We start from the raw sequence: 50,179 nt of genomic DNA, 5'->3' as shown, positions 1-50,179 counted from the left end.
CCGCTCATCGACTGGACAATTTGCTGCGCTTCCCAATGATTCCCAGCCAAAGGAAACGCGGGACACAGAAAACCTTATGCTGAAAACTCGTTTTCAACGGTACTTTTTTCAATGTCATAGAGGCCAGGATTGTCGAATCCTTAGCCGCCAGCCGATGCCTCTTAGTAAGCGTGTAAGAACGAGTCGAGCAAGGCCGCTGGTGTAAAAAAAATGAAATAATTTGATTGACAGCGGCAAGCTCAGGAAAAATCGAATATTCTAACTAAACCATTGAAATTAAATAAATATATTCTGTGGATAATCAGGTATAAGCTGCGAATCGCGGTATGACCGTAGGTTTTGCATCCCGTTACAAAATCGAGATGCACGGACATCTACAAATGACTGGTATTTTGATATTTTGAAAAAGCCTGCCGAAAGGTGCTTGCCAAAGCCCTCATGATTTGGCAATGGCCCCGAACACTTCATGGGCTGGCCTCATGCAAGGGCGATTAGCTCAGTTGGTAGAGCGCTTCGTTTACACCGAAGATGTCGGCAGTTCGAGCCTGTCATCGCCCACCATTTTTTGATTCTCTTTTTACCTCCAGCGCCGGGCGCGGGCATCCGCCCGCTTGGCTTCCCTCGCATAAGCTCGGGCGCGCGGTCGCGCTTGCCGACGCTTCGCGTCGGTCTGGTGACAGATTTAACTGGTTAAACCTAAAGAGTATCGTCCGAGCGCAGCGAGGCAAGGGCGCCAAGATCAAATGGCGTCCGCCGCGCCTTATGGCGCGATAGCCAAGCGGGCGGATGCCCGCGCCCGGCGCTTGAGGCAAAATAAAGACTCCTCCCGCCAATAACTTCAATTCCAACTAGCTCTCGGCCAGTGTCTCTTCCATCAACATTGCGGCTCTTGCACCATCCCAATCCATGGCGCCCAATACTCGCCATACCTCCTCGCCACTGGCATCATAAAGCACAGTGGTCGGCATTAGCCCCGACCCGAATCCGAAGCTCAGGCCGTTTTCCTGATCGGTATAGGCCTCCAGCTCGTTGAAATTCGCCTTGGCAAAGAACGGGTCGACCTTCTCAGCGCCCTGAATATCCTGTGAAACGACAAGCACTTTCAATCGATCCTTTTCCCGTGCCGCCAGTTCATCCAGCATCGGCATTTCAACGATACAAGGCGCGCACCATGTCGCCCATATGTTTACCAGTACCGGTTTGCCGACAAAGTCTGACAGACTGACTGTCTTGCCATCCGGGTCCTTGAACGGGGTGTCAACCATCGGGCTGCCGCGCTTGGAAATATCAAGACGACCGACAAGGCCGCTATGGCTTTCGATGGTTTCACTTTGCATAGTGCCATCATAACCTTGCCCCACTTCATCGGATTGCCTATCGCCAGATTGGTCATTACACCCAACGAGCATTACAGGCAGGGACAGAAACAGGAATAATCGCATCACTAATCGCACATCAGATTCCAACAACCAGAGTTCCAACACAATGTGGGGCGGCAGGTTTGCCGACGGCCCCTCGTCAATCATGCGCGAGATAAACGCGTCTATCCCGTTCGACAAGAAATTATGGCGCCAGGACATTCGCGCATCGCTCGCACATGTCGAGATGCTTGCAAAGCAGGGCATTGTCGAGGCGGAAGACGCAGCGAAGATCATCGAAGGCCTCAATCAGATCGCCGGGGAATATGAAACTGACGGTGTTCCGGAAAATCTCGACCTTGAAGATATTCATATGACGATTGAAGCGCGGCTCACCAAGATTGTCGGCCCGGTGGCCGGGCGGCTGCATACCGCGCGCTCGCGCAATGATCAGGTTGCGACATCGTTCCGCCTTTGGGTCCGTGATGCGATGGATGATGTGTCGGGCGGTCTCTGGAATCTGAGGGAAGCACTGATTGCCCGAGCCAAGGAACAAGCCGATACAATCATGCCCGGCTTTACCCATCTGCAGGTCGCGCAACCGATTACGATGGGGCACCACCTGCTGGCCTATTATGAAATGTTCGCTCGCGACAGTAGCCGGTTCTGGGCGGCCAAACAGCGTTTGGATGAATGCCCGCTGGGTGCTGCTGCGCTTGCCGGTACCGGCTTTCCCAATGATCGGCAGATGACTGCCGAGGCTTTGGATTTTGGTGCAGCAACAGCCAATTCGATGGACAGTGTCTCTGATCGTGATTTTGCGCTGGATTATCTGATGGCTGCATCACAAACAGCGCTTCATTTATCACGATTGGCGGAAGAGATCATTATCTGGGCATCTCAGCCGTTTGGCTTTGTGAAATTGTCCGATCAATGGTCAACCGGCAGCTCGATCATGCCGCAAAAACGCAATCCCGATGCGGCGGAACTGGTGCGCGGGCATGCTGGGCGGATTATCGGATGCCTTAACGCTTTGATGATGACCATGAAAGGCCTGCCACTTGCCTATTCCAAGGATATGCAGGACGACAAGCCGCCGGTATTCGAGGCACATGACCTGCTTGGCCTGTCGCTCGCTGCAATGACCGGCATTGTCGAGAGTGTGACTTTTGTACCCGAACGGATGCGCGCTGCTGCTGACAGCGGCTTTTCAACTGCAACCGATCTTGCGGACTGGTTGGTGCGGGATGTTAACATCCCGTTTCGGGAAGCTCATCATATTACCGGGGCTGCGGTAAAGCTGTGCGAAGAGCGCGGATGCGGTCTTGCCGACCTAGCGCCTGCCGACCTGGTCGCAATTGATGCCAGAGTTGAAGGTCATGATATGCCGGATTTGAGCGTCGAAGGCTCGGTGGCCAGCCGAACCAGCTATGGCGGAACCGCACCGGAGCAGGTAAGACAGCGGATCGCGGAACTGGAACAGACGAATCGCTTATGAACAATTTTGGAAAAATCGCAGCTATTGCTTCACTGGTCATTATTTCTGCCTGCGGCAATCGCGGGACGTTGGAACCGGCCAAAGGGCAATCGCTCCCGCTGGCCACATATGGTGAGGCAGAAAAGCCAACCGGTGAAGAGCTGATTACCCCGTCCACGCAGGCGCAGCCGGAACGCAGCGACGAATTGCTCCGCCGGTCAGAGAAACGGCAGGATGATAAGTTCGACCTGCCGCCACCCGGTTAAATCCGACTTCCTCTTTTGAACATTCTGAAAGGCCCATTCGATGGACCATTTCCAACTTAAAGATGGCGTGCTGCATGCCGAAGATGTTGCGCTTCCTGATATTGCCGACCAAGTCGGTACACCGGTTTATGTCTATTCCCGCGCCACGCTGGAGCGTCATGCTCGCGTATTTCGGGAGGGGTTAAAAGACGCTGGCAAGGTCCATCTGGCCTTTGCGGTGAAGTCCAATCCTAATCTTGCGGTGCTGAAAATTCTTGCCAATCAGGGCTATGGCGCCGACGTGGTTTCCGGCGGTGAACTGGAGCGTGCTCTGGCGGCAGGAATGAAGGCTGAGGATATCGTGTTTTCAGGCGTTGGCAAAAGCCGCGCCGAACTCACACTCGGCCTCGACAAAGCGATTGGCCAATTCAACCTCGAGTCTGAAGAGGAAGGCCAGATGTTGGCTGAGATTGCCGCAGCCCGCGGTGAAAGAGCCTCTGCAACGCTGCGCGTCAATCCCGATGTCGATGCAGGCACCCATGCGAAGATCTCCACCGGTAAAGCAGAGAATAAATTCGGCGTCGCGATTGATGTTGCGCCTGATATTTTCGCCCGTCTGTCCAAGCTGGAAGGGTTAAACCTGCGCGGTGTTGCAGTGCATATTGGCAGCCAGCTGCAAAAACTCGACCCACTGGAAAAATGCTACGTGCGCATGGGGCAATTGGTCAGTGACCTGCGCACTGCGGGTCACGAAATCACGCATGTCGATCTCGGTGGCGGTCTTGGCGTGCCCTACAAGCCAGAGGAAAATCCCCCCAGTCCGGCCGATTACGGAGCAATGGTCGCGCGTGTGACCCAGGCGTGGGACGTGACGTTGATGTTTGAGCCCGGCAGGGTGATTGCCGGTAATAGCGGTGTGATGATGACACAGGTCATTCGGATCAAACCCGGCGTGAACAGCGACTTTGTGATTGTCGATGCTGCGATGAATGATCTGATGCGACCGGCCATTTATGATGCCTGGCACCATTTCGAAGCCGTCCAGCCATCTGGCGATACCATGACCGCATCCATTGTCGGTCCGATTTGCGAAAGCAGTGATATCTTCGCCAAGGAACGCGAAGTGGACCGGGTGCAAACCGATGATCTCGGCATTTTCCGAACCGCAGGCGCCTATGGGGCGACCATGGCCAATACCTATAACAGCCGTCCACTGGTTCCCGAGGTGCTGGTCGATGGTGACAAATACGCGGTGGTGGCTGAGCGGATAGAACCAGCGACCATCATGGCCGCAGAGCATGTGCCCGACTGGCTGAAATAGACCATGGATCAGCTACCGATCTTCGTGACGTTGAAGGGCCGCAAAGTCATATTGCTCGGCAGCGGAGAAATGGCAGATGCTAAGCGGCGGCTCTACGAACGCGCTGGTGCTACAATCACCGATGATGAAAACGCGGATGCTGCCTTGGCGGTCGTTGCTCTTGAAGACGATGATGAGGCAGCGGCAGCGGTCGCGCGCCTGAAAGCGCGTGGCTTGTTGGTCAATGCCGTCGATCGCTCGGCGCTTTGTGACTACACCACGCCGGCGATTGTCGATCGCGATCCGGTGCTTATCGCCATTGGAACGGGCGGTGCATCAGCAGGTCTTGCCAAGGCCGTGCGCCAGCGGCTGGAACAGATTCTTCCTGCGGGATTGGGACAGCTGGCTCGTGGTTTGTTCGCTGCCCGCGACCGGATTAAAGACAATTGGCCAGATGGGGCCGACCGTCGCCGAGCGATTGATGCGGCGCTCAATCCCGGGGGAACGCTCGACCCGTTTGCCGATCATGATGCACAGGCCATTGACCTTTGGCTCGCCGATCCAGCGGCAGGCAATCAGACTGGAGTGATCGAACTCAATCTACACAGCGCTGACCCGGACGATCTGACGATCAAACAGGCGCGGCTATTGGGTCAGGCCGATGTGATCTATGCTGATGCCTGTGTACCGGAAGCGATATTGGTTCGAGCGCGCGCGGACGCCGAACGTTTTGATTTGGGTACGTTTGATGCCACACAGGTCACAGGACTGACATTGGTGATAGGATACGGGTAGGCGGAGCGAGGGGTTTATATGGCATTGGGGCAGGGCGACATTATCACGGTATTGCAAACCGCACTGGCACCGGCTTTTCTGTTGGTAGCCGTAGGGGGCATGCTGAGCCTTTTTGCAGGCCGATTGGCGCGGATTATTGACCGGTCGCGTATATTGCAGAACCTGTTCATCGAAACCGAAGGCCATGAGCATCAATGCATTGTTGACGAGCTGCATGATCTGCAGCTCCGGATCAAAATCGTAAACAGCGCAATCTATCTCAGCGTTATCAGCGCCATTGTCGCCTGTATTCTCATTGGCCTGCTGTTTGTTATGGGGTTGACCGGTATTAATCTGTCCGGAGTGATTGCCGGTGCTTTCATTATCGCGATGAGCTTGCTGTCGATTGCCCTCGTCCAGTTTCTGCGAGAGGTCCGTATAGGCGTTCGTGACTTCATGATCCGCGAAGAGTTTCTTGAGCGAAGTGACCCGCAAAAATGAAAAGAGGCTGTCAATCTCTCGGATCAACAGCCTCTAAGCATGGGTCAGCGGTTGGAAGTGCCGCTGCCGGGAAACTTGATCTTTAGATCAAATATGTCCCCCGAACGGATTTTTCCGACCCCTGTGCTGAACCATGAGACATCGGACCACCTCCTTTCGCTTGTTGATAAGATACGAACTGTTGCATTGAAAATCTCCGCTTGTTCGACGATTCGAATGTGAATCATTCATCTGGTGCGAACAAGACTTGAATTATTTTATTTTGCTGTCAGAATTCGGCGTTCCGTCCAGAAGCAGCCCTGTCGCAGCAGCATCTCTGCTCGACTGAAACCTGTTCATTGCACAGGACTAGCGACGGCAATCCTCTACAACACGGGTAAATTCGGGCCAGATTGGAATGGCAAGAGAGCGCAATCCGGTTGTTTCAACAGCAAACCGGCCACGGCTGTACGCGATCCGGTCCATCATGTAATCTGTCACTGGCAGAGCGATCGCCGCATAATCCAGAGGGCCGCCGCTATTGCGGGCCGGATAAGACTGCATGCCAGAGCTGGCTCGCAAAGTCATTTGTGCCCCTGCAGGTACCACGCCCTCCCGGGAAAGGAATAACTGACTGCGGGCCTGATCGCAGCGGATCAAAAAAGTCGCTTCCATATTGGGTGGGCCGAATAATGCGATGGAACCCCTTTTATCCGTGCGATAAACCCAGTTTCCTTTCGCCAGTGGCCAATCGGTCCAGACCCCGCGCATCGGTTCTGGTGGCGGTGTGGGGGAAGGAGCCGGGGCAGGCGTCGGTGCAGGAGCGGGGGTCGGCACCTGCGTCTCTGCGGGGGCAGGCGTCGGTGCTGGCACTACGCCGGAACAACCGGCCGCTAACAATATGGCGGAAAAGGCAAAAGTGATTCTCATGACATCGAATATGGTCAAAACCATATGCTTCGGCTAGTCCCATTTTCATATGGCACAAAATGAAACGCGCCCTGCGAAAACCGCTCCACCCGCTGAGGTGGGCCAGGCAAAAGCAAAAAAATTGCGGATTGACCAGATATTGGTCGAACGCGGTCTGGCAGAAAGCCGCGCCAAGGCGCAGGCCTATATCATGGCTGGGCTAGTCACGGTCGGTGACCAGAAAGTGGATAAGCCGGGTCAGAAATATCTCAATGATATTGCCATCAATCTGAAAGGCAAAGATCATCCCTGGGTCTCGCGCGGCGGGATAAAGCTGGATCATGCGCTGGATCATTTCGATATTGCCGTGACCGATATGGTTGCAATTGACGTCGGAAGTAGCACGGGCGGCTTTACCGATGTCATGCTGAGCCGCGGCGCAGTGAAAGTCTACGCGGTGGACAGCGGCACCAACCAACTTGCCTGGAAGCTGCGTCAGGATGAGCGCGTGGTCGTTCACGAACAGACCAGCGCACGGATATTGACCGCGGAGCATATCCCCGAAGAGGTTGACCTGATTGTCTGCGATGCCAGTTTCATCTCGCTCACCAAAGTGCTCGAGCGACCATTGACCTTTGCGAAACCCGGCGCGCAACTGGTGGCGTTGATCAAGCCGCAATTTGAGGCCGAACGCGCTGATGTGGGCAAAGGCGGTGTGGTCCGCGACCCGGCTGTACATGATCTGGTTTGCGAAAAAATACGCAATTGGCTGACCGAGAGCGGATGGGTTGTGCAGGGTGTCGCGACAAGTCCGATTACGGGACCCAAAGGCAATGTCGAATTTTTGATCTTTGCAAACTTGCCAAGCACTCAAGCAAGTTCTAGCGAAAACACATGAAATCAAACGTTACGGATGGAATAGAATCGCCGCTTAACCTGACGGAAGCAGGCGGTTTTGATATGGAAAAATTTGGGCGAGAGAGCCTGGTCTGGATCACAACCCATTATGTGGAACTGATCATTGCGACGATACTCGCCGTCGGGATTTTCCTGCTGCTATCCGCCGTCAAGGGGCGTTTGACGAAGCTATCCAATAACCGTGCTGATGATGAGCGCGGTGCAGCGACGCTGATACTGCGTACCGTATCACGGACAGGGATGTTTTTTCTCCTCGCCCTGTCGATCAAGATGGTGGCGGGTATCGCCCAAGCGCCTGACCAGCTTGCCGGGTTGATTGATTTGATATTTTTTATAGCACTCGTTTTCCAATCGGCCATCTGGTTGCGGGCGATTATATTGGGACTGATTGACCGCAAAATCATGCTGTCGGATCGCGGTCGGGCGGAGCTTCAAAACGCGCGCGACCTGATCCGTTTAATGGTGACCATAGCGTTGGCGGTGATTGCAGCCGTCATCATTCTCGACAATATCGGCGTGAATGTGACCGCGCTGGTTGCGGGTCTCGGCGTTGGCGGTATTGCCATCGGTCTGGCAGCGCAGGGTATATTTTCCGATCTGTTTGCGGCCCTTTCGATCATTTTCGACAAGCCTTTTCAAAAAGGGGACTCGATCATGTTTGATGGTTTTGACGGTAGCGTCGAAGCAACCGGTTTGAAAACCACACGGCTTAGAAGCATTACCGGCGAGCAAGTGATTGTGTCCAACGCCAACCTGCTCGATAAGCAGCTACGCAATCTGACACGGCTGACAAAACGCCGTATCCGGTTCCCCATCGGTGTCATCTATCAGACCACGCCAGAGCAGCTTGATGCCATTCCCGACATTTTCAAATCCATCGTTGAGGAGCTTGGATTTTACTATGTACGTTGTGGTTTTATCGGTTTTGGCGATAGCTCACTAAACTTCCGCATGGAGTTTGAAATTTTCAGTGCCAGATGGGAAGAAGTCTTTAAAGGCCGCAACGATGTCGGCTTGGCTATTGTCAAACGCTTTGCCGAAGAAGGCATTGAATTTGCTTATCCGACCCAGATGAATTTTACAGCCGGGCCAGACGGCGCAGCAATATAGCAGGATCGACGAACGGTATTTTCTCTTTTCGTGCAGGTCCAGCTTGCCGTAGCGTCAGGACCAGTAGCAAAGAAAAACCTTGTTAGTTGGCCGATTAAAAGAGAATATGCGCGCCAAATTCGACTCAGAAATCTCATAATAAAGGATCAATATCATGCGTGACGCAGTCATCGTTTCCACCGCCCGAACCCCCATCGGACGTGCTTATAAGGGCGCTTTCAACGCAACCGCCGGTCCAACTCTCGGCAGTTATTCAGCCAAAGCGGCTGTTGAACGCGCAGGCATTGATCCAGCGACCGTCGAGGATGTGGTTTGGGGCAGCGCGCTGCAACAAGGCTCACAGGGCGGTAATCTTGGCCGTAACGTTGCGCTGCGCTCCGGTTTCCCGATTGAAGTTCCGGGTATGACACTGGACCGCCAATGTTCATCCGGTTTGATGGCCATCGCAACAGCCTCCAAACAGGTGACGATTGATCGTATGGATGTTGTTGTTGGTGGCGGACAGGATTCTATCTCGACCGTGCAAACACCTGAAATGCGGATGGCACCAGACAAGGCGTTGGTGGCAATGCATGACGATATTTATATGCCGATGCTGCAAACCGCCGAAGTGGTTGGCGAACGCTATGGCATCTCCCGCGAAGCCTGTGACGAATATGCGCTCAAATCCCAGCAGCGCACCGCGGCTGCCCAGGAAGCGGGCAAGTTTGACGATGAGATTGTCGAGGTTACTGCAACCATGGGTGTGCAGGACAAGGAAACCAAAGAGATTTCCATGCACGAAATCACACTCAGCAAAGATGAAGGCAATCGTCCTTCAACGACGCTCGAAGGTTTGCAAAGCCTTGGCCCGGTTCTTGGCCCAGACAAGATTATCACGGCCGGTAACGCATCACAGCTTTCCGACGGTAGCTCTGCCAGTGTGGTGATGGAAGCCAGTGCTGCAGAGAAAGCGGGTTTGAACCCGCTTGGCCGCTATGTCGGCATGGCAGTGGCGGGCACCAAGCCTGATGAAATGGGCATTGGTCCGGTTTTCGCAATCCCCAAATTGCTCGAAAAATTCGACCTGAAAATGGATGATATCGGCCTTTGGGAACTCAACGAAGCCTTTGCAGTCCAAGTCCTTTACTGTCAGCAGAAACTGGGCATTCCTGACGAGTTGTTGAATGTGAATGGCGGATCGATTTCGATCGGTCACCCTTATGGCATGACCGGTGCCCGTTGCGTCGGGCACGCGCTGATCGAGGGCAAGCGCCGCGGCGTGAAATATGCCGTTGTCACAATGTGTATCGGCGGTGGTCAGGGCGCAGCAGGATTGTTCGAGGTCCTGTAACAAAACAGGGCAATCAAGGCCTCATAATACCGAACAAAGTACAGCCAGACAGGGGCCGGGATATCTCGTAATTGAAACGAATGTCTGCGGTAACTGTCTGGTTTGATGGCTCTTGTCCTTTGTGTCTCAGGGAAATTGCCCTGATGCGGCGATTGGATCGGCGCGACTGCATACGTTTCGTAGATGTCGCTGATCCTGTGACTGTCTGCCCGATAGATCGTCGGACATTGCTGGCGCGCCTTCATGCAGAGGAAAATGGTCAAATGCTGTCTGGTGCCGCCGCCTTTGCGGCCATGTGGCGCGCTATACCGCTGCTTCGGCCGCTGGGGCTGGTGGCACGCAACCGCTATATCCTCGGCCTTCTGGAATGGCTCTACATCAAATTTTTGTTCGCGCGCCCGGCGTTGCAAAGCTTTCTTGGTAAAGGAAAAGCGGCATGAACATTCCTCCCGAACCCACCAAACCTGGCCAGGAAAGTGTTTGGGACTATCCCCGACCAGCTATTGCAGAGCCCAATACCCGTCATTTGCAGATCATCCACAAAGGTGTGGAAATTGCCAGTACGCGCACGGGATTCAGGACATTGGAAACGAGCCACCCACCGACATACTATTTCCCGCCGGAAGACGTGACGTGGACCCATTTGAGCGCTAATCCAAAGCGCTCGCTTTGCGAATGGAAAGGGCAGGCGCGTTACCTTGATGCAACCATTGACGGAGACTCGCTGGAGGCTGCTGCTTGGACTTATCCGGAACCCACCAAATCTTTCGCAATGATCCGCAATCATGTTGCCTTCTATCCCGAACCGTTTGACCAATGTCTTGTTGATGGCGAAACGGTTACTCCGCAACCGGGCGGCTTTTATGGCGGCTGGATCACATCGCATGTTGCTGGCCCGTTCAAGGGTATTCCTGGCAGCCGATTTTGGTGAACCTCCAGATTAGACTTGCGTGACACTGCTGACTCCGCAACAGTCTTTTTCACATCAACATAAAATGATCAGGAGACTAGAATATGGCAGGCGTAGGCGTATTGGCGACTTTGACGATAGCGGAAGGAAAAAACGCTGATTTTGAAGCAGCCTTTAGTGAACTGATGGCTGCCGTTCGGGAGAATGAACCGGGCAACGAGTTTTACTCTGTGTTTCAATGCAAGGACAATCCCCAGCAATATAAAGTGCTGGAGCGCTATGTTGATCAGGCGGCGCTGGATGCTCACGGCAAATCGGATCATTTTCGCGCTAGCGGCCCAAAGCTGGCCCCATGTATGGCGGGAGCTCCCGTGATCGAATATCTCGACGGGATTTAATCGGCTCCTGCTGGTTCGAAAGGCGTCTGCAAACAGGTGTATGATCGGACCACCGGTTTGCTAGTGTCTTTCGACTCTCTGGTTTGATCAGGGCGTGTAATAGGTCGGTGATCCCGGGCCGACTGGCAATCCTATGACGAACGTCCAGACAAAGAAGAAAGCCGACCAGAATAACAGGAAGAAGATCGTATAGGGCAGCATCATCGCAATCAGGGTGCCCACGCCAAGATTCTTATCATAGCGTGTCGCCCATGCGAGGATCAGGCCGAAATAGCTCATCATCGGTGTTATGATGTTGGTCGTCGAATCGCCAATTCGGTAAGCCGCCTGAATGGCCTCCGGCGCATAGCCGATCAGCATCAGCATGGGCACGAAAATTGGGGCTGTGACCGCCCATTGCGCTGACGCTGAACCCAGCGACAGGTTGATGAGAGCGCAGATCAGAATGAAGAAAAAGAAGATGGCGGGGCCGGTCATTCCTGTATCGAGCAGAAATTGTGATCCCGTTACCGCCGTGATAGCGCCCAAATTGGTCCAGCCAAAGAAGGCGACAAACTGAGCTGCGAAGAAAACCAGGACTATGTAGAGGCCAAGTGACGCGAGCGCCTGCGCCATGGCATCAATCACATCCCGGTCACTTTTCATGACGCCGACCACACGTCCATATGCGTAGCCCGTGACCACGAAGAAAATCAGGATCCAGACTACAAAGCCGTCGAAAAATGGTGAATCAATGCGGTCACCGGTGTCCGGATTGCGGAGCACGCCCCAGTCAGGCAGCAAGGTCAGGGCCATTAGGCCAAGGACTCCGAGCAGCGCGATACCAGCCCAACGTAGCCCCTTGCGCTCCGTTGGACTAATCTCTTCCATCATATGATCATCGAGAATAGTGGAATCAGCCCCGGACGGATCGTACTTGCCCAGCTTAGGTTCAACGATGAAGATCGTTACCAGAGAGCCGATGATGGTGATCAGGAAAGTGGACCCGATCATGAAATACCAGTTGGCCGTCGCTACGACCGTATAATCGGGATCAATAAGGCGCGCCGCTTCCTGAGTGATTCCGGCGAGCAAGGGATCAATCGTACCTATTAGCAGGTTCGCGCTATAGCCGCCTGAAACACCCGCAAAGGCCGCTGCCATGCCGGCCAGAGGATGGCGACCGAGGGCATAGAAAATTGCGCCGGCGAGCGGGATTAAAACGACATAACCCACTTCCGATGCGGTGTTGGAAACAATGCCGGCAAAGACGATGGCCACTGTTACCATATGAGGCGGAGCCGACAGAACCATGGAGCGCACGGCGGCCGATAGCAAACCCGATTTTTCGGCTACACCAACACCAATCATAGCCACCAATACCACGCCTAGCGGCGCAAAACTGGTGAAGTTGGTGACAAGGTTGGTGAAGATACGCCGGATACCGTCGCCATCGAGCAGGCTGACGGCCCGGATCATGCCGTCTTCTGCAACGCCCGGGGCGCCCGCAGGCCTTGGATCAACAACGGCGACGCCCATCCAGCCCAATAGGCCGGACAGGAAAACGATACCGATTGCCAGCACAGCAAACAGGGTTACCGGGTGTGGTAGGAGATTCCCGAGCCATTCAACCCCGTCAAGAAAGCGGGTAAAGCCGTTGCGACGAGGTGCTATCGCCTGCTGCTGGCCATCAGCCATGTCCAGTCTCCAATTTATCGCGTATCCAATACAACCGCGACTGGAGAGTGCCAGCGCGACAAGCTTAATGAAGACTATAGGCCTGCTGATCGATAATCAAATCCTCTCTTGCAATGCCGACGAAGTGAACTCCTGAAATGTGTAACCGCCATCATATAGTTTCGAACCCGTGCAAGACACATTGCCGCTGCAAGCTGTGTCACCAAACAGCTTTGTTCCGCCGCCCAGAAAGATCGGGGCCCTTTTGAGGCGGATAATGTCAATCTCGCCATCGATCATGAGCGAACCGGCAAAATCACCGCCACCACAAAGATAGATTGGGCCATCCTGCTCTTTCCGCAACTTCTGCAAAAACGCCTTCTGGTCGTTGCGCACAAGCCCCACCTCTCGTTCCGGAGGAAGATTGAGCGTCTGTGAAAATATATAGGTTCTGAGATGTGGATAAGGATTGCCGCCGGGTTCCAGCCCGTACTTATAGCCAAATTCATACGTCTTCCGACCCATGATAGCGCATGCATAGGTGGATAGCCTCTGATTATAGTCATCGACAACCGGACCTTCATGGGCGAATTTTGATATATCCCCATCCGGGCCAGAGATGTAACAATCAATAGATACGGCTACGTCATAGACAACAGGTTGCATAGAAGGCTCCGGGGTAGGGGGCAGGGAATAAACTCTTTAGCACAGCTGCAAGGCCTCAGCCCGTATTTCACCGCAAACTTGCCACATTATGTATTGCGCCGATGCATCAGCCTTGTGTGGATTGGCTTCTAAAAAAGCAGATCCTTTCCGAGACTCCAAAGCATCAATATCACCAGGCTCAGATATAATGCCAACAAGCTTTTGACTATCCGCCAATTTCGCGATGCTCGTAAATGGCTATGCAGAGATAAGGAAAGTGACCGGCGGTGTTTCCGTTCAAATTGAATGAAAGCAGGTGATCCATCCGGCGTCTTCAGCCTTGGCAGGAGCCTGGCCTCACTTTCCTCTATACTTTTGCTCTGTCGGGAATCTGCTTCTGTGTGTGAACCGGGAACATCTTTGGTCAAAAATGATGTTGGCGCATAAGCCAATTCTTCAAGCTCGGAGCTTTTCAGAGCACTAGCCGGGACCCGTTTCATTTTGCTGTCAGCGACAACCGAAACATCCTTGCAGGATATTGAGTCTGCACATTGTTGCAACATTTGTGATATCCTCTGAAGTTCAATTGGGGGGCGTCCCCAATTGGAAAAAATCTGCTGTCTGCGGGTTACAAGCTGACTTTAGCCGCACCGCTTCCGCGCAGGAACCGGCATAGGTGCAATGCGGTAGTGCACGGATGCCTATTGGAAGACCTGCGTCAAATTTTTATAAGCTGAACGAAGGCGATGAAGTCACACCATGCCAGCAACCCATTTTGTTGCATGAAGCTATTGCGGATTTTCGGGTTCAATGCCGCCGATTATCGAGGCATTTGGAGGAAATCGGTACAGGTTGACATAGGCATGAGTTTTTCGCGCTTTTGACCACAAAAGTCCGTTGCTACCTTCGTTGGTTGTTACGATTTTCGGTGGATATCCACCATATTGCGGGAGTCTAAATCTTATGGTTCATCAATCAAAGGCTCAGGATATTCTGACTGTGTCAGAGATTGATATTGTCCGGAGAAGTTTCCTCAACGTCAGTGTTGAAAATGCCCGTGCAGGAGAAATCTTCTATCAAAGATTGTTTGACGACAAGCCGGAGCTTCGCGGATTATTTGTGGGAGATATTTCTGTTCAATCCGAAAAATTGACAAACATGCTCGGCATGATCGTGTCGCAAATTCATAATTTGCCGGATTTGTTGCCAATGCTGGGAGATCTCGCGAGACGTCATTTGGTCTACGGAGTAAAGATCGAGCATTATGAAGATGTTGGCCGTGCGCTCCTGCATATGATTCGAGATGTTCTCGGATCCGATTTTACGCCCGAGATGGAAGCGGCGTGGACAAAAGCATATGATGGAATTGCTCTGACAATGATACAAAGCTCTTTTGGGAAATCGAATATCTCAAAATATCGGGCGGCATCAAATTCCTGACTGTGCGCTGCGGCTTGTTTTGGGATTCCAATCGGGCATCTGCCGACAATAAAAATAAGGTGTGAAAACTTCTTTGCAGTACTTCCCCGATATCGGGATCCATCAGAAGCAACAGGGCTGACCTTCATTGAAGCCAGAAGCCAATAATCACCGCTCCCTATTAATGCATTTTGGTTATTTTGCAGGCGCGGCCGGTGATCTGGTGCCTGCCTTAAATCTGGTATCGATTTGTATCTATTCAAATGGCATCGAGTAAATGTAAGGCCAACTTAGATTGCTGGGGAAAAGACAGTATCTCTTGGCTTCCCGTATGGTCGTTCCTTAGGGGGGGAACGAGCACCGGGAAGCCGGGTAACTGGCTGGAAAGGTTGAATTAAACCAGCCCCCGCGCCAGCCAGCGACCCTAGAGACAAGTTCCAAATACCCTATCAAGGCTCGGGGTAGAACCCGCAAAACCGCACCTTTGCTCTGCACTTATGCGTCTTCGCGTTTGTCGTGATTGCACGTAAAACTGATATCAAATTTGGCAAAACAGGTTTTTGCGAGATCTTCATCCCTCTCACATCCAAATGCTTCCGGGCTTGCCAGACAGAAGTTCTTGAACATGGGCGGGGCCTACTCACAACAGGAGCATTAACAATGCCTGATCTTCGGTTGACTATCTTTGCGTTTATAGCCGCCGCCGGCTTTGCCCTGACCAGTCACACGGCTCAGGCTAAAACTAGCGTAGCAAACTGTCTTGAATCACAAGATGCAGCTTGTGTGGACGTGCTTAATGTCCGTTTGGAGGAAGTTGAAAATGCCATGCAGGATCCGGAGGACGAAGCGGTGGCAAAGCTTGGACGTGTTACGGCATTGGCGTTGCTACGCAGGCTGGATCTGGCAGCAAACGCACTCGATTCTATGCCGAGCAATTCAGGTAATCCGGCTTTCAAAGATTCGGCAATTGTAGCGATTATTTCCGTTCCGGCAGAGAATCCGGTGGAGCGTGGCAGGCGTCTGTTGTCCCGCATCGTGTCCCCGGAATATTATGAAACTGCAAGGGCAGCCTATATCATAAATCTGGTGCGGACATCTGATGTTGATACGGCCTTGCAAGAGCTGGTCGCCACCAATCGACCGGGGGAGCCGATGAGATATGTGGGTGTGTATCAACTCTCACATGCGCTGGCTCTAAAGGGTCGGCTCGATGATGCACTCGAACTTGTTCAAAATAGCAGTGACGGTGATGAAAACCATGAAGGCATGGTGCTGGAATCACTTGTTATGACACTGATTGACAAAGGCCGGATCGCTGATGCGACGAAAATAATGGCATATATAAAAGCCCCTCTATGGGAAGCTACGGCCAAAAGCCGGGTAGCTGCAGAATTGTCGAAAAATGGGCATATGGCTGACGCGGAGAAACTTTTTGGCCAGGCGAGGCGTAAGATGGCCGCTCTGAATCACCCAGAGGATCGGTTCCGCATATTCGAAAGCTTTACCCGCTCGGCCATTGCGGGAGGCAGGCTCGACTTCGCGCTGAAGGCGGTGGACGACGTCAGCAGTTTTCCTAACTACCGTGCCGCCGCGCTACAAACGATTTTCGATATCGGAGCCGGAAAGCTGGACCAAATAGAATGGCGTCCTATCGCTGATGAACTAATCTCTTTGCACGTGAAGCAACCTCGTAATGTACAAATGGCGGCCGAGCGTTGGAACAATGATTGGAGGCGGTTGGCCACTGCAGTCGCCGTCTCGGGGGATTCAAAATTGGCAACAAGCCTAGTCCAGCGTATTCCTGATAAAGATGTGCAGCAGGCGGCTATGGACACCATCGCGATTATCTTGATTCACAGTATGCGGTTTCAGGAAGCGGTCTCTGTGTTGCAGCTTCAGTCAAACCGGGACAGGCAAGTTCAGGGATATATTCGCCTCTCTCAAATTGCCGATAATTATGGTCAAAGCGCTGTGGCAGAAAAAGCGATTTCGACTGCTATTGGCCTCGTTGAAGGGCCTGACTTCGTTCCCGTTAGCGACTCCACGGTCAGCATGCTGGCCAGATATGAATCGCGTATCGGTCAATATGAAAAAGCCGAGACAAGACTGCGGCATGTCCAGGACAAAGAGGTGCAAGTGCGGGCGCGGATTGCCAACTTCGGTTTTGCAGCTACGCATGGATCGCAAGATGACTACAACAGATATCTAAAGATCGCCCGAAGGGCAGTTTACACCGTGGAGTCGGGGAAGGTAAAATCTCAGCTTTTAAGGGAGCTGGCTTCACAACTGGTTTATGCGGGAAGATCTGAACCGATTTTTGATCTTGCTAAAACAATTCACGAAAGTGCCGAACGCGACAGATTTTTATTGAACATGGCATATGTGTTCAGCGGCTATCAGCAATTTGTCCCGGCCAAAAAAGTTGTTTCTGAAATCTCGGATCCTGATATGCGCATGGTTGAAGAGCATCGATTGCTTCTGGCTGTCTTGAGAGCCTCGCCCTTTAACTGATGCAGGTGAGTCAGTGGAGTTACGACGTTAGAAACGGTAAGTCGTAACCGCGAATATGACAGCCCGTCGCCATGACCACGATTGCGGGGTCTTTCTCCCGATCGATTTTGTACCCGACCCCTTGATGATCATTTGCCCGTTCAACAAAGGCCATGGAGGTTCTTTCTCCGGTTATCACAAATCGTGCTATTTAACGCGATCAATAAGATGTGATGTAAATTTTCATCGAAGTCATCAAACGCCCCGCGCACTCGCATTTCGTATCTCGTACTTCATATGCTACATATATAAAGTAACTTAGGATATAGCGAGTTTTCAAGGAGTAAAACAGGTTGAACGCATCAAAGCACAAGATGTATTTTCTACTGCAACGGGTCGCACATGGCTTGAAAAAAAAGGCGGATACGGCATTGATGGATGCGGGCGGCATGTCCACCGCACAGGCGGCGGTGATGGCGATAATTGCCGGTCAAGAAGGGGTTTCGCAGCGTTATCTGGCGGATAAATTGATGCAGCGCGAAAGCGCAATCACCACGATGGCAAATCGTCTGCTGAAAGCCGGTTATATCACCAGAATGCGCTCTGATACCGACGGCAGGGCCTGGGTGTTGAAGTCGACGAAGGAAGGATTGGCTGCGCTTGACGCGGTAAACGAACCGTTTGCAAGCATAAATGCGATTTTGGACAACGCGTTTCCACCCGAAGATGTTGAAGGCATTGCTGATGGGTTGATGGATATTTTACGCCAGCTTGAAGCTCTTGACGATACAGAGGCGGACCATATCTGAACCTTGCACAGACCGTATTGTAAGTGCTCCGGGGTTTTACGGAATTATTAGGTGACGGGGACAGGAGTGCTTCGAACCTCCCGTCCCCGCCGATTCTGAGAAGCTTAAAATTTCACGGGAAGAGCTTTCTCAGAAATCTTTGGAACTCTTAGAACGGATGTCGTTAGAACTGGATTTTGAGTCCCGTGCGTCCGCCGTAGCTGGTGTAGCCACCGCTGATGTCGGCATTGGCTTCGATGAAGCCGGTGACGCCGTCCCGGGAGGCGATGTTGAGCCCCAAATCGAACCGCCCAAACGTGTTGGACAGGCGGTTTTCAATCTCGATCGAAGATGCGCCAGTGGAGAAGGTTAGTCCGTCACCGGTCTGCGACTGATGCGCAAGCTGGCCTCCCAGATAATAGGTGAGTGTGTTGCTTCCATTCACCTTGGTTTCTCCGCCCAGTCTGGCTCCAATCATGCCTCGCAGGCCATCGAAAGTATCAAAGTCGATATCTGCGCCGAGCGCGGTGAAATCATCAAGTCTAGCCTGTTGATATTCGAAGCTTGCCAACGGCTGGACGAAGAAATCATCCTCGCCCCAACGATAGCCGGCTTCAAGCCTGACGCCATAGGCTGCACCATCAAGGTCCAAGCTATAGCCGGCGGTGCGCGCCCTGACGTCAGCTGTGATAAAGTCATATTTGGCCAGCGCATTGACAAAGAACCGGCCACTATTAATCCCTGCATAGGCACCGATGTTGAAGGCGTCATAGCGGACATTGTCGGCCGTTCCATCAAAACCGAGATTAGAGCTCAAATAACCGCCCGTAAGTCCAAGGACGATATCTTCTTCGACAAAGGCAGGAACAAAATCATATCCGGTCTGGAAACCGAAATAATCCTGATCATAGTTTAGTGAGATCAACTGGGTGAAACCTGACGACGTAAACTCGAAGCTGTCATCCTGCTGGGACAGGCTGCCATAGACCTGCATCCACAGCGGAGATTCCGCAGCGGTACGTCGTGACGCCATATGGGCGGCCCATGCATCGGCCGAGCGGTACCAGAGTGATTGCGCCCCTTCGACAAACTTGAGCGTCTGGAAAACAGGCGTGCCGATCGTGTTGGTCAGGAAAAAGTCATTATCAGCATTGTCAAAAGACAATGAGTAGCTGAAAAAGCCGATTGTCGCACTTTCATCAGCGATCACAAAGGCGTCTTCTGTGGTTCCCGCATCCGCATCCACGACCAGGACCGTGTTGCCAAAACCGGGGTTAATGGAGATGTCATCGATGACAAGTGCGCTATTTCCGGTCGCTGCGCCGGCGATGACAAGTGTGTCGGCCGCACCTGCGCCATCGAACGTGACATCGAATGCGAAGCTGCCGTCACCGCTGCCGACATAGTCACCCGGCAGGGTCAGGCTATTGCCAATCACGCCGTTGCGCATGTCGATCAAACCGTCATTCACAAACTGCTCAAGACTGTTGAAAGCAATATTGCCGCCGACCAGAACCGTGCCTTCGTTGGTGAACAGGTCATTGCCTGCTGCAAAGTCACTATTCTGTGTTGCATTGAACAAGCCGTTATTGACGGTCACATCGTCAAAGGCGCTCAACAGCACACGGCCGTTAATCGTGCCGCTATTGGTCAGCTGTGTCACACCGCCAATGGCTTCCAGAGCAAAGCCCGCACCGCTTTCCAGCGTACCGCTATTGTTCACAACAATAGCCGAGCCAGTGGTCTCTGCAGTAATCGCATTGCCTGTGCCACCCGATACCGTGCCGGTGGTCGTCACAGACGCAGCCTCGGTTCCTTCCTGCAGCACGTTAACACCATCCACGCCGCCTGTGGCATTCGCCGCCGTCACAGACAGTGATGTGCCAGACGCGGAGTTAAAGGCGGAAATACCATAGGAGGTGGTCCCGGTCGCCGTCCCGGTCGACGTAACAGTCAGAGCGCCTGTGCCCTGATTGTACGCATCAATGCCGTTAATGTTACCAACGGTATCGACCGCATTTACCGTCAGATCCGAACCATTGGCGGCGTTATACGCATCAATACCATTGAAATCGATCCCAGTTGCTGTGCCAGTGGAAGTGATGCTCAGCGCGCCATTGCCTTGGTTGACCGCGAAAATCCCACTATTGCTGCCAATCGCCGCATTGCTGGTGATGGTGAGGTCGGTCGTGCCCACGCGGTTTCTGGCCTCTATGCCATACCCCGTCTCGCCGATAACCGTACCCAGTGCGTTGATGGTCAGCGATCCACCGTTGTTATCGGCGTACATACCATCGGTCGCACCGGTAATGGTTGCTCCTGCGTCCTGGTTGATCAGCATGGAACCGGAGACGTCATTGGCACTATTATAGGCAAAGATACCTTCTGCCGTCTCACCTGTAACATCACCTGTGGTGCTGATGGTCAAACCAGCGTTGCCGTAATTTAAGGCGCGTATGCCGGCGATCCCGCCCGTCACGTCATTGGCTGTGATAGAAAGGGACGTGCCGTTGGCAGAGTTATAGGCATCAATGCCATTAGCATTGGTCCCGGTTGCCGTACCGGTCGAGGCAATGATCAACGCGCCACTGCCCATGTTGGCCGCTTCAATCCCGTCATCGCCGCCAATTGTATCGGCGGCATTGATCGTTAGATCGATGCCATTGCCAGTGTTCTCGGCATTAATGCCATCAAAAGTGACACCTGTTGCCGTGCCGGTCGAGGTGATGCTTAGCGTGCCGTTACCTTGGTTGATCACGAAAATCCCCATATTGTCGCCGACGGTATCCACCGCATTGACGATCAAGTCGGTGCCATTAAGGGAATTGCTCGCTTCAATACCATTGGAACTGGTGCCGGTTGCAGTGCCGGTCGAGGTGATGGTTAGAGCGCCGCTGCCTTCATTCACCGCATTAATGCCATCGTTGTTGCCCAAGGTATCCAAGGCATTGACCGTCAGATCAGAACTATTGTTTGAGTTATTCGCGAAAATACCATCACTGGTCGTCCCGGTTGCAGTGCCGGTCGAGGTGATGGTTAGAGCACCGGTGCCAAAGTTGTACGCATCAATGCCGTTGGTGGCTCCGGCCGCGATATTGCTGGTGATGGTCAGATCGGTAGCGGTTGCGCGGTTTCTGGCCTCAATGCCATTATCGGTCTCGCCGATGACTGTGCCCAGGGCGTTAATCGTCAGCGATCCACCAAGGTTTTCGGCGTACATGCCATCAGTCGCACCGGTGGCAACTTCCCCGGCGTTCTGGTTTATCACCATCGAGGCAGAGACATCATTGGCGCTGTTATAGGCAAAGATACCCTCTGCCGTCTCACCAGTCACATCGCCGGTAACACTGATCGTCAGACCCGCTGTGCCATAGTTCAGGGCGCGGATACCATTGATATTGCCGGTGACGTCATTGGCTGTGATCGACAGCGATGTACCAGCAGCCGAGTTGTTCGCGAAAATACCATAAAAATTGGTCCCGATTGCTGTGCCGGTTGAGGTGATGGTCAGCGCCCCCATGCCATTGTTGTCTGCATCAATACCGCTAGAGTTACCCACGGTATCAAACGCATTGACCGTCACATCTGTGCCGATGGCCGAGTTTTGCGCATCAATACCATCGTCATTATACCCTGTCGCTGTCCCAGTGGAGTTGATGGTCAGCGCGCCAGTGCCTTCATTGACCGCCTCGATGCCGTAGTCATCACCGACAGTGTTGAACGCGTTGACCGTCAGGTCGGTGCCGTTGGCAAAGTTATATGCATCAATGCCATTATCCGTAATCCCTGTGGCCGTGCCGGTCGAGGTGATGGTCAATGCACCCTCGCCTTCATTATATGCATCAATGCCGTGGTCGTCACCCATGGTGTCCACCGCATTGACCGTAAGGTCGGTACCGTTGGCAGAGTTATATGCATCAATGCCATCATCCGTAGTCCCTGTGGCCGTGCCGGTCGACGTTATGGTCAGCGCGCCGCTGCCAAAGTTAGCGGCGAGAATACCGTTGTCAGCCCCGGCCGCGACATTGCTGGTGATGGTCAGATCGGTAGCGGTTGCGCGGTTTCTGGCATCAATGCCATCATCGGTTTCACCGATCACCGTACCCAATGCATTGATGGTGAGCGATCCACCAAGGTTTTCGGCGTACATGCCGTCAGTCGCACCGGTGGCAACTTCCCCGGCGCCTTGGTTGATCACCATCGAGGCAGAGATGTCATTGGCGCTGTTATAGGCAAAGATACCCTCTGCCGTCTCGCCGGTCACATCGCCGGTCACATTGATGGTCAGACCAGCCGTGCCATAGTTCAGGGCCCTTATGCCATTGGTGCCGCCGATAGCATTGGCTGTCGTGATCGACAGGGATGTACTAGTGGCCGAGTTATACCCATAGACACCATAAAAATCAGTTCCGGTGGCTGTACCAGTCGACGTGATGGTCAGCGCGCCCATGCCAAAGTTGTCTGCTACTATACCGCTAATGCCCCCGCTGGCATCGGCCGCTGTGATGGTCAGATCGGCACCGTTGGCAGAATTGTACCCGTAAATGCCGTAAAAACCGGTCCCGGTTGCTGTGCCGGTCGAAGTAATACTGAGCGCGCCGCTGCCAAAATTCAACACTTGAATGCCGTTGTCGTCGCCATTGGTATTAACGGCCGCCACAGTTAGATCGGTACCGGTGCCAAAGTTTGATGCAAAAATACCATCAGACATATTGCCAGTCGCTGTCCCGGTGGAGCTAATGGACAGTGCGCCGGTTCCTTCGTTGATCGCGGAAATACCTGTTAAAGCCCCGGTCGCGATATTGCTGGTGATGGTCAGGTTGGTCGTTCCGACACCGTTGCGAGCATCAATGCCATCATCGGTCTCGCCTACGACCGTACCCAGCGCGTTGATGGTAAGCGATCCGCCAAAATTTTCGGCGTCAATACCACGGGTCGCACCAGTGATCACTCCGCCGGCTTCCTGATTGATCACCATGGATGCAGAGACATCATTGGCGCTGTTATAGGCAAAGATACCCTCTGCAGTCTCACCGGTAATATTGCCGGTGACACTGATCGTCAGGCCGGCAGTGCCATAGTTCAGGGCGCTTATTCCTGCGGTGCCGCCCGTCACGTCATTGGCTGTGATAGACAGCGATGTGCCAGCAGCCGAGTTAGTGGCATCAATACCAGCGAAAATTGTTCCGGTCGCAGCACCGGTTGAGGTGATGGTCAGGTCAGCAGTTCCGCTGTTCTCGGCACGTATTCCGAATCTCCCGCCAGTAACATCCGCTGCCGTTATCGACAGGGACGTGCCGTCGTTATACGCGTAAATACCGTAGAAACCGGCCCCGGTTGTCGTACCGGTTGCAGTGATGGTGAGCGCACCACCGCCAAAGTTATATACTTCCATGCCGCTATCATCGCCGACGGTATTCACCGCATTGATTGTCAGATCACTAGCGTTGGACGAGTTTTCTGCGAAAATACCATGGGTATTGGCCCCTATGGCCGTACCCGTTGAGTTAATGGTTAGGGCGCCGCTACCTTCATTATATGCATCGATGCCGTTATTGTGGCCATTGGTATCGACCGCATTGACCGTCAAATCAGTACCGTCAAACGAGTTATTCACATCAATACCATCGTTTGCAGTCCCTGTTGCCGTGCCGGTTGAAGTGACCGTCAGCGCACCGGTGCCTCCGTTATATGCATCAATGCCGTGCTCGCCGACTGTATTGACCGCATTTATCGTCAGATCGGTACCATTGGAGTTGGAAGCCTGAATACCGTCACCATTGGTTCCTGTTGCCGTCCCGGTGGAGGTGATGGTCAGCGCGCCAGAGCCATAGTTGCGAGCATCAATGCCGTTCTCGTTACCGCTGGTATCGACTGCATTTACCAACAAACCGGCGCCGTTAGCGGAGTTATATGCACGAATGCCCTCAGCATTGGTCCCAGTTGCGGAGGCGTTTGAGGTGATGGTCAGCGCGCCACTGCCGAAGTTTTGGGCGTCGATACCATTGTTAAAACCACTCGCAATATTGCTGGTGATGGTCAGGTCGGTGGTGCCTGCCCGGTTTATAGCATTGATGCCATTAAAACCTTCGCCGATGACCGTGCCCAGCGCGTTGATGGTGAGCGATCCACCGTTGTTATCAGCGTCAATACCATCGGCTGTACCGGTGATGGTCGTTCCGGCATCCTGATTGATGACCATGGAGCCGGAGACATCATTGGCGCTGTTATAGGCGTTAATGCCGTCGCCACCCTGGCCGGTGATATCGCCGGTGGTACTGATGGTCAGGCCTGCTGTGCCATAGTTTTCCGCGATTATCCCATAGGTCGCGCCTGTAACATTATTGGCCGTGATCGACAGCGACGTGCCATTCATGGAGTTAGAGGCTCCAATGCCATAAAAATCGGTTCCCGTTACGGTACCGGTGGAAGTGATGGTGAGCGCGCCATCGCCTTCGTTGTCCGCCAAAATTCCATAAACTCTGCCGGTCGCATTCACTGCGGTGATCGAAAGGGACGTGCCATCCGCGCTGTTAGAGGCCTGAATGCCGCTGAATTCCGCACCGGTAGCTGTGCCGGTTGATGTAATGTTCAGCGCACCCATACCTTCGTTGGTCGCAAAAATGCCTCTCTCTCCGCCGCTGGTATCCACCGCATTGATGGTCAGGTCTGTGCCAGTGACCGAGTTAACAGCGGCAATACCGGCGTCACCGGTCCCGTTTGCATTGCCGGTGGAGGTGATGGTCAGTGCGCCCGTGCCATCATTGGATGCTCTTATACCGTCAGTATAGCCAGTGGCGACGTTGCTGATGATAGTAAGGTCGGTGGTCCCGGGACGATTTTCGGCATTAATCCCGACGCCGAACTCGCCAATGACCGTACCCAGCGCATTGATCGTTAGCGATCCGCCGAGATTCTCAGCGTCAATACCATTGATCACGCCGCTGATGGTTGTCCCCTCGACCTGATCTATGACCATGGATGCAGAGACATCATTGGCGCTGTTATAGGCTTCAATGCCGTCGCCGCTTAGGCCCGTGACGTCACCGGTGGTGCTGATGGTCAGGCCCGCGGTACCGAGATTTGAGGCCCCTATTCCATTGACGCCGCCAGTCACGCTCGCCGCGGTGATTGAAAGGGATGTAGTGCCAACAGCATTAACCGCGCTAATGCCGTCGCCATTGGTGCCGGTGGCTGTGCCGGTCGAGGTGATGGACAGCGCGCCAGTGCCGTCATTAAATGCGAAAATTCCGTCGGTGCCGCCACTGGTATCGGCTGCACTTACCGACAGGTCTGTGCCCGTGGCATTAATCGCCAATATACCATAACTATTGGTCCCGTTTGCATTGCCGGTGGAAGTGACGGCCAATATTCCGCTGCCTTGGTTGCTCGCAAAAATACCATTTACTCCACCGCTCGCGACGTTGCTGGTGATGGACAGATCCGTGGTACCAGCGGCATTCAGGGCCTGAATACCGTTGGTCAAGACACCGGCGACCGTTCCGTTGGAAACGACCGACAAAGAACCGGAGTTTACATTGCCTATGCTGATTCCATTTTGTTCACCGGTGATGGAAGAGTTCTGGGCATCATCGAACGAGGCTCCGTCGATGCCATTGATGTCCAATGCATTGCCTGCTGCGGTTGTTATGCCGAAGTCGGCTTCCGTGGTGACAGTGATTGGTGTACCGCCCAGCATCTGCGTCACATCAGCGCCAGCCGGACCGGAGCAGGTAAAGATACCGGAGCCGGGGGCCGTTTCGACACATGTTCCGGCCATCGCAGGGGCGCTTCCGACTATGCCGGTGCCGAACATCAATGCGGCGCCAACCGCAGCAGCCGATACTGTCAAACGCAGCTCAGAAACTTGGGGAACGATGCTGGCGGCACTGCCTTTCCATTTCACTACACGGCCTCCGCGATGGACAAGGCTTTTGCGGGATGGATCGGATATCTGGTTGAAACGGGACATTGAATTTTCCTTCCTGAATAATGATCACCTGAAATTTTGCAGGCGGGTTTGGCGCGTCAGGCGCAGCCGGATTGGGGTGTGGGACGGGCGATGGACCTGGCTGTTGCGGGTGCAATCGGTCTGATTGCCCGCGACAAGATGTGGTCCCGGGACAACGGGATACTGCTCAAGGGGATATCAAATTCGCAAACAATCCGACCAAGGTGGAACGTGTCTGTGTCGGCTGTGATAACAGTGTTGGCACTGACGCCGCTACCGCCGTGGAGGGTGGTTCTGGCGCTCAGGTCGAACCCGTCCTTGGCTTCCCTTTCAGTGTTGGCACCTGTTAGAGCGCCCACAACTGTTTCAACCTTGGTATTTCGGTCGCAACGGACACCCGTTCCGGAGTCGGTGTTGCTATAGATATCTCTGGCGCGTCTAGTGCAGGCGCTTTCTGTCAGCGAAGCTTTTATCATAAGTCAAACTTTCCATTTGCATTCCCTGTATGTCGCGCCGTTGATCATCCTCGGGATTCTGGCCGCCGTCTATCGACAGCGCCGCAGTGCCAGCCTGCAATAATGCCGGTGCTTAGTATTTTTCCAAAAAGAGTTTTGATATCAGCCGGTTACATCTTTGTGATTGATGCAGCGGAGCTTGACATCAGTTTGAATATTGCCGCTTGCGCGGAACCTTTGTTCCAACTTTATGCAAATACAGGCGCACATGAAGACAGCCTGTCGCGCACTTCGCCATTCCGCCGCATTCAGTGTTTCAAGTGGCCTTGCGGATCACATGCCAGACAGATCAACGGTCAGCGATTGTAGGAAAACATGATCGCTGCAGGGCCTAAATGGCCTCGTTCTATTCTGAACTCTCGGCCCGATATCGAGGATCGCCCTCTGGCCGTGAGAAGGTTGTCTCGAATCTGTCTCTCAGCGCCTGCATCACAGCTTGGGTCCGGTTTGCCTGAACAGTATCAGGGTGGGCATGTAGCTTGAGCATTCTGGTTAATTCGAAGGGCTTTTCACCAAAAGGCACAATCAGGTCAGACTTTTCAGCGATGCAAATCGGTAAAACCGCTTTGCCGATACCTGCTTCCACTGCTTTCATTACACCTCGGGCATCTGTCGACGTCATTCGCGGCCGGTGTCCCCGCTCTCCGCGAATCTTCTCCCACAGCCGCACCGGTGCCGTACGCGGCGCGTCTTCATCAAAGAACGAGACCCATTCCAATTCAGCGGGGTCGAGACCTTTTGGAGCATAGACACCGTAGTGAACTTCACCAAGATTGACGGCAAACTCGCTGGCTCGGGGCGGGTTCTCAAACCAGAGTGACAGCGTTGCCTCACCGCGGAGAGGCATTGTGTGGATCAAGCCCAGCAGACGGACGTCGAGACGGGGATTTTTCTTGAGAAGATCTGGCAATGTGGTGTTGGCAAGCTCTTCCAGAATCCACGGACTGGAAATTAGCCTGACCAATCCGATGACGTTTCCATCACCTACAGCTATTTCGTCGGCCAGATTCTCCATGCGCAGTTCAACTTCCTCGGCACGCTGGATGACAAGCTTTCCTGTCTCGGTGGGCACCAGCCCGGTTTTCGTCCGGGCGAACAGGGATGTTCCAATGTCAGCTTCCAATGCTGTCAGGCGCCGCCCTGTCGTTGACTGATCCAAATCCAGCAAATGTGCAGCGCGGGCAAGCGAACCCGCGCGTGAGGCTGCAAGAACGATTTTGAGATTGTTCCAATCAAAAGACACAACAAATTCATCCTATTTCTGTGCTTGCTTCCGTCTGAGAAACCGGTTTGCAAAAGACAGTGACCGGGTTTTCACAGGGTGGAGCTGCAACACTTTGGGTTCAGAGGAGGTAGTCAGTGCGCTATCCAGAATAACCAATTGTAACTTGGAGTAAAGGCACTCTTTTGCATCAGTGCCTGCGACAACACTAGGACGGGATGGTGTTTCTAGAAATTCTTGGGCCCCGAAGTCCAAGCCGAGATCGAACGGATTTTGTCGACTGCAATGGCAGCTATGCATGGCCCAATTTAGAAGAAAGTTGCTGTCCAATTCAGCGCTATTATTTCGTGGCAAATTTTCAGTTTTTGACGCTGTCATAGATGAAAGTGGGCACAGGGTGAGTGCCCGCATATTGGGAAATCCAAAATGTACGTTGAAGCTATCTCTCCTGGTCGGTTCACTTGCTGCGAGACCTTAAAAATATGAAAATTTGTTCGGCTGTGTATCTCGATACCATGGTGCGATGCAGTCGATCATCCATTTTTAAATAACTGAAAATAATACTCTTTTTTTGATCCAGCATTGCATCTGCATAATTGCAGGCTGGCACTGCAGCGCTGTCGATAGACGGCGATCGAAATCGCGTGGATGAATGAGAGCGCGACATTTGGGAATAGAAAAAGAGAGTATGAAACATGACAAAAGCTTCGTTGAAAGACAGTCCTCGTACAAAAGAAAAAGCAAGCCAGGCTAAATCAGATCCTGCTTCATTAAGCGGGATGAGTGCGCTCAAGCAAATGCCAGGTTTGGCGGAACAGAAACGCGTCGGCAAAAAGAGCGCTGATCAAAAAGGTGCTGAAAAAAAAGGCAGTTTACCTTCAGCAAGCCCCTCGACAGCCAAGACGGATGATGCGGCTAAGCTTGCTGAAGTTAAGGCTAGTGGGGAATCGCCCCAAACTACTACGTTCACGCAATCCGGCGGGCTTGTGGACCGGTTGGCATCGCTGAACACCGCTTTGATCTTCTCCTCCTACCAGTCCGGTCTGCTGTATATGCTTGGACGCAAGCCTGGCGGCGGTGCCCACCTGCATCAATCGGCGATGAAGAAACCGATGGGCCTGTGCGTGGAAGATGGTGATGGTTTTACCCTGTCGGCTGGCTTCCAGATCATGCGTTTTCAAAACGGCCTGAATGCGAATGAGCGGGTGAACGACATGTTCGATGCCTGCTACGTCGCGCGGCAGACTTTTAATACCGGTGAGCTGGATGCCCATGATGTCGGCATCGGCAAAGACGGCTTGCCGCTATTCATCAATACGCGGTTCAATTGTCTGGCCACAATCGATCCGAAGCACAGCTTCAAGGAAGCCTGGCGTCCCCCCTTTATCTCCGCCCTTATCGACGAAGACCGGTGTCACCTGAATGGCTTGGCCATGGAAGATGGTGAGGCGGCCTATGTGACGGCGGTAAGCCAGTCCGATACCATCGATGGCTGGCGGGATCGCCGCGATGATGGCGGTATCGTGATTGACGTGCGCAAGAACAAGGTAATCTGCAAAGGCCTGTCCATGCCGCATTCGCCCCGGCTTTATAAAGGTGAGCTGTGGTTGCTTAATTCCGGCACCGGCGAGCTTGGCGTGGTCGAGGGGGCTGCGAGCGGCAAAGGGAAATTTGTTCCGCGGATATTCTGCCCTGGCTTTGGTCGCGGCCTTGCCATCAAGAATGGTTTTGCCTTTGTTGGCTTGTCAAAGCCCAGATACCAGCGCTTTGAAGGGCTAGCACTCGATACACGTCTGGCAGAAGCGGACAGCGCACCCTGGTGCGGTATTCAGATCATCGATCTGGCTAAAGGTGCCTGCGTAGACTGGTTCCGCATCGATGGTGCTGTTTCCGAAATTTACGATGTAGCTTTGCTCGAAGGCCATGCCTGCCCGATGGCAATCGGACCAACAGCGCCGGAGATGGCGAAGTTCCTCACACATCAAAAACCGGAACCAGGTGGTGGTTGACGCCCCCAAAGCCGGACACTTCACACTCTCATAACACTATTCGACAAGGAAAATTCAATGCCCCGTTTTGACCAGATATCAAATCCATCACGCAAAAGCTTTCTCCATCGTGGGGGACGCATTGTGAAGTGGAAAGGCGGTGCCGCCAGCATGGTGCCGCAAGTGGCGGAACTGCGTTTGACAGTATCGGCCGCTGCGGTTGGCGCGGCGTTGATATTCGGCACCGGTATGGTCGGAATGGCGCCTGCGATGGCCGGGACGTGTGATGAAACACCTCCTGGTTCGGGGGAGTTTGTTTGTGCTGATCCTGCTGGCGTAGACGTGACCCAGATAATGGGTGGCGCGCCGGTGACCGTTACCACCGAAGCCGGTTTTGGCATAACGACCGCAGCTGGCAATGCACTGCAGATCGATGGTTTGGACGGTGCATCGTTCGATGATGCACAGGCATCTGACATTACCGGCGAACAAAATGGAATCAGCATAGGCAATGCAAACTCGGGTTCTTTGTCACTGGTATCTAATGGCACAGTTACCGGTACCTCGGGGAACGGAATCAGTGCTCAGAATGCTGCGGACACCTTAAACCTTTCCATCACCAGTAATATCGCCATTGGTGCCAATGATGGCATGTACGCCAGTCATGAAGGAGATGGTGGAATAACAGTCACGTCCACCGGCACGGCCACCGGAGCTACTTACGATGGTATTGACGCATATAATGCTGGCACCTATCTAACCGTCAATGCAGTCGACACCAACGGCGGCGAAAACGGTATTCTCGCGATCAACGAAGGCACGCTTGCCTTGACCGTCACGTCCACCGGCACCGCTTCCGGCACCGCCGTTGATGGCATTTTCGCGCGAAACTTTGGCACTGCCACCGACCTGACGGTCAATAGTAACGTGGCGACCGGTGGAGCTAATGGCATTCAAACTCTCAACGAGGGCAGCGGTGCGCTGACCATCACGGCAACCGGCACAACAACGGGAACTGCTTACAGTGGTATTTTCGCGGAAAATTCGGCCAATGGCTCATCGTTGTCAATCACAGCAGCGGATGTTACGGGTGGGACAACTGGAATAAGCGCCCTGAACTATGGCACAGCGGGTCTGACGATCAGTGTTACCGGTGATGTGACCGGTGAAACTGCAGAGGCTATCTTTGCCTATAATAGCGCCAATGATATCTCTGCCTCGACGGTAATCAATCAGGATGCCGGGGAAGTTGCCACCGGTGCGACTGATGGCATGTATGCACTGAATCTCGGCGGATCTCTGACGATTAATGCCCTAGGCACAGTCATCGGCGAGACCGGAGACGGTATCGATGCCCGCAATGGTATCGGTACTACCGGTCTGACCATTACCAGCAATATTGCGACCGGTGCTAATCATGGTATTCTGGCGATTGATTTGGGCGAGGGTGCGCTGACCATCAATTCCACGGGGACAGCAACCGGGACCACCCTCAATGGTATTAACGCGTTTAATACTGCCAATGGCACCGATCTGACGATTGATGCTGTCGATACCATTGGCAACAATTACGGCATTCTGGCACTGAACTTTGGTACTGGGGCATTGACCATCACTTCGACCGGCACAGCCACGGGCACGAATTTCGATGGTATCGGCGCCTCTAACTCGGCTACCGGCACTGACCTGACCGTTAATGCTGCCGATACCAATGGCTACTACAACGGTATAGATGCCGACAACAATGGCATGGGCGCGTTGACCATCACCTCCACCGGCACCGCAACCGGGACCAATGACAATGGTATAGATGCGTATAACTCGGCCAACGGCACCGACCTGACGGTCAACGCGTTCGACACCGTCGGTGATGACTACGGCATCGAGGCGGTCAATGAAGGCACTGGCGCGCTGACCATCAACTCCACTGGGACAGCGACAGGGTATAATGACGATGGTATTGATGCGCAAAACTCGGCCATCGGCACTGATCTGACCGTCAATGCGTTTGATACCGTGGGTAACTCTAGCGGTATTGATGCCGACAACAATGGCATGGGCGCACTGACCATCAACTCGACCGGCACGGCAACGGGCACGAATTTCGATGGTATTGGTGCCTTTAACTCCGCCACCGGCACCGACCTGACGGTCAATGCGGTTGACACCAGCGGTGGTTATAGCGGTATTGATGCGTACAACGCCGGCACCGGTGCGCTGACCGTCACCTCAACCGGCACCGCAACCGGGACTAACTACGATGGCATTGACGCACGTAACTCCGCCACCGGTACCGATCTGACGGTCAATACGGTTGATACCAGCGGTGGTTATAGTGGCATTAACGCTGAAAACTTTGGCGGCGGCGCTTTGAGTATCACCTCTTCCGGCACAGCAACCGGCGCCAATTTTTATGGTATTTTCGCGAACAACTCGGCTGCTGGTACATCGCTGTCGATCACAGCCAATGACGTCACCGGCAATATCAATGGTATCCGCGCCCTGAACTACGGCACAGCGGGTCTGACGATCAGCATCACCGGCGATGTTACTGGTGAAACTGCAGAGGGTATCTTTGCCTATAACAGCGCCAATGATATCTCTGCCTCGATGGTGATCAACCAGAACGCCGGGGAAGTCGCCACCGGTGCGACTGATGGCATGTACGCGGAAAACCTTGGTGGATCGCTTACCATCAATGCGCTCGGCACGGTCATCGGTCAGACCGGGGATGGTATTGATGCCAGAAACCGCGTCAGTGCAACTGACCTGACAATCACCAGCAATGTCGCGACCGGAGCCTATGATGGTATCAATGCGAACAACGAAGGCACAGGCGCGTTGACCATAACGTCGACTGGTACGGCTACCGGGTCAATTGATAATGGTATTGATGCGTTAAACTCCGGCAATGGCACAGACCTGACGGTCAATGCAGTCGATACCACTGGCGGTTATAATGGCATCGATGCCACCAACAATGGTATGGGCGCGTTGACCATCACCTCAACCGGCACAGCAATCGGGACCAATTTTTATGGTATTTTCGCGAACAACTCGGCTGCTGGTACATCGCTGTCGATCACAGCCAATGACGTCACCGGCAATATCAATGGTATCCGCGCCCTGAACTATGGCACAGCGGGTCTGACGATTAGCGTCACTGGTGATGTTACTGGTGAAACGGCAGAGGGTATCTTTGCCTATAACAGCGCCAATGATATCTCTGCCTCGATGGTGATCAACCAGGATGCTGGGGAAGTTGCCACCGGTGCGACCGATGGCATGTATGCAGAGAATCTCGGCGGATCTCTGACCATCAATGCCCTGGGTACGGTCATCGGTCAGAGCGGGGATGGCATTGATGCCCGCAATGGTGTCGGCACAACCGACCTGACCATCACCAGCAATGTCGCGACCGGAGCCATCAACGGTATCCTTGCATTGAACGCTGGTACTGGCGCAGTAACCGTCACCTCAACCGGCACAGCAACCGGGACTGACCTTTTCGGTATTTTTGCCCAGAACTCCGGCAATGGTACTGATCTAACCCTAGCATCCGCTAATTCTATTGGCGGCATCGACGGTATTCTCGCTATCAACAACGGCACTGGCGCGCTGAGCGTCACTTCCACCGGGACAGCAACTGGAACGACTTCCGATGGCATCGACGCGCGCAACTCCGCTAATGGTACCGACCTGATGGTAACGGCTTTCAGTACTAACGGTGGTGAAAGAGGTGTTTATGCAAACAATCAGGGCAATGGCGTGCTGACCATCAGCACAACGGGCGATGTTACGGGTGAGATCGCAGAGGGTATCTTTGCTTATAACAGCGCCGCTGGCACTGCGATGGATATCAATCAGGATGCCGGAGCAACCACCACCGGTGCAACCGATGGTATGTATGCCGACAATAATGGTGGATCGCTGACGATTAATGCGTTGGGAACGGTCATCGGCGAGACCGGTGACGGTATTGATGCCAGAAACCGCGCGGGCACACTCGATCTGACCATCACCAGCAATATTGCGACCGGGGCCAACAACGGCATCAACGCCCGGAACTATGGCAGCGGCGCGCTGAGCGTCACTTCCACCGGGACCGCGACCGGAACCATTTTCGATGCCATTGAGGCGTTTAACTCTGTCAATGGCACGGACCTTACGGTCAATGCAGTGGATACCCTTGGCGATGACAATGGCATTCACGCATCCAACCAGGGCATCGGCGCGCTAACCATCAACTCAACCGGCACAGCAACAGGGAGCAGCACCGATGGTATTCTCGCTCAGAACTCCGCCAACGGAACGGATCTGACGGTAACCTCCGCCGATGCTATTGGTGACATTGCCGGTATTTTCGCGTTCAACCAAGGCGCTGGCGCGCTGACCATCAACTCAACCGGCACGGCAACTGGCGTCAATTTCAATGGTATTGGTGCGAGTAACTCTGCCAATAGTACGGACCTGACCATCAACGCCGTTGATACCGTCGGCAACCAAATTGGTATAGACGCTAACAACCTTGGCACCGGCGCACTGAGTATCACTTCGACCGGTACGGTGACCGGAACCAATGATAACGGCATTTTCGCAGAGAACTCTGCTGCTGGCACATCACTGTCTGTGACGGCGGCGAATGCCACAGGCGGTGTGGATGGTATTAACGTGCTGCAGGAAGGCACCGAGGCTGCGTCTGTGACGACCACCGGCACGGTATCGGGTGGCACAGGCAATGCGATTACTGCAGAGACCACTGGCTCGGCTATTGTTGTGAACAATAGCGGTACGCTGGAAAGCGGTGCGGGCTTTGCTGTGGAAGCCATTGGCGGTGTGACACAGCTGACCAATAGCGGCAGGATTAACGGCCGGGTGCTATTGAGCGCCTTTGACGATGTGACCGTCAATAACGGCTTGTTCAATGCAACACTGAACAGTGACTTTGCAGCAGGCAATGACCTGTTCACCAACGAAGGCACGGTTCTGGTGGGCAGCAATATTGCTTTCAACAATCTTGAGCAGTTTGTGAATGACGGTTTGATCGACATGCGCAACGGCGTGATTGGCAACAGCCTGACCCTGCCGGGTGATTATGTCGGTAGCGGTGACGGCAGCTTCGCATTCGATGTCACGTTCGATGGCGCAGGTGCAGCCGATACACTCGTCATCGCTGGTGCAGCAACGGGTAATACCGTGTTCGAAATTGACGACATCAGTACCAGCCCCAATTTTGGCAATATGGTTCTGGTCGTAGATGCTGGTGCCGGTACGAACGAGGATGCCTTCGAGCTTGGAACGGAAAGTCAGACAATTGGCTTCTTTGCCTATTCGGTGTTTTTTGATGCGCCGGATAATGACTTTTTCTTGACTAACACGATCGGCACGCCTGTTTTCCAGACGCTCAAGTTTGTCGAAGGGGCGCAATCGCTCTGGTACCGCTCGGCCGATGCATGGGCCGCCCATATGGCTACACCGACCGATAGTTCGGCCTCTCCCGCATGGATGCAGATATATGGTACAGTTACTAATCAGGATGACAGTTTTGAGTTTAGCGCAGGCGGACTGACGGAACCGATCTCTGTAAATTACGAGCAGGACTATTTCGGATTTCAGGCTGGTTATGAATTTGGTGCTGGAGTGACCGAAGATGGGGGACTGTTTGGCCTCACCGGCGGTTATTTGAGCTCTAACCTTGGTTTTGACGGAACGGCCGACAATGTCCGCTATGACGCCTTCAACCTCGGCGCTTATGCCGGCTTGAAAGGCGGTCGGTTCTTTGCAAATGCGCTGGCCAAATATGACTTTATCACAGCCGATGTCAGGGCGCGCACCGCAGGCTACAACGCGGACCTAGACGGTTACGCCTATGGTGTCAGACTTGAAGCAGGCTACCGTCTTGGCGATGAGAAGTTTTTTGTCCAACCGCTCACTAGCTTCGAATATCAACGCGCGAGCCTTGATGATTTTTCTGCGCTCGGTGCCGACATCGACTTTGATACGTTCGATGGCCTGCGTGGTATGATTGGAGCAAGGCTTGGCGGAGAAACCAAAATCAAGTGGGGCAATAACCTGACTTACTATCTTGGCGGACAAGCAGTGCATCAGTCACAAACCGGTGATGGGTTAACCTTTACCAGTGGCGACACATCCATCGAGATTGAAAACCGGTTGTCCAAGACGTTCGGGCGGTTCGAATTGGGGCTAAGTATCGCTACACAAGGAGGCGTCACCGGCTTCATCGAAGGCAATGCTGATATCAGCGGCGACTATACGGGCTATGGAGGGCGCGGCGGATTGAAAGTCCAGTTCTGACAAGTTGATTTTTAAAGGTTCAAAGATTTCTGAGAAAGCAATTCCCGTAGGGTCGCAGGCTTCTCAGAATAGGCGGGGACCGGAGGTTCGAAGCACTCCTGTCCCCGCCGACCATCAGCAGCATAGCTTCATAAAATAGGGGGCATTTTTAAGACAAACCTCTTCCGAATATATCGATCAGGAAGGCAATATTGAAGTCTTAAGCGTCAGCCTATGAACCAAGTGTCAGCAGATCTTATGGCGATTCTAGACAGAATGGAGACACTGCTTGGGCGTATTGAGAACGGTCAATCGACCAAAAGTTTTGAACAACTCAGCTTGTCGCAGCTCGTCCTGAGTCTGAGGCGGGAGTGTAATCAATCGTTTCCTGTCCAATATTTCAGCGTTGATATCTGGGATATTCTGCTGGAACTTTACGAGGCGCAAAAGACGGGCAAGAAGGTAAAAATATCAATATCTGAAAGTAAGTTCAGCAGTGTTCCTCCAAACCTGTTGCGCTATATCGATATGCTAATAGAAGACGAGTTTCTTTACCTGGAACATGTCGGTGTTGATGATGAAATAGGCTATGCGTGTCTGACGCAAAAGGGGCTAGATCAGTTGGAAGAAATTTTTAGAAAATCAAAAAAGACGCTTGGTACCCAATATATGACACTGGACGTTCTTAAGCCCCAAAGAGCGACGGAAGCTAAAGAGAGCTGATCTTCATTCTTTTTTGAACAAGCTCGGCGAACCGGCGTAAAGCAAAATAGCCTTTTCTTTCGAGCGATTCCCCACTGTGTGCGGCAAGCGTGAATCAAAGTGCATACTGTCGCCAGCGCGCATGATGGTATCGATATCGCCAGCGGTTGCATGAATCTCGCCTTCAACGACAAAGCGAAAATGCTCGCCATTCCTCTGTTCTGTGACAAAAGTATATCCTGGAGGGATATGAATCAACATGACGTCCATTCGTCGCCCTTCGAATTGAGAAGAAAGGTCAAAATATTCAACCGGTGAATCAGCTTCAATTCTGCGAGGCGCGTCCGCGCGATTAACAATAGTCTCGCTATTCGGGATGGTCATAAAATAATTCAAATCGACAGACAGTGCTTCTGCCAAAGCCAGCAAGGACACAAGCGAGGGAATGGTTAGGTTGCGCTCAGCTTGAGAAATGAAAGGCGCCGATAATCCGGACTCGGTGGCTAGTTCCTGGAGCGTCATTTTCAACTCCTTTCGCCGAGTCTTGATACGCTCGCCTACCGGCAATATGGATTTCTCAGGAGCTGGCCACGGTGTACCGTCAGCTTTGGCTTTAGTCATATTTTTTATCCATGTTCATCGATCAAACCGAAGTCGCAGACGACTACTGTGCAATCCAGTCGACGATAGGGCATAGATAACAAAGCAACAACACCAGAGTACTACTTTTCAGCAATAATTACTGCATATCAAAAATTTTGATATATAATGTATTTGAAATGATACTGCTTATTGTTAAAAATCAAAAAAATAAAAAATTCGAATTTTTTCCGATTAAGGAATACGATCTGGCTTTGAATTAATTGGCATTAAAGTATTGAAATAAAACGATTAAAATAAATACTCATTCCTTTTATTCCACTAGCCCCTGCTTTTTTTTCCTATTTGAGTGACCATGACTGCGTATATATAGGGTGATCAATCGAAAGCTTGAAGCGACAGATTGATCATTTTTTGTCATTCGATCAAAATTTTGCATGGCAATTAATTTGATCGCATCAAAAAAGTGCTTTGTAATTGTTAAAGTGAGAAAACCCCCATGATCTTGTTTGAACGCAAAATATTATCCGAGTTAATGATCGGCCGTACCCATTATGTTGACGTGGGAGACCGTAAACAGGTTTCTGTCTATTATCCCAGCGATACTGAAGTTCATTTGAGGGCTTCGGATTCCACTGTTTTCAGGGGAGAGATGACCATGAAAGATGCCGGCTACAAGATAAGTTGGCATGATGGTACTGATGGTTACTACAAGATAGCCGAACATCTGGGTGCATATGTATATATTGATGATAATGGAAGATCAGCTGGCACCATCACAAAAATAGTTCCCGGAAATCCAGAATATCTCTGACCACCTTTTCTCATGATGGTGGATAAAAACCATGTGCGAACACCCTGTCCAGACTTTCCCGAGCGTTAGCTCGTTTTATCCATAGCAATGAATATCTTTTGAGGCAGGAACACTTCTATCACGCAGTTTTCCTGCCTCTCATTTCAGGGCAAATTTGTGATTGGACTTCGTGATTTACACTGGGGCATCATGAGAAAGGGAGGCGGTATTTGAAGCAGCTAGACAATTGTTACAAGCCGACAGATTGATCCTGATCCTCAGCATCAATGGACTAACTGTTTAAGCTACATTCATTTTTGCAGCGTTAAACGGTGCAATATGAACGATGGAGAGAGAAAATATGCGGCTTCTTGCTTTTACCGGTCTGGCCCTGGCTACCCTTGCAACCCCGGCGATCAGCCAGTCCTCCGGCCAAGGCGATATCGCGGTAACCATATATAATAATAACCTCGCGCTGGTGCAGGATACGCGCCGTCTCAATATTCCTTCCGGCCGATCTGTACAGACTTTCCCAGGCGTATCAGGACAGATCAGAGCCGAAACAGTGGGCTTTAACGCCGCCAACACTGGAATTGTCGAACAGAATTTCGATTATGATCTTCTCTCTCCCGCCAAGCTGATGGAAAAAGCGGTTGGCGAAACTGTCACAATCGTGCGGATCAACCCCGCGACTGGAAAAGAAACAAGGGAACGCGCAAAGGTGCTGGCTGCCAATGGCGGTGTGGTTCTGCAAATTGGTAGCCGGATCGAGGTGCTGCGCGATGACCGGCTGCCAACGCGAGTGATATTTGATAAAGTTCCAAACAATCTGCGGGCACGCCCAACGCTATCTGTAACACTGAACAGCACGCGCAGTGGCACACGCCCGGCGCAGCTCAGCTATCTAACTGGTGGCATGGGTTGGAAAGCCGACTATGTCGCCTTGTTTGATGAAAATGCCGGCAAAATGGATGTGCAAGGCTGGGTTACTCTGACCAACAATACCGGTACGACATTCAACGACGCGAAAACATTGCTGGTGGCTGGAACACCCAGCGTGAACGGACAGCGCAGCTCGAATCGCCGAAACAATATCCGCCGCGCCGGAACCGAATCCGCCAATCGTGAAGCGCTCGGGGACTTTTACCTTTATCCTCTCGCGGCACGAACGACGATTGCCAATGCGCAGACCAAGCAAGTCAGTTTTCTCGACGTGACCGGCGCTTCGGCAAAAAAGGCATATGAGTTTACTAATCGCTGGCTTGGTTCCCAGAATGAGGCGCAAAGCGCCGCGACTGTATTGCAGTTCAGTGCGTCGGCAGATGGCGGCCTTGGTGACGCACTGCCAGCTGGTACCGTGCGCGTTTACATGAAGGATGCCTCAGGTCAGCCGCAATTTATCGGTGAAAATACAATTGGCCATACGCCAATGGGGTCTGAGCTTGGCCTCAAAACTGGTGAGGCGTTTGATGTGAAGGTAAAGCCAACCGTTACCGAACGGCGACGGTTGTCATCTACAAAATGGCGCAGCGCCATGTCCTACGAGCTGACTAATGCGCGCTCAACGCCGGTTACTGTTTCGCTCATCCAAGACGGCCTAGATTTCTATTGGAGTGATACCCGGATCGTTAACGAAAGCCTGAAAAGCGAACGGCGTTCATCAAATAGTATCGTCTGGAAAGTGCCTGTACCGGCAAATGGGCGAACCACCGTAACCGCGACTTTCGAGACACGGTTCTAGAACGGGGCGCTGGGCTGATGCCAAGGCTTTTAAACCGGCTCGACTTGAGAGTCCTTCTGCTGTTGGTTTCACTTCTGGCGGCCCCCGTGGCTGCCCAGACAGACTTCAACCGCCAAGTCGTTACATCCGATGGTCCGTCATCCGTTTCGGTGACCGTCTATCGCGATCCGAACCGAACCGGCGACCGTGGCATGAATCTAAGATATCTTGGCGGTTATGCCCTGATCACCGAACAACGAACCGTGACACTGCCTGCGGGAGAAATCGACCTGCGTTTTGAAGGCGTGGCAGGCGGCATAATTCCGCAATCTGCAATTGTTACCGGCTTGCCGGATGGCGTGATCGAGAAAAATCGTGACGCAGCGCTGCTGTCACCATCTGCTTTGCTCAATGGCTATCTGGGGCGGGGCGTTACCGTTCGCCGGACCAGCGCGGTCACTGGCCAGACCACGGAGTTTGATGCACAAATCCGGACCGACGCCAGTGGCGGTGTCGTGGTGCAGACAGCCGATGGCTTCGAAGCGCTGCAATGTACCGGATTCAACGAGACGATTGTCTATCCATCCATTCCTGAAGGCCTTTCCGCCAAGCCGACTCTGTCGGTTAAAAGCCAGGTTGCGACAGCCACCCGAGCGACTGTGACCCTGTCTTATCTGGCCACCGGTTTTGACTGGCAAGCCAATTATGTCGCCGACGTCAGTGCAGACGGTCAGACGATGAACCTGTTTTCATGGGTGACGCTGGCCAATGGGGATGAAACAACTTTTGCGAACGCGCGGACCCAGACTGTTGCAGGACAGCCGAATAAAGGGCGTGATAATATAGCGCGTGCAACCGGCGGAGCGATTTCCCTGCGTTGCTGGCCGCAAGCTACAACCAGTGACATCATGGTGAAACGGTTTGAGCGTGCGCGCAGGGAATCGCGTTTTGCAGGCAGGCCGCTTCCCGCACCCATGGCTATGATGGAATCAGCGGCCGATGTGGTGGGAGTGAGTGCCAGGAAGGTCCAAGCGAAGCAAGAAGATCTCGGCGACCTTAAGCTCTATCGTATTCCCGTTCCGGTAACTGTAGCTTCACAAAGCCAAAAACAGGTAGCGATGTTTGAAAAGACGGCGATCCCGTTTGAGCAAATCTACGAAGCGCAGATCTGGGCGAACGGTTATTCTGATCCCACACCGCTCGCAACCACGCTGCGTTTCCAGAACAAAAAACGCGATGGCCTGGGACTTGCCCTACCTGCAGGCAAAATGGTTGCCTTTAAAGCAGCAGCGGGTGAACGGCTATTGCTCGGAGAGGGGGGTCTGGACGATAAAGCAATTGACGAAGAAGTAGAGGTCACGATCGGCGAAAGCTCTCTGGTTCGCTATAAGATGTTATCCGTTGAGGAAGTTGATACGAAACGGGAAAGCTTTGCCGACATGCAACTCACCATCACCAACGCGTCGCGTTCGCCAGCCCGGGTTGAAATTAAAATCTACCACCAGGATGACCATAAACTACGAAAGCTCAGCGAAAGACTTGGCCGAAAGGATGGCAAGGATTTATGGAAAGTAACCGTGCCGCCCAATAGCGACCGCGTCCTGACCTATAGGGTAGTGCGTAAATAGTAAATATCTGCTGGATTACATGTAAGCCGATTTCTCTCAGGACTGTCCCCAGCGCGAATGTGGGATGCCGTTCATTTAAATATACCCAAAACAAATGAATCCCCGTCAACGTCTGTAGCGCGCCCTTAAAACATCCCGGCTCTAGGCACTGTGTTGGTGTGGTGACCAATTATTTTACCTCTTGTGATATCGGTCATTGCAAATTGTAAGTGACACCGCCAAACATTTGTGAAATTCGCTGGATCTAGGGGCACAAGAGATCGTGAGACTTCAGAGGACTCTGTCATTTTTCCTGCTTATGGCATTGGGGCAAAGTGTCTTTCCGGAAGCCATTGCGGCGCAGCCGGTAAAACGTCCCGCGCCGCTCTCCGGAAAAATTACGGCAACAAAAGGCGGAGAACAAGCAACTTTGCTCCCACGCAGGACGTGGCAAAGGGCCGTGCGCCAGCAGGACCTGAAGACCGGAGACGTCCTGCGCACCAAGGCGGCAGGTACGCTGGCCATTGTTTTTGCCGATGGCACGCAAGTGCGCTTGGGCAGGAACTCGGTGATGGTCGTGCGTCAGGTTAGCAAAACCGGCAAATCTTCTCTGTCGCTACAACGCGGCCGCGCGTGGGGCCGCAGCCCGCGCAACAGAACCAATCTGTCCATCGAAACGCCATCGGCAACGGCGGCTATTCGCGGCACAGAATGGGCTATCAATGCTGATGCGGAATCCAGCCGGCTGCAGGTTTTCTCAGGCACTGTCGAACTGTCGAACGATGCCGGATCACTGACCGTCGAAGCGGGACAAGCGGCCACGGTGCTGCGGGGCCAGGCACCGACACGGACCTTGCTCGCAAACCCGACCGGGCGCGAACAGATGCTGTATTTTGTCAATCTGGCCAGCGGACTGGATTTGCTCGGTAATGATAGCGAAGCTTTCGTTAGCGCGCGCCGGTTAGCAGCCAGCGGGGACTGGGAAACCGCAGCCCGTTTTTTTGATGACCTTTCCCGATCCGAAGATCCGGTCGACCGGGCTACCGGCACATATGGCGGTTATGTCGCGGCGGTACAGCAGGGCGAAGAAGCCGCGCCGCCGATGCTTGATGCGACGGCTGAGAGCTATCTGGCGCTTGCCCTGATTGCCGCCTATGATGGCGACCTCAGGACAGCAAAGGAAACGGCGGAAGAGGGCCTTCAAGCTTTTCCGGATGCTGCCGCGCTTTATCGGGCCAAGGCAGATGTTGAGGCGTTGCTGGGTGATGCCGATGCGGCGCTCGCCACTATGGATGCTGCTCGCGCTACCTTTCCCGACGACGTGTCGCTGAAGATCGGCGACGCTGATTTGCTGCGTGATTATGGCGGCAGGCCAAAGGCCGCAAGAGACTTGCTGAAACCCATTCTTGCGAACGACCCCGATGATTTTGCGGCCCTGAAATCGCAGGCGAAAAACTGGATGCACATTGGCGGGTTGAAAGAAGCCAGCCGACTGGTGACGCGAGCGCTTGCAGCACGGCCCTATGATGCGGAACTGATCAGCATGCGGGCAGAAATATTGCTGGAACAAAACAGGCTGTCCGACGCTAAAGCGGAAATCGACAAGGCTCTGGAAATGGACGCTGGCAATGCGCTGGCGGGCAATGCATTGGCACAATATTGGCGGCGAAAGGATCGATTGGCCCAAGCGCTCGAGGCATCTTTGGCAGCTTCGGCGCATAACCCGGACTATGGCATGGGTTTTCTGGGCCTAGCGCAGGTGCATCATGAAATGGGCGAAACCGGTCTGGCCGAACAGCAATTTGATGCGGCCGACCGGCTTGATCCTTTTAATCCGGCCATAGCTCTTGCCCGGACCGGTGTTGCTTTGCAGGATTTTGCGGCTGATGACGCGATCCGGAACGCACGAGAAGCCTTGACGCGTTATCGTGGGCGCGGCGGCGAATATGTCAACTTGTCGGAGAATCGTGAGACTGGGAGCCTCGTGTCTCAGGCTTTCCGTTTCCTCGATCTGGAAGGCTGGGGGCGCTATTATGCCGACCGCGTGTTCGACAGCTTCACGCCATCCAGCTATTTTGATCAGGCGATCAACCAAACACCGGGTCCTTTCCTGATCCGAAATGCGGATGGTAGTTTTAATGCACAGCAGGCCGCAGGAGATAATGGGGAAGGGGAGAGCTTTGAAGCGCTGTCCAGCTTCCTGCAAGGTGTGGCTCTCGACCCTTTGAGTGTTGCCAGTTCAACGCGGCGCTTGCGGTTCGACAATGGTAATTTCATAGAACCCTTTGTCGGGGCTTCGTTGCTGGATGAGAATTTACGCAATGAGAAGGCGCTTAGCGGCGGGCTTGATACTATTTTCGATGCACCGCTGCCCACAGCGATCTGGCTACGCGGCAACTACACTGATATTTCCGACAATCGCCGGCGTCCCGATATCAGCCCGTTCTCGCGACGCCGCGGCGGCGAGAGGTTGTTTTTCGGCGGCTATCTCGGGCTGGAGCTCACCCCGTCCGATAGCCTCGTTTTGAATGGGGAGTTACAGCGCAATACGGATCTGTCCGAAACTAATATTCTTGGCTTGCTGGATGACAGTTTTGCGCTGGAAGAAGACCGCGAGGCGGAGAGGAACTTTCTGTTCGGATTATATAGTCACGAATTTGGCTATCGTGATCAGCTCACCATCGGGGCGGGTTTTGGCCGGTCGCAGTTGAACGTCATCTCGATTGACACCACGAGCACGCTGCCGTTCAGGGATCAACTGGCGCAAAACAGAGCTACCTTTAGTTATCTTAGTGCCAATTATGCCAAAGGTTTTGGCCCTCTGGACCTACGGATCGGCGCAGAATGGAGCGATGTACGCACGCGCGACGTGACCTCGGTTTTCGATTTTGAGCAGGACATCGTTGCCCCGGGTATAGCGCCAGCCCGGTTCGATTTGCGAACGACAGAAGCTCGGGCCTATATCGATTTGCGCTACCATCCGATTGAGCCATTGGTGCTTCAGGGGCAAGTAGAAGCGACGGCCCGCACAATCGCAGGGGACACGCGCTATCCTTTCAACTTTCGATTTGGCGCTTCCTATGAGCCTTTAGAGGGCCACTGGCTGCGTGCTGCCTTCCTACGCCAAAGCCGCGGATTGTTCGATTTCAGTTTCCGCCCAGCAGCCGTGGTTGGATTGCAGGCAAATTCTGTACCGAGCTTTCGCCAAAGCCGCAATGACAGCGTGATTGTTCGCTGGGATGCCGAATGGTCTGATCGCCTGTTCACGACCGTGGAATATCAAGACCAGCAACTGGAGGCTGTGCAATATGCCGTTCCTGATCTGCCCGTCGACATTACCGGTTTTCCTGTTTCGGTGAAACGGATCAGCGGGGAAGCCAATTTATGGCTGGGCGGGAATATCGGGCTGCGCGCTTCCTATGCCTATACGGACAGCGCAATCGAGGGCAGCTTCGTTTCTGGCGATAATGTCAACCAGGCGATTGGCCCGACCTTCGGCTGCGCCACGGCGGATTTGAATTTCACGTTTGGCTGCACCTATGAAGTCGGTGACCAACTGCCCTTCGTTCCCGGCCATTTCGCGCGGGCTTCTCTGGTCTGGACGCTGCCTGCACCCACCCGGCTGAAAGCGACGGTATCAGCCAGTTATATTGGCGGACAGGATGACGATCTGAGCTTGCCTGTCGAAGATGTCACACTGGTTGATGCGCGGCTGGAATGGGAGCCGCTGGATCGGCGTCTTGCATTCAATCTTTCGCTGCTGAACTTGCTCGACAAACGCTATGATTCAGCGACTGGTGTTGCCGCGCCCCGATTTACTGTGCTCGCCGGTGCGGAGGTGCGCTTCTGATGGCCGAACCACGGATCACAACCATGCTTTCCCCGCACCGCAGACTGTCTGGATTGTTGCTGGTTGCGGTGGCCGCACTGCTGGTTGGAGCGCTCAGCCTGACAACCTTCATGAGAGACCTTGACGGGCGCAGCTTTGACTATTTGTCGACCACCGCGCCGGTAGTGCCAGAACAGCCAGGGATTACGCTGATTGCTATTGACGAACCAAGCATGGACGCGATTGGCCAGCAATGGCCGTGGCCACGTTCCCGACATGCGGAGCTGATCCGTCAACTGCGTGGGGCGGGGACCAAGGCCATTGCCTTCGACGTGCTTTTTGCCGAACCATCGGATGACGTCGAGGATCAGGCACTGGTCGATGCGATGGGGCCGGATATCATTCTGGCCGCTGATGAAAGTATTATAGAACGCCCGTATGGCAGCACATTGGTCCGCACCCAACCCATGCCGGAGCTGATTGCAGCTGGCGCGCAAGCCGGTATTGCGAGCCTGTCGATGGACGGCGACGGGGTACTGCGCAACATGCCGCTCTATAGCGACGGCTTCATGGCCAAGCTGATCGAGATGACGACCGGAAAAACTGTGCCAGAAAACCGGACGCCACGCCGAATCCAGCACTTTGGTCCGGCGGGTAGCTATCCGACTATTTCTTATTATCAGGCGCTGGACCCCGCGACTTATTTGCCGTCTGACTATCTGCAGGACCAGATTGTAATTGTCGGCTTTGCGTTGCAGACCAATGCCGATATCGCTGCGGGTGGTATAGATGCCTTCGAAACCGCCTACACATTGCGGTCGCGCCAGCTGACACCTGGGATCGAAGTTCAGGCGACGATCTTTGACAATATTCTGTCCGGGCTATCCATCGCGCCTGCGCCGCAGTGGTTATCGCTGGTATTTGTTGCCATCGCAGCAGCGTTTGCGCTGGCGGTATCACGCCCCAAGGCCCCGGTGAGAAAGGCGCTCTTGCTGGCACTGGCCCTACTGGGTTTGATCGGTACAAGCTGGCTACTTCTGCAATTTGGACGCTTCTGGGTCGGACCGGTGGCACCATCAGTGGCACTAGTGCTAGGCGTCGCGGCTATTGCGACACGCGACTTTGCCGGTGAGCAGAAACGAGGACGAGAAGTACAGAATGCATTTGGTCAATATCTGGCACCGGAAATGGTTCAGAAAATTGCCGATGATCCGGGCCTGCTCAATCTTGGTGGGGTGAACCGAGAGCTCACCATACTATTCTCCGACATACGCGGCTTCACATCCATTTCAGAGGCGATGCAGGACGACCCGCAAGGGTTGACGCGAATGATCAACGCGATCCTTACACCGCTGTCCAATATCATCCTGCGCCATGGCGGTACTATCGACAAATATATGGGCGACTGTGTGATGGCCTTCTGGAACGCGCCACTTGATGATCCCGACCATGCTCTGCATGCGTTGGAAGCCGCACGCGAGATGCTGGCAGAAATGGAGGATATCAATCGGAAAATCCAGGCAATGCTGCCTGAAGAGGCAGATGTGCCGCTTATCAGGATGGGGATCGGTATCAACACAGGGACCTGTGTGGTTGGCAACATGGGATCGGACCGCCGGTTCGATTATTCTGTGCTGGGCGATGCGGTTAATCTCGCGTCCCGTCTTGAAGGACAGTGTGATGAGCAGGGTGTCGATATCCTGATTGGTCAAGCCACCGTTAGCGCGGCATCATCTCTGACTTTCAGAAAGGTGGCCGATATTCAGGTTAAAGGGCGATCAGCGACAGAGCCAAGCTATACTTTGTGCGATGACCCCTGATCCAGATATCGGAAATGCCGTTCAATTGCATTCAAGCGGCGTATTTGGTTTTTGAGCTTTCCGGGATAGGGCGGGGACGATGCTGCTCGTCCAGAGCCACAAAGGTAAATAGTCCGCTGGTTACCGGGACATGCTCTTCGCCTCGGTTGCGTTCAGCGACAACATCAATCCGCAGGCTAACCGACGTGTTGCCGATCCGCTCAACCTGCGCATAAACCGAAACAATATCACGGGTCAGGATAGGTGCGATGAACTCCATCGCTTCAATCGCAACCGTGGCAGTCGATCCCTGAGCGACCCTCGCGGCCATTATGCCGCCAGCAATATCCATTTGCGAGAGAACCCAGCCACCAAATATATGACCGTTATTGTTCAAATCGCGCGGCTGCGGTGCAACACGCAAAACCGGTTGTAGCGCGATTAGTTTGCGCAGGTCTTCCTCACTCATCCGGCGAAATATCCTTGCTGACCGGATCATCTATACAGTCGTCATGCCCCGTTCCACTGGACATGAAAACGAGTCCCATCAGGGCGGCTGTCAACAACAGGGCGAAGCCGACACCCACTGCTGCGGCTATATACATATGAACCGAAACCAGCCCGTGGAGATAATATAAAAGGCCTAATGCGACTGCGACACATACGAACGTGAGCGCGCTCATCCATCGCATCAGACGCCAGTAACGCGACCAAGCCATGCCGGCATATAGGGGATCATCTAGCTGCGATGGACCGGGCAATTTTTACATCTCCATTGGAATTATCCCCTCTTTGGACCTTATTGGATTTGCCATCAAGTCCAACTTCCCGCAAAAATATGCTATGTTAATGTTACATAATAGAGAATCAGGGATGTTTCGAAGCATGGGAAGAGGGCGCAAATGACGATACAGGCTATATTGCAGGGACGGGAAGGACAGATCTTCAGTTGTTCGGCAAACCATAGCGTTGCCGAAGCTGTTGCCATATTGGCCGAGAAAAGGATCGGGGCATTGCCTGTTCTTGATGGAGATCGGGTGGCAGGCATTTTTTCCGAGCGAGATGTCCTGCATTGCCTGCAAGACCTTGGTGCAGCAGCGATGGACAAGCCGGTATCCGAAGTGATGACTGCTGATGTTATTTCGGTCGACCTGCAAAAAAGCGCAATCGGAGCACTGTCTTTAATGACCAAGCGCCGTATCCGCCATTTGCCGGTGGTTGAAGATGACAAGCTGGTCGGCTTTATATCTATAGGCGATCTGGTGAAGTACCGGATCGACAAGATTGAGAGCGAAGCCGCGGCTATGCGCAACTATATCCAAAGCGCTTAGTCTGTCGAAGGACTAACGGATCGACACTCCGACAGTATCAAAATAGGCAAGGCTCTTTTCTCGGACTGCTGTGGCGCGCGCGACAGGATCGGGATAGCGGTCGCGATAGGCTTTTGACCGGACTTCCAGACTGAGTGGGATTGCCGGGGGCAGGGCAGCCAATATGTCAACAAGCGGTAAGCTGCCTTCTCCCGGTACGCTGCGCAAATCGATGGCATCTTCCAGATAGGAATCGAAATCATCGGAGCACTGCAGGTTGCCATCACAGATCTGGCTATATGCTAGCAGGTTGCCGTCCACAGCTTTCAGACTGGTTGCCGAATGACCGGCGCGTTGAAAATGCAAGCTGTCGATCAGCACAGCCGCTGCCGGGTGATCGCATCGCGCTACAATATCCAGAGCGGAATCAAGCGATTGTACTGCGGTTATCATTAAGAATTCCAGTGACACGCGGATATTGGCTGGTGCAGCCCATTCGCAAAGTTGATGCAATGCCGCCGCTGTTCGGTCCGGGTTGGGTTCTGCGCTGACGACCAGAATATTGGGTGCGCCCAGCTCCGCTCCAGCATCTACTATCAGGCGATGATCGTCAGTAAGTTCCCCGCCTTCTGGAATCCATACGACCTCAACATCAAGCACAGATAGGCCATGCTGTTTGATTGCCGCCATGGTGGCTCTGGCTTGTTCGGGTGTCCACTGCTTGGGTTCAATGGTGAAGCCGACATGGCTGAATCCTGCTTGCCCGGCTGCATCGGCGATTTGATTAGGCCGAAATTCTGGAAGAGTACCAGCAGCCAAAGACAATATGTGATCCATAGGCTTGGCCTAACCAATGACTGTCTCAATACAATGCGCGCTTTTAAGAGGGCCTTGCAGTGGGTTGCTCATCGGGTTTTGGGTCTGGGGACTTTTTCCGGAAGATGAGTTGGATAACTTCCATCAGCGTCGGTTTGGCCATTAGCCATAGCAAACCAACATAGGCGAGGCCGCCTATTGCAACCAATATTGCAAGCCGCGCATAAACAGTCATATCCGGTAAAAACTGGTCAGCAAAATAAACGACTGCGGCCATTGCGATAGAAGTCGACAGTCCAGGCCAAATTGCTGCAGCGAGCTCTCTGCCGCCGATTCCGATGTGCCGGTAAGACTGAAAGAAAGTGAAAAGTGTCAGCAGCGGGAAGGCAACAACCCAACCCCAGGCGAGACCAATGGCACCCCATTGCAGGCCAATGATAAAGGTGATTGGCATTAATATAGCCCCAACGAAAGAAGCGCGGGCCGTAATCTGGGGTTTGCCGACCGCGTTATTTGCGGGGGCGAATAATATCTGCAGCGTCATTACCGGCATAGCCAAAGCTAGAATGCTTACAAAAGGCGCCATTTCGAGCCATTTGGGACCAAATAGGCTGCCGACCAAGGGCGCTGCTGTAACTGACATGCCGAGATATAACGGGCAGGAGATCAACATGATCAAACGCACGGCCTTGAGGAATGACCAGCTCAAGGCCTTGGGATCGTGCTGCAAACGGGAATAGGCCGGGAATGCTACTTCATTGAGAGGCGGTACAAATTTTGCGGCGAAGATCGTCGTGAGAAATAGAGCTTCAGCATAGAGACC

The 50,179-nt window shown here is 53.4% G+C and carries 35 protein-coding genes and 1 tRNA gene (1 of these 36 only partly in view); 24 read left to right on the top strand and 12 right to left on the bottom strand.

Annotated elements, in window-relative coordinates; all coding sequences use genetic code 11:
* The first annotated feature begins 485 nt into the window (after positions 1–485).
* Positions 486–561 (top strand) — tRNA-Val (locus tag AC6I9Z_RS16585).
* A 287-nt stretch (positions 562–848) separates the two neighbouring features.
* Here the strand turns inward: AC6I9Z_RS16585 and AC6I9Z_RS16580 are convergent.
* Complete coding sequence (locus AC6I9Z_RS16580; RefSeq protein ID WP_461458177.1) at positions 849–1,454, bottom strand: TlpA family protein disulfide reductase; 606 nt, start codon at positions 1,452–1,454, stop codon at positions 849–851.
* A gap of 31 nt (positions 1,455–1,485) precedes the next feature.
* On the opposite strand from AC6I9Z_RS16580, the gene argH reads away from it, so the two are divergent.
* From argH to AC6I9Z_RS16555, 5 genes are read left to right on the top strand one after another with little or no spacing between them, the layout of a single operon-like run.
* Positions 1,486–2,856 carry an argininosuccinate lyase gene (gene argH / locus AC6I9Z_RS16575; RefSeq protein WP_461458179.1) on the top strand — a complete coding sequence of 457 codons (1,371 nt, stop codon included), beginning with the start codon at positions 1,486–1,488 and terminating at the stop codon, positions 2,854–2,856.
* Entirely contained in the window at positions 2,853–3,101 is a 249-nt protein-coding gene (locus AC6I9Z_RS16570; protein ID WP_461458180.1) for a hypothetical protein, read from the top strand. The genes argH and AC6I9Z_RS16570 overlap by 4 nt, the downstream gene beginning before the upstream one ends.
* A 40-nt stretch (positions 3,102–3,141) precedes the next feature.
* Positions 3,142–4,401: a diaminopimelate decarboxylase gene (lysA, locus tag AC6I9Z_RS16565; RefSeq protein WP_461458182.1), complete on the top strand. Its 1,260-nt coding sequence runs from the start codon at positions 3,142–3,144 to the stop codon at positions 4,399–4,401.
* 3 nt (positions 4,402–4,404) lie between these two features.
* Positions 4,405–5,175 carry a precorrin-2 dehydrogenase/sirohydrochlorin ferrochelatase family protein gene (locus AC6I9Z_RS16560; protein WP_461458184.1) on the top strand — a complete coding sequence of 257 codons (771 nt, stop codon included), beginning with the start codon at positions 4,405–4,407 and terminating at the stop codon, positions 5,173–5,175.
* Between the two features lie 18 nt (positions 5,176–5,193).
* Entirely contained in the window at positions 5,194–5,655 is a 462-nt protein-coding gene (locus tag AC6I9Z_RS16555) for a DUF2721 domain-containing protein (RefSeq protein WP_461458186.1), read from the top strand.
* Positions 5,656–6,003: 348 nt separating this feature from the next.
* Here AC6I9Z_RS16555 and AC6I9Z_RS16550 read toward each other — a convergent pair whose 3' ends face one another.
* Positions 6,004–6,588 carry a hypothetical protein gene (locus AC6I9Z_RS16550; protein WP_461458187.1) on the bottom strand — a complete coding sequence of 195 codons (585 nt, stop codon included), beginning with the start codon at positions 6,586–6,588 and terminating at the stop codon, positions 6,004–6,006.
* 25 nt (positions 6,589–6,613) lie between these two features.
* On the opposite strand from AC6I9Z_RS16550, the gene AC6I9Z_RS16545 reads away from it, so the two are divergent.
* From AC6I9Z_RS16545 to AC6I9Z_RS16520, 6 genes are all read left to right on the top strand, one after another.
* Positions 6,614–7,441: a TlyA family RNA methyltransferase gene (locus tag AC6I9Z_RS16545; protein WP_461458189.1), complete on the top strand. Its 828-nt coding sequence runs from the start codon at positions 6,614–6,616 to the stop codon at positions 7,439–7,441.
* Positions 7,438–8,571, top strand: coding sequence for a mechanosensitive ion channel family protein (locus tag AC6I9Z_RS16540; RefSeq protein ID WP_461458191.1), 1,134 nt, complete (start codon positions 7,438–7,440; stop codon positions 8,569–8,571). Before AC6I9Z_RS16545 ends, AC6I9Z_RS16540 begins: the two co-directional genes overlap by 4 nt.
* Before the next feature lie 154 nt (positions 8,572–8,725).
* Entirely contained in the window at positions 8,726–9,904 is a 1,179-nt protein-coding gene (locus tag AC6I9Z_RS16535; RefSeq protein ID WP_461458192.1) for an acetyl-CoA C-acyltransferase, read from the top strand.
* Between the two features lie 80 nt (positions 9,905–9,984).
* Positions 9,985–10,344 carry a thiol-disulfide oxidoreductase DCC family protein gene (locus AC6I9Z_RS16530; RefSeq protein WP_461458243.1) on the top strand — a complete coding sequence of 120 codons (360 nt, stop codon included), beginning with the start codon at positions 9,985–9,987 and terminating at the stop codon, positions 10,342–10,344.
* A complete protein-coding gene (locus tag AC6I9Z_RS16525) occupies positions 10,341–10,835 on the top strand; it encodes a DUF427 domain-containing protein (protein WP_461458194.1) in 495 nt (164 codons plus the stop codon). The genes AC6I9Z_RS16530 and AC6I9Z_RS16525 overlap by 4 nt, the downstream gene beginning before the upstream one ends.
* A gap of 83 nt (positions 10,836–10,918) precedes the next feature.
* Positions 10,919–11,212 (top strand): putative quinol monooxygenase, encoded by a 294-nt coding sequence (locus tag AC6I9Z_RS16520; protein WP_461458196.1) that lies wholly within the window; start codon positions 10,919–10,921, stop codon positions 11,210–11,212.
* An 87-nt stretch (positions 11,213–11,299) separates the two neighbouring features.
* Here AC6I9Z_RS16520 and AC6I9Z_RS16515 read toward each other — a convergent pair whose 3' ends face one another.
* Positions 11,300–12,889, bottom strand: coding sequence for an AbgT family transporter (locus AC6I9Z_RS16515; protein WP_461458198.1), 1,590 nt, complete (start codon positions 12,887–12,889; stop codon positions 11,300–11,302).
* Between the two features lie 96 nt (positions 12,890–12,985).
* Positions 12,986–13,534 carry a dihydrofolate reductase family protein gene (locus AC6I9Z_RS16510; protein ID WP_461458200.1) on the bottom strand — a complete coding sequence of 183 codons (549 nt, stop codon included), beginning with the start codon at positions 13,532–13,534 and terminating at the stop codon, positions 12,986–12,988.
* 978 nt (positions 13,535–14,512) lie between these two features.
* Here AC6I9Z_RS16510 and AC6I9Z_RS16505 point away from each other — a divergent pair.
* From AC6I9Z_RS16505 to AC6I9Z_RS16495, 3 genes are all read left to right on the top strand, one after another.
* Positions 14,513–14,953 (top strand): globin domain-containing protein, encoded by a 441-nt coding sequence (locus AC6I9Z_RS16505; protein ID WP_461458201.1) that lies wholly within the window; start codon positions 14,513–14,515, stop codon positions 14,951–14,953.
* Between the two features lie 495 nt (positions 14,954–15,448).
* Positions 15,449–17,443: a hypothetical protein gene (locus AC6I9Z_RS16500; protein ID WP_497811081.1), complete on the top strand. Its 1,995-nt coding sequence runs from the start codon at positions 15,449–15,451 to the stop codon at positions 17,441–17,443.
* A 332-nt stretch (positions 17,444–17,775) separates the two neighbouring features.
* Positions 17,776–18,231 (top strand): MarR family winged helix-turn-helix transcriptional regulator, encoded by a 456-nt coding sequence (locus AC6I9Z_RS16495; protein ID WP_461458203.1) that lies wholly within the window; start codon positions 17,776–17,778, stop codon positions 18,229–18,231.
* Between the two features lie 163 nt (positions 18,232–18,394).
* On the opposite strand, the gene AC6I9Z_RS16490 is transcribed toward AC6I9Z_RS16495, so the two are convergent.
* The 3 genes from AC6I9Z_RS16490 to AC6I9Z_RS16480 all read right to left on the bottom strand — a co-directional run bounded on the left by AC6I9Z_RS16490 (position 18,395) and on the right by AC6I9Z_RS16480 (position 27,919).
* Positions 18,395–26,182: a hypothetical protein gene (locus AC6I9Z_RS16490; RefSeq protein ID WP_497811080.1), complete on the bottom strand. Its 7,788-nt coding sequence runs from the start codon at positions 26,180–26,182 to the stop codon at positions 18,395–18,397.
* Positions 26,183–26,238: 56 nt separating this feature from the next.
* A complete protein-coding gene (locus AC6I9Z_RS16485; protein WP_461459122.1) occupies positions 26,239–26,637 on the bottom strand; it encodes a hypothetical protein in 399 nt (132 codons plus the stop codon).
* Between the two features lie 385 nt (positions 26,638–27,022).
* The gene (locus AC6I9Z_RS16480; RefSeq protein WP_461459120.1) at positions 27,023–27,919 is read right to left on the bottom strand and encodes a LysR family transcriptional regulator; all 897 of its coding nucleotides are present in this window, start codon (positions 27,917–27,919) and stop codon (positions 27,023–27,025) included.
* Between the two features lie 674 nt (positions 27,920–28,593).
* Here AC6I9Z_RS16480 and AC6I9Z_RS16475 point away from each other — a divergent pair.
* From AC6I9Z_RS16475 to AC6I9Z_RS16465, 3 genes are all read left to right on the top strand, one after another.
* Positions 28,594–29,907 (top strand): TIGR03032 family protein, encoded by a 1,314-nt coding sequence (locus AC6I9Z_RS16475; protein ID WP_461459118.1) that lies wholly within the window; start codon positions 28,594–28,596, stop codon positions 29,905–29,907.
* A 57-nt stretch (positions 29,908–29,964) separates the two neighbouring features.
* Positions 29,965–36,201, top strand: coding sequence for a hypothetical protein (locus tag AC6I9Z_RS16470; protein ID WP_497811078.1), 6,237 nt, complete (start codon positions 29,965–29,967; stop codon positions 36,199–36,201).
* A 237-nt stretch (positions 36,202–36,438) separates the two neighbouring features.
* Positions 36,439–36,903, top strand: coding sequence for a hypothetical protein (locus tag AC6I9Z_RS16465; protein ID WP_461459112.1), 465 nt, complete (start codon positions 36,439–36,441; stop codon positions 36,901–36,903).
* Positions 36,904–36,906: 3 nt separating this feature from the next.
* Here the strand turns inward: AC6I9Z_RS16465 and AC6I9Z_RS16460 are convergent, their stop codons facing one another.
* Positions 36,907–37,503 carry a helix-turn-helix domain-containing protein gene (locus AC6I9Z_RS16460; protein WP_461459110.1) on the bottom strand — a complete coding sequence of 199 codons (597 nt, stop codon included), beginning with the start codon at positions 37,501–37,503 and terminating at the stop codon, positions 36,907–36,909.
* 478 nt (positions 37,504–37,981) lie between these two features.
* Here AC6I9Z_RS16460 and AC6I9Z_RS16455 point away from each other — a divergent pair, with 478 nt between their 5' ends.
* From AC6I9Z_RS16455 to AC6I9Z_RS16435, 5 genes are all read left to right on the top strand, one after another.
* A complete protein-coding gene (locus AC6I9Z_RS16455) occupies positions 37,982–38,296 on the top strand; it encodes a hypothetical protein (protein ID WP_461459108.1) in 315 nt (104 codons plus the stop codon).
* A 340-nt stretch (positions 38,297–38,636) separates the two neighbouring features.
* The gene (locus AC6I9Z_RS16450) at positions 38,637–40,016 is read left to right on the top strand and encodes a DUF4139 domain-containing protein (protein WP_461459106.1); all 1,380 of its coding nucleotides are present in this window, start codon (positions 38,637–38,639) and stop codon (positions 40,014–40,016) included.
* 86 nt (positions 40,017–40,102) lie between these two features.
* Positions 40,103–41,623, top strand: coding sequence for a DUF4139 domain-containing protein (locus AC6I9Z_RS16445; protein WP_461459104.1), 1,521 nt, complete (start codon positions 40,103–40,105; stop codon positions 41,621–41,623).
* Between the two features lie 262 nt (positions 41,624–41,885).
* Entirely contained in the window at positions 41,886–45,452 is a 3,567-nt protein-coding gene (locus AC6I9Z_RS16440; protein WP_461459102.1) for a FecR domain-containing protein, read from the top strand.
* Positions 45,452–47,251, top strand: coding sequence for a CHASE2 domain-containing protein (locus AC6I9Z_RS16435; protein WP_461459100.1), 1,800 nt, complete (start codon positions 45,452–45,454; stop codon positions 47,249–47,251). Before AC6I9Z_RS16440 ends, AC6I9Z_RS16435 begins: the two co-directional genes overlap by 1 nt.
* A 31-nt stretch (positions 47,252–47,282) precedes the next feature.
* Here the strand turns inward: AC6I9Z_RS16435 and AC6I9Z_RS16430 are convergent, their stop codons facing one another.
* Positions 47,283–47,699: an acyl-CoA thioesterase gene (locus AC6I9Z_RS16430; protein ID WP_461459098.1), complete on the bottom strand. Its 417-nt coding sequence runs from the start codon at positions 47,697–47,699 to the stop codon at positions 47,283–47,285.
* Positions 47,692–47,991, bottom strand: coding sequence for a hypothetical protein (locus AC6I9Z_RS16425; protein ID WP_461459097.1), 300 nt, complete (start codon positions 47,989–47,991; stop codon positions 47,692–47,694). The genes AC6I9Z_RS16430 and AC6I9Z_RS16425 overlap by 8 nt, the downstream gene beginning before the upstream one ends.
* A gap of 141 nt (positions 47,992–48,132) precedes the next feature.
* Between AC6I9Z_RS16425 and AC6I9Z_RS16420 the strand changes: the two genes are divergently transcribed.
* On the top strand, positions 48,133–48,561 hold the full coding sequence (locus tag AC6I9Z_RS16420) for a CBS domain-containing protein (RefSeq protein WP_109354065.1): 429 nt from the start codon (positions 48,133–48,135) through the stop codon (positions 48,559–48,561).
* A gap of 12 nt (positions 48,562–48,573) precedes the next feature.
* Here the strand turns inward: AC6I9Z_RS16420 and AC6I9Z_RS16415 are convergent, their stop codons facing one another.
* Both AC6I9Z_RS16415 and AC6I9Z_RS16410 read right to left on the bottom strand, forming a co-directional pair.
* Complete coding sequence (locus AC6I9Z_RS16415; RefSeq protein ID WP_461459094.1) at positions 48,574–49,377, bottom strand: sugar phosphate isomerase/epimerase family protein; 804 nt, start codon at positions 49,375–49,377, stop codon at positions 48,574–48,576.
* Positions 49,378–49,420: 43 nt separating this feature from the next.
* Positions 49,421–50,179: the 3' portion of a lipopolysaccharide biosynthesis protein gene (locus AC6I9Z_RS16410; protein WP_461459092.1), read on the bottom strand. The gene runs 753 nt beyond the window's last position; the window shows 759 of its 1,512 coding nt (coding positions 754–1,512); its start codon lies off the right edge, out of view; the stop codon is at positions 49,421–49,423.

It is taken from the genome of Parasphingorhabdus sp., from assembly GCF_059726685.1.
The sequence above is the reverse complement of the archived record's forward strand: the minus strand, read 5'-3'. Positions and strand labels throughout refer to the sequence as shown.

What these genes read in the sequence shown, in the direction of transcription:
- argH (WP_461458179.1), top strand. Translation starts at nt 1,486, where the DNA reads ATGTGGGGCGGCAGGTTTGCCGACGGCCCCTCGTCAATCATGCGCGAG.
- AC6I9Z_RS16570 (WP_461458180.1), top strand. Translation starts at nt 2,853, where the DNA reads ATGAACAATTTTGGAAAAATCGCAGCTATTGCTTCACTGGTCATTATT.
- lysA (WP_461458182.1), top strand. Translation starts at nt 3,142, where the DNA reads ATGGACCATTTCCAACTTAAAGATGGCGTGCTGCATGCCGAAGATGTT.
- AC6I9Z_RS16560 (WP_461458184.1), top strand. Translation starts at nt 4,405, where the DNA reads ATGGATCAGCTACCGATCTTCGTGACGTTGAAGGGCCGCAAAGTCATA.
- AC6I9Z_RS16555 (WP_461458186.1), top strand. Translation starts at nt 5,194, where the DNA reads ATGGCATTGGGGCAGGGCGACATTATCACGGTATTGCAAACCGCACTG.
- AC6I9Z_RS16550 (WP_461458187.1), bottom strand. Translation starts at nt 6,588, where the DNA reads ATGGTTTTGACCATATTCGATGTCATGAGAATCACTTTTGCCTTTTCC.
- AC6I9Z_RS16545 (WP_461458189.1), top strand. Translation starts at nt 6,614, where the DNA reads ATGGCACAAAATGAAACGCGCCCTGCGAAAACCGCTCCACCCGCTGAG.
- AC6I9Z_RS16540 (WP_461458191.1), top strand. Translation starts at nt 7,438, where the DNA reads ATGAAATCAAACGTTACGGATGGAATAGAATCGCCGCTTAACCTGACG.
- AC6I9Z_RS16535 (WP_461458192.1), top strand. Translation starts at nt 8,726, where the DNA reads ATGCGTGACGCAGTCATCGTTTCCACCGCCCGAACCCCCATCGGACGT.
- AC6I9Z_RS16530 (WP_461458243.1), top strand. Translation starts at nt 9,985, where the DNA reads ATGTCTGCGGTAACTGTCTGGTTTGATGGCTCTTGTCCTTTGTGTCTC.
- AC6I9Z_RS16525 (WP_461458194.1), top strand. Translation starts at nt 10,341, where the DNA reads ATGAACATTCCTCCCGAACCCACCAAACCTGGCCAGGAAAGTGTTTGG.
- AC6I9Z_RS16520 (WP_461458196.1), top strand. Translation starts at nt 10,919, where the DNA reads ATGGCAGGCGTAGGCGTATTGGCGACTTTGACGATAGCGGAAGGAAAA.
- AC6I9Z_RS16515 (WP_461458198.1), bottom strand. Translation starts at nt 12,889, where the DNA reads ATGGCTGATGGCCAGCAGCAGGCGATAGCACCTCGTCGCAACGGCTTT.
- AC6I9Z_RS16510 (WP_461458200.1), bottom strand. Translation starts at nt 13,534, where the DNA reads ATGCAACCTGTTGTCTATGACGTAGCCGTATCTATTGATTGTTACATC.
- AC6I9Z_RS16490 (WP_497811080.1), bottom strand. Translation starts at nt 26,182, where the DNA reads ATGTCCCGTTTCAACCAGATATCCGATCCATCCCGCAAAAGCCTTGTC.
- AC6I9Z_RS16485 (WP_461459122.1), bottom strand. Translation starts at nt 26,637, where the DNA reads ATGATAAAAGCTTCGCTGACAGAAAGCGCCTGCACTAGACGCGCCAGA.
- AC6I9Z_RS16475 (WP_461459118.1), top strand. Translation starts at nt 28,594, where the DNA reads ATGACAAAAGCTTCGTTGAAAGACAGTCCTCGTACAAAAGAAAAAGCA.
- AC6I9Z_RS16470 (WP_497811078.1), top strand. Translation starts at nt 29,965, where the DNA reads ATGCCCCGTTTTGACCAGATATCAAATCCATCACGCAAAAGCTTTCTC.
- AC6I9Z_RS16465 (WP_461459112.1), top strand. Translation starts at nt 36,439, where the DNA reads ATGGCGATTCTAGACAGAATGGAGACACTGCTTGGGCGTATTGAGAAC.
- AC6I9Z_RS16460 (WP_461459110.1), bottom strand. Translation starts at nt 37,503, where the DNA reads ATGACTAAAGCCAAAGCTGACGGTACACCGTGGCCAGCTCCTGAGAAA.
- AC6I9Z_RS16455 (WP_461459108.1), top strand. Translation starts at nt 37,982, where the DNA reads ATGATCTTGTTTGAACGCAAAATATTATCCGAGTTAATGATCGGCCGT.
- AC6I9Z_RS16450 (WP_461459106.1), top strand. Translation starts at nt 38,637, where the DNA reads ATGCGGCTTCTTGCTTTTACCGGTCTGGCCCTGGCTACCCTTGCAACC.
- AC6I9Z_RS16435 (WP_461459100.1), top strand. Translation starts at nt 45,452, where the DNA reads ATGGCCGAACCACGGATCACAACCATGCTTTCCCCGCACCGCAGACTG.
- AC6I9Z_RS16430 (WP_461459098.1), bottom strand. Translation starts at nt 47,699, where the DNA reads ATGAGTGAGGAAGACCTGCGCAAACTAATCGCGCTACAACCGGTTTTG.
- AC6I9Z_RS16420 (WP_109354065.1), top strand. Translation starts at nt 48,133, where the DNA reads ATGACGATACAGGCTATATTGCAGGGACGGGAAGGACAGATCTTCAGT.
- AC6I9Z_RS16415 (WP_461459094.1), bottom strand. Translation starts at nt 49,377, where the DNA reads ATGGATCACATATTGTCTTTGGCTGCTGGTACTCTTCCAGAATTTCGG.